The organism is Kribbella sp. NPDC003505, from assembly GCF_040610875.1.
Classification (GTDB): Bacteria; Actinomycetota; Actinomycetes; order Propionibacteriales; family Kribbellaceae; genus Kribbella.
Map to the genome: position 1 here is coordinate 1 of NZ_JBEXNA010000008.1, position 46,824 is coordinate 46,824.

48 protein-coding genes and 2 pseudogenes are annotated in these 46,824 nt (G+C 65.0%); 20 read left to right on the forward strand and 30 right to left on the reverse strand.

Going from position 1 to position 46,824, the window contains the following annotated elements; translation table 11 throughout:
• Nucleotides 1-95 precede the first annotated feature (95 nt).
• The 4 genes and pseudogenes from ABZX12_RS26130 to ABZX12_RS26145 form a co-directional block, all read left to right on the forward strand.
• Nucleotides 96-226: pseudogene (locus ABZX12_RS26130) on the forward strand (IS110 family transposase); the annotation flags it as partial.
• Nucleotides 227-733: 507 nt separating this feature from the next.
• On the forward strand, nucleotides 734-1,138 hold the full coding sequence (locus ABZX12_RS26135; protein WP_355697204.1) for a DUF6463 family protein: 405 nt from the start codon (nucleotides 734-736) through the stop codon (nucleotides 1,136-1,138).
• Complete coding sequence (locus ABZX12_RS26140) at nucleotides 1,086-1,520, forward strand: nuclear transport factor 2 family protein (protein ID WP_355697206.1); 435 nt, start codon at nucleotides 1,086-1,088, stop codon at nucleotides 1,518-1,520. The genes ABZX12_RS26135 and ABZX12_RS26140 overlap by 53 nt, the downstream gene beginning before the upstream one ends.
• A gap of 129 nt (nucleotides 1,521-1,649) precedes the next feature.
• A complete protein-coding gene (locus ABZX12_RS26145) occupies nucleotides 1,650-2,438 on the forward strand; it encodes a hypothetical protein (RefSeq protein WP_355697208.1) in 789 nt (262 codons plus the stop codon).
• A 488-nt stretch (nucleotides 2,439-2,926) separates the two neighbouring features.
• On the opposite strand, the gene ABZX12_RS26150 is transcribed toward ABZX12_RS26145, so the two are convergent.
• From ABZX12_RS26150 to ABZX12_RS26200, 11 genes are all read right to left on the reverse strand, one after another.
• Nucleotides 2,927-3,985, reverse strand: coding sequence for a hypothetical protein (locus tag ABZX12_RS26150; RefSeq protein WP_355697210.1), 1,059 nt, complete (start codon nucleotides 3,983-3,985; stop codon nucleotides 2,927-2,929).
• A gap of 48 nt (nucleotides 3,986-4,033) precedes the next feature.
• A complete protein-coding gene (locus tag ABZX12_RS26155) occupies nucleotides 4,034-5,320 on the reverse strand; it encodes an alpha/beta hydrolase (protein ID WP_355697212.1) in 1,287 nt (428 codons plus the stop codon).
• Nucleotides 5,317-5,940, reverse strand: coding sequence for a LysE family translocator (locus ABZX12_RS26160; protein WP_355697214.1), 624 nt, complete (start codon nucleotides 5,938-5,940; stop codon nucleotides 5,317-5,319). The genes ABZX12_RS26155 and ABZX12_RS26160 overlap by 4 nt, the downstream gene beginning before the upstream one ends.
• On the reverse strand, nucleotides 5,937-6,425 hold the full coding sequence (locus ABZX12_RS26165; RefSeq protein ID WP_355697216.1) for a hypothetical protein: 489 nt from the start codon (nucleotides 6,423-6,425) through the stop codon (nucleotides 5,937-5,939). The genes ABZX12_RS26160 and ABZX12_RS26165 overlap by 4 nt, the downstream gene beginning before the upstream one ends.
• Before the next feature lie 178 nt (nucleotides 6,426-6,603).
• Entirely contained in the window at nucleotides 6,604-7,356 is a 753-nt protein-coding gene (locus tag ABZX12_RS26170; protein WP_355697217.1) for an NAD(P)H-binding protein, read from the reverse strand.
• Nucleotides 7,357-7,502: 146 nt separating this feature from the next.
• On the reverse strand, nucleotides 7,503-8,015 hold the full coding sequence (locus ABZX12_RS26175) for a hypothetical protein (RefSeq protein WP_355697219.1): 513 nt from the start codon (nucleotides 8,013-8,015) through the stop codon (nucleotides 7,503-7,505).
• Nucleotides 8,012-8,416, reverse strand: coding sequence for a VOC family protein (locus ABZX12_RS26180; RefSeq protein ID WP_355697221.1), 405 nt, complete (start codon nucleotides 8,414-8,416; stop codon nucleotides 8,012-8,014). Before ABZX12_RS26180 ends, ABZX12_RS26175 begins: the two co-directional genes overlap by 4 nt.
• A 160-nt stretch (nucleotides 8,417-8,576) precedes the next feature.
• Nucleotides 8,577-11,285, reverse strand: coding sequence for an AAA family ATPase (locus tag ABZX12_RS26185; RefSeq protein WP_355697223.1), 2,709 nt, complete (start codon nucleotides 11,283-11,285; stop codon nucleotides 8,577-8,579).
• Between the two features lie 4 nt (nucleotides 11,286-11,289).
• A complete protein-coding gene (locus ABZX12_RS26190) occupies nucleotides 11,290-11,988 on the reverse strand; it encodes a fumarylacetoacetate hydrolase family protein (protein ID WP_355697225.1) in 699 nt (232 codons plus the stop codon).
• Nucleotides 11,989-13,613: 1,625 nt separating this feature from the next.
• Nucleotides 13,614-13,823 (reverse strand): hypothetical protein, encoded by a 210-nt coding sequence (locus tag ABZX12_RS26195; protein WP_355697227.1) that lies wholly within the window; start codon nucleotides 13,821-13,823, stop codon nucleotides 13,614-13,616.
• Nucleotides 13,820-14,338, reverse strand: coding sequence for a hypothetical protein (locus ABZX12_RS26200; RefSeq protein WP_355697229.1), 519 nt, complete (start codon nucleotides 14,336-14,338; stop codon nucleotides 13,820-13,822). The genes ABZX12_RS26195 and ABZX12_RS26200 overlap by 4 nt, the downstream gene beginning before the upstream one ends.
• A 153-nt stretch (nucleotides 14,339-14,491) precedes the next feature.
• On the opposite strand from ABZX12_RS26200, the gene ABZX12_RS26205 reads away from it, so the two are divergent.
• Nucleotides 14,492-14,923, forward strand: a complete 432-nt coding sequence (locus tag ABZX12_RS26205) for an SRPBCC family protein (protein WP_355697231.1) — start codon at nucleotides 14,492-14,494, stop codon at nucleotides 14,921-14,923.
• 16 nt (nucleotides 14,924-14,939) lie between these two features.
• On the opposite strand, the gene ABZX12_RS26210 is transcribed toward ABZX12_RS26205, so the two are convergent.
• Nucleotides 14,940-15,749, reverse strand: a complete 810-nt coding sequence (locus ABZX12_RS26210) for an acyl-CoA thioesterase domain-containing protein (RefSeq protein ID WP_355697233.1) — start codon at nucleotides 15,747-15,749, stop codon at nucleotides 14,940-14,942.
• 27 nt (nucleotides 15,750-15,776) lie between these two features.
• On the opposite strand from ABZX12_RS26210, the gene ABZX12_RS26215 reads away from it, so the two are divergent.
• From ABZX12_RS26215 to ABZX12_RS26245, 7 genes are all read left to right on the forward strand, one after another.
• Entirely contained in the window at nucleotides 15,777-16,382 is a 606-nt protein-coding gene (locus ABZX12_RS26215; RefSeq protein ID WP_355697235.1) for a hypothetical protein, read from the forward strand.
• A 50-nt stretch (nucleotides 16,383-16,432) separates the two neighbouring features.
• Nucleotides 16,433-17,035 (forward strand): TetR/AcrR family transcriptional regulator, encoded by a 603-nt coding sequence (locus ABZX12_RS26220; protein WP_355697237.1) that lies wholly within the window; start codon nucleotides 16,433-16,435, stop codon nucleotides 17,033-17,035.
• A 66-nt stretch (nucleotides 17,036-17,101) separates the two neighbouring features.
• Nucleotides 17,102-17,704, forward strand: coding sequence for a DUF2867 domain-containing protein (locus ABZX12_RS26225; RefSeq protein WP_355697239.1), 603 nt, complete (start codon nucleotides 17,102-17,104; stop codon nucleotides 17,702-17,704).
• 134 nt (nucleotides 17,705-17,838) lie between these two features.
• Complete coding sequence (locus ABZX12_RS26230; RefSeq protein ID WP_355697240.1) at nucleotides 17,839-18,285, forward strand: hypothetical protein; 447 nt, start codon at nucleotides 17,839-17,841, stop codon at nucleotides 18,283-18,285.
• A 469-nt stretch (nucleotides 18,286-18,754) separates the two neighbouring features.
• Nucleotides 18,755-19,120 (forward strand): hypothetical protein, encoded by a 366-nt coding sequence (locus ABZX12_RS26235; RefSeq protein WP_355697242.1) that lies wholly within the window; start codon nucleotides 18,755-18,757, stop codon nucleotides 19,118-19,120.
• A 667-nt stretch (nucleotides 19,121-19,787) separates the two neighbouring features.
• Nucleotides 19,788-19,934 (forward strand): hypothetical protein, encoded by a 147-nt coding sequence (locus ABZX12_RS26240; protein ID WP_355697243.1) that lies wholly within the window; start codon nucleotides 19,788-19,790, stop codon nucleotides 19,932-19,934.
• Nucleotides 19,935-20,550: 616 nt separating this feature from the next.
• Nucleotides 20,551-20,697: a hypothetical protein gene (locus ABZX12_RS26245; RefSeq protein ID WP_355697245.1), complete on the forward strand. Its 147-nt coding sequence runs from the start codon at nucleotides 20,551-20,553 to the stop codon at nucleotides 20,695-20,697.
• Between the two features lie 531 nt (nucleotides 20,698-21,228).
• Here ABZX12_RS26245 and ABZX12_RS26250 read toward each other — a convergent pair.
• The 3 genes from ABZX12_RS26250 to ABZX12_RS26260 form a co-directional block, all read right to left on the reverse strand.
• Complete coding sequence (locus tag ABZX12_RS26250; RefSeq protein WP_355697246.1) at nucleotides 21,229-21,768, reverse strand: RICIN domain-containing protein; 540 nt, start codon at nucleotides 21,766-21,768, stop codon at nucleotides 21,229-21,231.
• A 214-nt stretch (nucleotides 21,769-21,982) separates the two neighbouring features.
• Nucleotides 21,983-22,843, reverse strand: a complete 861-nt coding sequence (locus ABZX12_RS26255) for a hypothetical protein (protein ID WP_355697248.1) — start codon at nucleotides 22,841-22,843, stop codon at nucleotides 21,983-21,985.
• 650 nt (nucleotides 22,844-23,493) lie between these two features.
• Nucleotides 23,494-23,901, reverse strand: coding sequence for a hypothetical protein (locus ABZX12_RS26260; RefSeq protein WP_355697250.1), 408 nt, complete (start codon nucleotides 23,899-23,901; stop codon nucleotides 23,494-23,496).
• Here ABZX12_RS26260 and ABZX12_RS26265 point away from each other — a divergent pair.
• Nucleotides 23,884-24,237, forward strand: a complete 354-nt coding sequence (locus ABZX12_RS26265; protein ID WP_355697252.1) for a hypothetical protein — start codon at nucleotides 23,884-23,886, stop codon at nucleotides 24,235-24,237. The genes ABZX12_RS26260 and ABZX12_RS26265 overlap by 18 nt on opposite strands.
• Nucleotides 24,238-25,489: 1,252 nt before the next feature.
• Here the strand turns inward: ABZX12_RS26265 and ABZX12_RS26270 are convergent.
• The 4 genes from ABZX12_RS26270 to ABZX12_RS26285 all read right to left on the reverse strand — a co-directional run bounded on the left by ABZX12_RS26270 (nucleotide 25,490) and on the right by ABZX12_RS26285 (nucleotide 28,374).
• Nucleotides 25,490-25,693, reverse strand: coding sequence for a hypothetical protein (locus tag ABZX12_RS26270; protein ID WP_355697253.1), 204 nt, complete (start codon nucleotides 25,691-25,693; stop codon nucleotides 25,490-25,492).
• Nucleotides 25,694-26,027: 334 nt separating this feature from the next.
• Nucleotides 26,028-26,270, reverse strand: a complete 243-nt coding sequence (locus ABZX12_RS26275; RefSeq protein ID WP_355697255.1) for a hypothetical protein — start codon at nucleotides 26,268-26,270, stop codon at nucleotides 26,028-26,030.
• A 908-nt stretch (nucleotides 26,271-27,178) separates the two neighbouring features.
• Nucleotides 27,179-27,871: an SGNH/GDSL hydrolase family protein gene (locus ABZX12_RS26280; RefSeq protein WP_355697256.1), complete on the reverse strand. Its 693-nt coding sequence runs from the start codon at nucleotides 27,869-27,871 to the stop codon at nucleotides 27,179-27,181.
• Nucleotides 27,868-28,374 (reverse strand): hypothetical protein, encoded by a 507-nt coding sequence (locus tag ABZX12_RS26285; protein WP_355697258.1) that lies wholly within the window; start codon nucleotides 28,372-28,374, stop codon nucleotides 27,868-27,870. The genes ABZX12_RS26280 and ABZX12_RS26285 overlap by 4 nt, the downstream gene beginning before the upstream one ends.
• Nucleotides 28,375-28,466: 92 nt before the next feature.
• Here ABZX12_RS26285 and ABZX12_RS26290 point away from each other — a divergent pair, with 92 nt between their 5' ends.
• Nucleotides 28,467-29,105, forward strand: a complete 639-nt coding sequence (locus tag ABZX12_RS26290; RefSeq protein WP_355697260.1) for a TetR/AcrR family transcriptional regulator — start codon at nucleotides 28,467-28,469, stop codon at nucleotides 29,103-29,105.
• On the opposite strand, the gene ABZX12_RS26295 is transcribed toward ABZX12_RS26290, so the two are convergent.
• The gene (locus ABZX12_RS26295; RefSeq protein ID WP_355697262.1) at nucleotides 29,100-29,750 is read right to left on the reverse strand and encodes a hypothetical protein; all 651 of its coding nucleotides are present in this window, start codon (nucleotides 29,748-29,750) and stop codon (nucleotides 29,100-29,102) included. The two genes, ABZX12_RS26290 and ABZX12_RS26295, sit on opposite strands and share 6 nt — an antisense overlap.
• A 149-nt stretch (nucleotides 29,751-29,899) precedes the next feature.
• Nucleotides 29,900-30,235 (reverse strand): hypothetical protein, encoded by a 336-nt coding sequence (locus ABZX12_RS26300; protein ID WP_355697264.1) that lies wholly within the window; start codon nucleotides 30,233-30,235, stop codon nucleotides 29,900-29,902.
• 698 nt (nucleotides 30,236-30,933) lie between these two features.
• Here ABZX12_RS26300 and ABZX12_RS26305 point away from each other — a divergent pair.
• On the forward strand, nucleotides 30,934-31,770 hold the full coding sequence (locus ABZX12_RS26305; RefSeq protein WP_355697265.1) for a hypothetical protein: 837 nt from the start codon (nucleotides 30,934-30,936) through the stop codon (nucleotides 31,768-31,770).
• A 1,014-nt stretch (nucleotides 31,771-32,784) separates the two neighbouring features.
• Here ABZX12_RS26305 and ABZX12_RS26310 read toward each other — a convergent pair.
• The 7 genes from ABZX12_RS26310 to ABZX12_RS26340 form a co-directional block, all read right to left on the reverse strand.
• On the reverse strand, nucleotides 32,785-33,162 hold the full coding sequence (locus tag ABZX12_RS26310) for a hypothetical protein (protein WP_355697267.1): 378 nt from the start codon (nucleotides 33,160-33,162) through the stop codon (nucleotides 32,785-32,787).
• Between the two features lie 105 nt (nucleotides 33,163-33,267).
• Nucleotides 33,268-33,831, reverse strand: coding sequence for an RICIN domain-containing protein (locus tag ABZX12_RS26315; protein WP_355697269.1), 564 nt, complete (start codon nucleotides 33,829-33,831; stop codon nucleotides 33,268-33,270).
• 66 nt (nucleotides 33,832-33,897) lie between these two features.
• Nucleotides 33,898-34,473: an RICIN domain-containing protein gene (locus ABZX12_RS26320; RefSeq protein ID WP_355697271.1), complete on the reverse strand. Its 576-nt coding sequence runs from the start codon at nucleotides 34,471-34,473 to the stop codon at nucleotides 33,898-33,900.
• A gap of 74 nt (nucleotides 34,474-34,547) precedes the next feature.
• Nucleotides 34,548-35,117, reverse strand: coding sequence for an RICIN domain-containing protein (locus ABZX12_RS26325; RefSeq protein WP_355697273.1), 570 nt, complete (start codon nucleotides 35,115-35,117; stop codon nucleotides 34,548-34,550).
• A gap of 363 nt (nucleotides 35,118-35,480) precedes the next feature.
• On the reverse strand, nucleotides 35,481-35,879 hold the full coding sequence (locus tag ABZX12_RS26330; RefSeq protein WP_355697275.1) for an RICIN domain-containing protein: 399 nt from the start codon (nucleotides 35,877-35,879) through the stop codon (nucleotides 35,481-35,483).
• A 600-nt stretch (nucleotides 35,880-36,479) separates the two neighbouring features.
• Nucleotides 36,480-36,986, reverse strand: coding sequence for an RICIN domain-containing protein (locus ABZX12_RS26335; RefSeq protein ID WP_355697277.1), 507 nt, complete (start codon nucleotides 36,984-36,986; stop codon nucleotides 36,480-36,482).
• Nucleotides 36,987-38,437: 1,451 nt separating this feature from the next.
• Complete coding sequence (locus ABZX12_RS26340) at nucleotides 38,438-38,968, reverse strand: RICIN domain-containing protein (protein ID WP_355697279.1); 531 nt, start codon at nucleotides 38,966-38,968, stop codon at nucleotides 38,438-38,440.
• Nucleotides 38,969-39,361: 393 nt separating this feature from the next.
• Between ABZX12_RS26340 and ABZX12_RS26345 the strand changes: the two genes are divergently transcribed.
• Both ABZX12_RS26345 and ABZX12_RS26350 read left to right on the forward strand, forming a co-directional pair.
• Entirely contained in the window at nucleotides 39,362-39,772 is a 411-nt protein-coding gene (locus ABZX12_RS26345; RefSeq protein WP_355697281.1) for a hypothetical protein, read from the forward strand.
• A gap of 572 nt (nucleotides 39,773-40,344) precedes the next feature.
• The gene (locus ABZX12_RS26350) at nucleotides 40,345-41,577 is read left to right on the forward strand and encodes an MFS transporter (protein WP_355697282.1); all 1,233 of its coding nucleotides are present in this window, start codon (nucleotides 40,345-40,347) and stop codon (nucleotides 41,575-41,577) included.
• Between the two features lie 270 nt (nucleotides 41,578-41,847).
• On the opposite strand, the pseudogene ABZX12_RS26355 reads toward ABZX12_RS26350, so the two are convergent.
• A pseudogene (locus ABZX12_RS26355) lies at nucleotides 41,848-42,850 on the reverse strand (IS3 family transposase).
• Nucleotides 42,851-43,109: 259 nt separating this feature from the next.
• Entirely contained in the window at nucleotides 43,110-43,817 is a 708-nt protein-coding gene (locus tag ABZX12_RS26360) for a histidine phosphatase family protein (protein ID WP_355697284.1), read from the reverse strand.
• Between ABZX12_RS26360 and ABZX12_RS26365 the strand changes: the two genes are divergently transcribed.
• From ABZX12_RS26365 to ABZX12_RS26375, 3 genes are all read left to right on the forward strand, one after another.
• A complete protein-coding gene (locus ABZX12_RS26365) occupies nucleotides 43,749-44,897 on the forward strand; it encodes an FAD-dependent monooxygenase (RefSeq protein WP_355697286.1) in 1,149 nt (382 codons plus the stop codon). The two genes, ABZX12_RS26360 and ABZX12_RS26365, sit on opposite strands and share 69 nt — an antisense overlap.
• A 58-nt stretch (nucleotides 44,898-44,955) precedes the next feature.
• Complete coding sequence (locus ABZX12_RS26370; RefSeq protein ID WP_355697288.1) at nucleotides 44,956-45,507, forward strand: hypothetical protein; 552 nt, start codon at nucleotides 44,956-44,958, stop codon at nucleotides 45,505-45,507.
• 297 nt (nucleotides 45,508-45,804) lie between these two features.
• On the forward strand, nucleotides 45,805-46,713 hold the full coding sequence (locus ABZX12_RS26375; protein ID WP_355697290.1) for a hypothetical protein: 909 nt from the start codon (nucleotides 45,805-45,807) through the stop codon (nucleotides 46,711-46,713).
• Nucleotides 46,714-46,824 lie beyond the last annotated feature (111 nt).

Below are 46,824 nucleotides of genomic sequence, written 5' to 3' on the forward strand. Positions count from 1 at the left end.
TACCAGTCCCCACTCACCTACGAAACCAGCACCGCCGCTACCCTCCCGTCAGCGGCGTAATCCACCACCGTGTCCACGAACCGGGGGTAAGGCCCGTCATCAACCGGCTCCAATACGACCCCCGCACCCAGGCCTACACCACCAAACGCACTGCCCAGGGACTATCCAAGAAAGACATCATCCGCTGCCTCAACGAATCATCGCCCGCGAGATCTACTACACACTCCAACACTCCAACACTCCAACCAACCCACCCCCGCTTGTCATCCGTAGGAGCATCCAAACGCGTCAGCCCTCTACCCAACACAGACATTCGTCACGAGATATCGGACGGTCTCTCAGCGTCACAGCCCATCGGGCGAAGAACCAGGCATTCTCATCCGCAAGATCGCTGCGGGCCGCGGTACTCGAGGCCTGTGGGATCCTTCACCGCCACGGCTACGACAACTGACATAAACCCACCAGACGATCAACCACTGCGGGTCCGAATCGTTCGCGCAGTCCCACTGAATCGCCTGCACCGATTTACGGCCCCTCTGCGTGGCCGGCGGTGTGGGACGCAGAACACGCCGCGCGGACACGGATCCGCGGGATCGCCGGGCGCGACCACGCGTGGTCGATGGCTCGATCGCGCCTCTCGCGCGCGGCGGGTGGACCGGCGATCTCGCTGATGCGACGACCTGGCTGGCAGGGTTGGAATCCACGCATGAGGATTCGCTGCGCGTTGTCCCGGATGGCCAAGTTCGGCGGAGCGGGTTCCTGGACGGTCGTCGTCGGTGTGCTCCACCTTGGCATGACGGAGGCGACCTATCCAGGAGCTGCCCGGCTCCTCCTTCAGGGTGCCTTCAAGTTCGGCGACTCCGCCGCGGAGTCCGGTGCGTGGGGTGCCGGCTTCTGGTACGTGACCGCCGGCATCTTCCTGGTCGGATTCGGCCTGCTACTGCATGACATCGAACGTGCCCAAGGTGCGACTCCGAGAGGCGTTGCCACACTGATGATCGTCATCGGGTCATGGGGTGTGTTGATGAATCCGCTGTCCGGATTCTGGCTGTTCTTCGTTGTTGCGTGGCGAGCACGGATCAATCGTGCGCGCGTCGACGCGCACGGCGGTCAGAGTGGAAGCACCTGCCATGTATGAGTTCCAGGCGGCGATCGAAGCACGGAACCTCGAAGCAGCGTTGACGCTGATGGACGAGGACGTTGTCTTCCACAGCCCGGTCCTGTTCCGCGAGTGCAGGGGTCGTGCCGCCGTCGCTCCGGTCCTCTATGCCATCGCCGGCGTCCTCGAGAACTTCCGCTACACCTCCGAGCTCCGATCGGATGACGGCGCCGATCACGCCCTGATGTTCAAAGCCGAGGCCTCGGGCCTGGAGCTGGACGGGTGCGACCTGATCACCGTGAACGACTCGGGCAAGATCGCCGAGTTCACGATGATGATTCGCCCGCTGGGCGCCGTCACCGCGCTGGCTCTGGCGATGGTCAGCCTGCTCCCACGGAGTTCTATCCGCGCAACGGGATAACTGCCCACCAGACAGGCCTCGACAGTCACGCCAAGTCGGTCGCAGCCGTAACGCCCGCCCTGAGCCGCCTCCACAGGGTGGGCTTCCTGCGGTGTGCTGCGCCGTGTCCAGCGATCAGCCCTGAGGCCTTTGAAGGGAACCTTCCAGACGCTCCACGAGGACGGCATACAGCGCGGCGATCTGGAGACCGGTGTAGTGCACTTCGCGGGTGCCAACGAGATACCAACGTTGTTGCTGCGGCGCCTGGGGATTGTACCGACCGTGATCGTGCACGCCGAGAACACGCCCGAGATCAGGTTCCGCCAAGCCATGAATGATCCGGGGGGCGATGGCATCTTGCAGTACGTCGACGCCGAGGGGCAACCACAGAGCGTTCAGACGCGGCATACCTGGGAGGAGTTCGTCTCCGTAGTCGATTCCGCTGCGTCGCCCTACTATCCAGGCTCGTTCGATGGCGACCCGCTGCAGAAGGAAACGACGATCCAAGTCGGCGACGTGTTCGACTTCACTCCCGAGGAGTTCCGCGAGTCATCGGACGAGGCCGACACCGACACCGGCGCTGCGCCGAGCGCCGCCGAGGCCGCGGTGTTCCCGTGTGCGGACGGCCGCCAGAAGTACGACGTGAGCATCGAGTTTTTCGGTGCCGACTCTGCGTTCAAGGACTCTAGGGAAGAGTCGGCTGCGCTGAGTCCGAGCGAACGGTGGGCGGCCCCTGCCCATCAGCTCGACCAACGATGGGCCGCGCTCGACTGCCTCATCAACTCGGCTGACAGCGTTTCCTTCACTGCTCTCGCGCTACGACGGGACGGGATGGATGGCGGGCGCCAACCGCTATCCAAACACGAAATACTCGCGGCAGGCGATGCTGGACTATGCGGCCGCTCATCCGCGCGTCACGAGATGCGGCTCTCGAGCTGACACCCCGGGATCAGCCCCGTGGGCCTGATGAATGGGTCGTCGACGAGGCAGTGCTCGGACCGAAAGGCGCGGTGTCCATCCGGGCGGTTTGGGTCGCCCACGACCTGGAATCGAGCGGTGAGCACCTCGACAAGGCAATCGAGCTCGGCAATGGCTTGCCTCAACAGGACGAGAGTTTGGCGATCGCCTTCAGGGCCGGGCTGGCGCCGACGTCGCAGTCGGCGGCAGCCGCCCGTGGAACCGTAGATACCGCAGAGAAGCCGGCGGGTACCACGCATGTCAGGCATCGGGCGCCCACGGATCAGAGCGGACCTAGCACGCCACAACGTCATTGCCGCGGCGGAACCAAAAGCTCGTCCTGCATACGGCCTCAGCAAAACTTGTAGGCTCCACGAAACTTCGTGCCGGCCACGTACCTTCCCCGCAGCCGACACGAACCATGTCTGCGCCCAGCCTCAGCGGGAGCGGTCGGTGGGGCGGCTGGTCCGTCAAGGTTGGTTGCGGTTGGTCGCTGGATTGACACGTGCGGGAGCACCGCCGGTGCTCGGCGTTGTACGTACCTGCTCCAGGAACCCTCGGAGTCTCCCCAAGGGGATGGCTCCGCTCGCATCGTGGTCGAGCTGAGGGCCTTTCTGCCTCAAGGCCGCCGGCACTCGCTCGATGCGAGCGGTGAGCGCCTGCACGGTGCTTGCGGCCGCGGCGGCACCGTTGGTTCTCAGGGCATCGACCTTGTGCACTCGCTGGACAGCCGTGGTGCTCGGCATGTCCGCGAGTTTATCGGCGATGCCGGCGATCTCACTGAATCCGTCATGAGCGATGCCAGCCAGTTCCGCGCGCAGACGCTCGCGCTGATCAGGCGCCATCCCACGGTTCAGATTGCCGTCGATCATCCATTTCCCGATGTGGTTCCACAGCTGGCTCGGATCCGTGGCGAGGAGCCGACGGGGAAGCCCGTCGTGGGAAATCCGGGCCGCTGCCGCCAGGTCGGTCACGAATCTTCTCGATGCCGACGTGAGGTCCGGTAGTTGGTCGTAGAGGCGACTGGATTCGATGTGGGGCGCACGTGAGCGCACGCCCGTGTCCTGCAGGACCTGAATGTTGAGCTTGAACGCCTGGTCCTGGGCCAGTCCGAGCCTCAGCGCACCGGACGCATCGTCTTCGTGATGACTTGCCGGCAGGTCGGTAACCGGGGCGTGTTGGCTCAGCTCCACCGCGGCGTGGGTGATCCGGAGGACTGCCTGCCGGGCCCAACCGTTTTGAATGCGGTTCGCGCGCCTCAAGTCGGCGAGGACGCTTCGGAGGAGATCGCTTCGCACCGTGAGGCTGTTGTCCTCATTGAGCTCGACCGTGGGCCAGTCGAACAAAGGCTTCGGTTGGCCGCTCCACGCGCGTGCGATGCGGTCGCGGAGTCCTGGGGCGTCAGTCTCGTAGGCTTGTTCGTTCCAGGCGGTTGGCAGCTCGAGTCGTCGGACGACGGACCTGATCACCTGACTTATCAGCACGTGCCCTGGTCCCTTCGGGTCAAGCTGGCGCACGTTCTTGTCCATCCAGGATTCACATCCGTTCTCTTCCGTGCATTCTGATCATCGCCGCCCTCACGCTGGACCTTCGTAGTCGGCAGGCGGGTCGACTTGCTCGTACCGGCTGGAGACGCGCTGATGGCCAAGCAGCTCGCGGACAGCTTTGAGAACCTCGTCAGGGCAGTCTTGGTACGCGTTGTGACCGGCGCCGCGGAGGTACACGAGACTGCTGTTCGACAGGGCACGCCGGTAGTCCAGCGCCGAACCCCACGACAGATAGTCACACGCCCCCTTCACGATCACCGTCGGCGCTGGGACCGCCTTCAACTGGGCCCGCAGATCAGGAACGCGCGGAGCCCCAAGGGACTGTGGATACTGCATGGCATAGAAGCCGCTCTGGCTCGTCGTCGGATGCGGACCTGTGCCGGCGCAATGGAGCGCGGGCTCGCTCAGCTCGAGCACGCGGTCGTTGCGGTGGTCAGCCTCGGTATCGCCCATGAAGGCATGGGCTGCCAATGGGTTCGACTGCAGCAGGAGATAGCCCACCAGTGACCGCGGAGCGAGCACGGCGCGATGGAGCCGGAGCGCTTGCCAGGTGTCCAGTCTGGACGTGGCCCTCCGCGGGCTTCGATCCTGCGGATCCAGAGGCATCGGCGAGATCAATACCAGGCCGGCCACCCGGTCCGGGAAGCGGGCTGCATATGCCGCCGCGAGGCCGCCGCCGTAGGAATGGCCGATCAGCACGATGCTCGCCGCGTCCAGGCGTTTGCGGATCGCTTCCAGATCGGCGACATCGCGCGAACGCCCGTATCCTCGCGGATCTGCGAGCCGGGAGGACCCACCCGCTCCCAGTTGCGCGTAGGCGTACACGTCGTACCCCTCGGCGGCGAGCGGAGCGAAGTAGCGCAGGTCGGACTCCAGGTCGGCGATCCCCGGACCGCCGTGGAGAAAGATCACCGGGGGTTTACCGCCGGCTGCGGCGCCCTTCTTCATGACGTACTGCAAGCGAGACCCGGTGGGCAGATCCCAGTACAGCGAGCTGCTCACTGGCCTCGTCGGCTCCAGCGCCCCGGGGATCAGCGTGACAAGCAGAGCTGTTGCGGCGACCGCAGTCACTGCGACTGCAGCAGTACGCCGGGACCGTGAGCGGCGCGGAACCACGATCGAAAGGGTTCCGCCCAGCACGGCAGCCGTCGTGAGCACCCCGCATCCAAGCAGCACCGCGGGGCGAGCGGTCAGCCGTGCCGCCAACAGCACGGAGGAAAGGCCGGACGGGATCGCGATCGCGTCGACCGCTGCTACGCGGAGCGCGGTCGACCACCACGATGTCGCCTTGTTGCCCTCCGCATCGGTCCCCGTCATCGGACGATCCAGATGATGCCGTACGCCGACAGTGCGGCGCCGCTGACCGCGGAGAGGACACGAGATCGTCCGGTTTCGCGCGACCTGCGCCCAACCCGGATGATGAGTTCGACGAGGAACAGCATCCACACCGCTACCGACAGCACGTGCGCCGCCCCCAGCACCAGGAAGTCGCCGGCGGTCGCCCGCGCCGGCAGGAACGTGGGCGCCATCGCGACGTAGATCAGGAGCGCCTTGGGGTTCATCAGGCTGCTCAGCATGGATTCGAGCAAGGGTGAGCCTGCGAGTCGTGCAGACAGTGCCTGCCCGTCCTTCAGGCTCGATCGGACGGTTGCGACGGCGAGCGTCCGGAGACCGATCGTCAGCAGATACAGCGCGCCTGCGAGTTGGATACCTTTCAGAACCCCTGGCGATCGTTCCAGGAGCGCCGAAACACCTGTGACTGACAGCGTCAGGTAGGCGCACAGCCCAACGATGCCACCCGTCGCAGCCTTCCAGCCGCCGATGCGACCTGAGTGCCCAGTCCAGCGGAGGAGCAGAACGAACCCGGTGCCGGGAACCAGGTTCAGAGGCGCGGTCGCGGCGAGGAACCCGAGCACCTCGCTGCTGGTGACGATCATCGCCGCCGACGCCTGCACACCGTGGGGGCCAGTGTCAGCACGACTCCGGCGGCAAGCGACAGTGCGAGAGAGGTCAAGCTCGTCGTCATTGTCATGGCGTCGAGTCCTTCGGTCTGCGTCGCGTGGAAAGTCAGGTGCAGCAGGGCGAAGAACGACCAGCCAACACCAAGTCCACGAAGCTCCCATCGCTGAATATCACGTGGTCCGCGCACCACCTGCCACCCGGCGCGGAGGGCGACAAGGCCCAGCGCGAGGTGCAGGAAGCCGACGTCCCGGACGAAGTGCTCACTGGGAGCAGTCTCGTCGACGATCCACCGCAGGCCGAGGCCGGGAAAGTCGGTGACGAAGGAATGCGGTGCGAAACTCGCCCAACCGCCGACCGAGACAGTCTGAAAGATGATAACTACGAGACCCGCTGCTGCTGGCCAGAGGCGTGGAGCATCATGTCGCGAGCTCTGGCCGGCGACGGCAGAAACTCGTCTCATGAGCGATCCCCAGCTTCGGTCCACGACCATGTGTTAACCCCAGCCCCAGCGGTCCCGGGGTGCCGGAAGAACGGCAACCCCGGGACCTGCACAGCCCATTGACAGGGGGTTTGGGCCGTGGCGATCGACCGGCGAGGTGGAGTGGGTCGTCGCCTGGGGTGAGGGGCAAGGGAGGAGGTCACCGGTGGCGCAGCCAGTCGTCGAAGGTCTGACTGCCGACTTCGCACACGCCCCGCGGCAACAAGCCACCCTTGCGCATCGAACGGCCGGGCTTTCCGGGGACAGGTAGCGGAACGCGGAGGACTTGCCGACCGGTGCGCCTGCAGATTCTTGCGGTCATCTCACCGAGGTCAAGCACCTCCGGCCCGCACAGCTCAAGGTGCAGGTTCCGGGCGCTCGGCGCAAAGGTCGCGAGCTCGACAAGGCGATCCGCAACCTCCTCGGCCGCCACCGGTGCACTCTTGAACATTGGCACCAGAGCGATCGGCCCCCAGCTCATCCGTTCCAGCATCTGCGCAGCGAACTCATGGAACTGCGTCGCCCGAAGGATCGTGTGCGGAACCTCGCTGTCTCGAAGCAGCTTCTCCTGGATCCGCTTACCTTCGTAGTATCCGTAGTCCACCTCGTCGATCCCGACGATCGACAGCAGGACATAGCGTTCGATTCCGAGCGCTTCCGCGGCATCGACAAGATTGGCCGTCGCTTTCCCGAAGAAGTCGACCGACGCTCGCCGACCCGTCGTCACAACGTTGCACACATCGATGATCGCGTCGGCCCCGGTCAACGCCTCACGAAGCCCCGCGCCGGTCACCAGATCGACCCCCAATGACCGAGCGATCGGCAACACCTTGAGGCCGCGGTCTCGCAGGTTGGCGACCACGTGCCGTCCAACGGCACCGGTGGCGCCGGCAACGGCCACCGTCGAGACCATGTCCCCTCCAGTCGAAATCCTGTGAAGTGTTCGAGCAACTAACTACTTCGACGCTATGCAGCGTCGTGAACGTTGGCATCCGCAATGTCGCCAGTCCGGGCAAAACTCGTCTCACGCACGCACCGCACGCAGTCTCTTGATCACTCTCAGAGCTTGCCTTCGGCAACGGATAAGTCAGGCGTTCGGCCGTGTGTGCAGAGGAGTCGGCCGGCGAGGAAGTAGAGAATCCCGCCGAGGAGCCAGTAGGGCCCCCAGACCGCCGCGTAGAACTTGGCGACGGATCCGTCGCCCCAGCCCTCGGGCGGCGCCATTGCATCGACGACCACAAGGAGTCCGACCGTTCCTTCCGCGACACCCCAGCCTCCGATGCCAACGCCCAGCAGTTGCATGAGACGCCCGGAGATGCCCCAGAAGCGGACGCTCGTGCCGCTGCGGTTCTTCAGTCGGACAGCCACGATCAGCGCAATCGCCAAGGCGGTCTTCAGTCCACCAGTGATCCAGAGCAGCCGGATCATCGCCGGGTCGTCGGCCAGGACCCGATTGGCAAGGTCGGGGGCGATCATCTTCCCACCGGCCTCGCCCCCGAGAGCCGTGTAGAAACTCCCGCCGGCGAAAAGCAGCGCCCACAAGGCGGCAGCGGTCGTGATCGACCACCTCACCATCCGCCGCCTTCGGCGGGCTCGACCCGATCCCGGCACAGACAGAACTCATTGCCCTCGGGGTCCGAGATGACGACCCAGGTCACGTCTCTCTGACCCACGTCAAGTCGCCTGGCTCCCAGAGCAAGCAAACGCTCGAGCTCGGCCGATTGCTCGCGATCAACCGGACTGATGTCAAGATGGATCCGGTTCTTCGCGGATTTCGACGGGTCCGGAACCCATCGGAAGTCGATCTCGGGCCATCCGCGCACCGGCGAGGACAGGGTCGCGCCGGTCTTTCCGTGCGGTCCACTTTGCCACCCGCGAGCGCTCACCCTCCAGCCCAGGACCTCGGACCAGAAATCAGCCAGGCGGTCGGGGTCCGCACAATCCACGGACATCGCCACAAGGCGGCTTACCATGTCGTCTTCCTCCCACACTGCAGGCGTTGTCGGTCAGCCCGGTAGAGAACTGCCGATGTGTGATGCCGATCGCATCCCATCCAGCATGGAGCTCCGCGCTCACCGATCGCATCCTCAACGTCACCAGTCGTGGGAATCGCCGGCGGCGCACCCGAAGCTCCTAACTGTCCAGCTGCAGGTCCCGGAGCTGGTTCCGCGAGGTGATGCCGGTCTTGCTGAAGATCTTGCGCAGGTGATAGTCGACCGTCCGCGGACTCAGGAACAGCCGACCGGCGACCTCCTTGGACGAGGCTCCGGTCGCGACAAGACGCGCAATCTGCCGTTCCTGTGGTGTGAGTTCGTCGATGCTGGCCGAATCGCGCCGCCGGACGGACTCGCCGGTGGCCCGCAACTCTGCCTGGGCGCGGCCGGCCCACGGCGCGGCCCCGAAGCTTTCGAACGCCTCCCAGGCCGATCGCAGGAAGGGCCGTGCCTCAGCACGACGGCGCTCCCGGCGCAGGAACTCGCCGTACAGCAGCTGAGTTCGAGCCTTCGTCAGGGGTGTGCCATGACGGTTCTCGAGTTCGAGCGCCTCCGTGAACAACCGGTCCGCTTCCGCACCGTCGGTCAGCATCGCCCGCGAGCGGGCGAGGAGTGCCTGCGCCCACAAGGATCCGGATGTCTCGACCCAGGCTTCCAGGATCGCCAGGCACGCAGCCGCACGATCGGGCACACCCGCCCGGACCGCCGACTCGACCAGATCCGGTGCGGCACCGAGCGAGACTCCTGCATGGCGGGCGGACTGGTGCAGCTCGTCGAGCCTCTCCAACGCCTGTTGAGGGCGTCCGAGACCGAGATCGAGCACGGCGAGTGCAGCCTCGGCCCTCGCTTCCGGAAACGCCAATCCGTGTTCTGCCGCCAGCGCCATGACCTGCTTGGCGCAATCGCTGGCACGGGATTCGTCGCCGCGGATAGCAGCCACCATGGTGATCGTGCTGAGATGTACCGCCATCGACGGGACCTGGCCCGTCTCTCGCGCGAGACGTAGGCCTTCGACGGCGTCGGCCTCAGCCATCCGCGGAGCAACCGGCAGCTCCCCGATGGACAGCAGCTCCAGTGCTTGCGTCAGCGTACTCATGGCACCGACCTCGCGTGCGCGTGCAACGGCCCGAATGCCGTACGAACGAGCTCCGGCAAAGTCACCCAGGTACGCCGAGGCAGTGCCGGCCCAAACGAACAATGAGGGGTCATCCTGCTGCTCGACGGCCTCGAGCGCCGATCGGAGCAGCGGAGCGGCCTCCTGCGGCCGGCCGCCGAGCAAGGCCGCGACGCCCGCAACGAAGCAAGCGGCCGGCGGGAGGCCGCCATCGACCCGGAGCCCGGCAGCCCGCCGCCCGGCATCGAGAACACGATCCACGGCGCCGCAGTACGACGCAGCCCGCGTCGCCTCCACGAGCATCGCAGCTGCCCGAAGTGGATCGGTCTCCGCAATCTGCGCGGCGGAGGTGACCAGCAGCTCGTAGCCGTCGAGGACGACTCCCGTGGTTGTCACGATCCGGCCTTTGAGATGGTCGGCTCGAGCCTGCATCACCGGTGCGAGGCCGATGCCTTCAGCACTCTCGATGTATCGACAAGCCTGCTCAGCTCGTCCGTACTCCCAGGAGAGCTCGGCAGCGCACAACAAGCGGTCGGCTCGACGCGCCGGATCCGCGGTCAAGGACGCGGCCCGATCGAACGAGGCCGCCGCAGTCTCCAAGGCAGCCCGACGCTCCGCTGCCCGGGCGAGGTCCTCCAGCTCGTCGGCCACGTCGGCGTCGGGATACACAGCCGCGGCCGCCCGATGCCAGGTACGCCGGTCCGGGGCAGCTCCAGCCGCATCGGCGAGGCAAAGGTGCGCTCGTTGCCGCTCGGCGAAGGTCGCGGACTGGTACACCGCCGAACGAACCAACGGATGGAAGAAGTCCAGGACCGACTCGTCGACCCGCACGAGACCGGCGCGTTCCGCTGCGGCGAGGTCATCGACCGACGCTCCCAGCGCCTCGCCCGCGGACAGGAGTAACCCGATCTGGCCCGAGTCGTCCGAAGCAGCAAGCAGAAGCAGGCGTTGGGCTCCGTCCGGCAGCAGCTCGACTCTACGCAGGAATGCGCGTTCCAAACGAGCGCTGAGGGGCAGTCGCTGGGAATCCGCGCCGATGCCGCGCAGGACATTCTCACCGGACAGCTCGACCAGCGCCAGGGGGTTGCCTCCCGCAGCTGCAATCACCGCGTCCCGCAGCCGGTGATCGAGGACCAACTCAAGTCCGCTCTCCATGAATTCGTCCACCGCGGTCTCATCCAGCGGCTCCAGAACCAATTGCGGCAGGGTCCGTAGCGAGACCGGCAGCGCGGCGTCGACATCAGCTCGCACCGCGACCATCATGGCCACTGAGTCGGACTCGAACCGGCGGCCTGCGAACACGAGAGTGTCCACCGACTCGGCGTCCAGCCACTGCGCGTCGTCGATCAGGCACAACACCGGCTGATCGTCCGCCAGTGCCGAGAGCAGGCCCACGACCCCGCCGGCGATCAGGAAATGGCTCCTGCCGACCTCGTCCGAAAGCCCGAGCGCTCCGCGCAGGGCCATCGCCTGCGGCGGCGGAAGCCGGTCGATTGCGTCGAACACAGGACGCAGAAGCGCATGCAACCCCGCAAACGCCAGATGCGTTTCGGACTCGACTCCTGACACTCGCAGGACGAGCATGCCGCTCCCCTGCTTCGCGGCGTAGTCCAGCAGTGCCGACTTTCCGATACCCGCCTCACCACGCACCAATACGGTACCCGCAACGCCATCACGGGCCCGTCGCAAGATCTCGTCGATCCTCGCACATTCAGGCTGGCGACCGTACAACATGGCGTCAGAATACCCGTCGCGGATCGACACACTTACCGTGCTCACTTCTCAGACAATCATTTCGGATTGAACAATCGGTATGGGTGGGTAGCCGTCGGCCGACGTATAGTTGCACTGGGCAAGTAGCTGCGTCCGACGGGCCGAGGATCCGAGATGGGGCTCTCGTCGGCAATCGGCGTGTCCATCCGTCCTGGGCCGGTAATCTCCATCCGCACGAGGTCGTCGGCTTGCAGGAACCACGACGGATGCTGGAGGGCGCAGCAACACCGGTGGTCGTCCCGGTCATGATCACTCCGCCGGGCGGCAACTCGATGACCTTGCTGAAATCCTCGATCAGGTGCGGAACGTGCACGATCATCTGCCGTCTGCTCTCCTGCTGGCGGAGCTCTCCGTTCACCCAGCAACGCAGCTCGAGGTCATGCTGGTCGGGGATTTCATCCTGGGACACCAGCCACGGTCCGAGCGGCGCACCGGTCTGGATGCCCTTGGCCCGCGTCATCTGCGCGAACCAGCAGACCTCGCCGTTCGTCGACGCATCCTCGATCACCGAATGTAGCCACTGAAGCACGGCGAGGATCGTGTCGGTCTCGCGCCCTCTCAGACCGAATGAGCGCAGCAACCGATCCAGCGGGGCGATGCCGTGGCCTTTGACAAGCACGCCCAGCCGCTGAACCTGCCGAGGTCCGAAACTCACGGTCTTCATGCGGCCCCTCCGCTTCGATGTGGTCGCGCGGCACGAACTCAAGTCCGACATACCCCGCTGTACCCAATCTCCCGCAAGGCGCGCTCCACGCCGGCAAAATCGGACTCCGCTTCCGCCGAGACACCTGTCAAGGGGCGCGGGCTGCCGGTGCTGTTGAGCGTCTCGACCACGGCCCCGACTCGGCAATCTGATCGGCGACCCTCACCAGTCCGCGGTCGCCAAGCGATCCTGCGCTCCAGCGCGCACCTGGTATCCCGGTTGCCGTACCGCACGTTGTCCACCTTGCACCCGGTGATCTCGCGGATCTCCAGCGCCGCTTCGAGGTTGTCCTGAATCACGACGTTGTAAAAGAGGCCACCATGACTCGACGAACTCGTACTCGGCCGGTGGTCCAGACCGCGTCATAGGAGGCACCTCGCGGTACAGCGTGGATAGGTTGGCACCCTGACGCAATCCCGTCATGACCACCCGCGCAATCGCCAGCGCACCTCCCCCCAACTGGTCCGGACCATCCGTGCCCGCGGCCAATCGACCGACGATCCCGTCTGGCCGGATGAGCGCCGCCGGGTGCGCGCAGTGACAATACGTCGGCGTTTGCACTGGGCGATGCCCAGGCCGGGTTCCGCTCACCACCTGTGAGGCTCGGCCAGGAGAGCGCTGTCCGAGCAGCGCGTGCGGCACGGGCGATCCGCCGCCTCGATCCGCAGCGACCAGTCAGGTCGTCGCCGGCCACGATCGCCGCTTCAGTGTCGCGCATCCCGCATCACTCGTCACCGTCCAGCGCCGTTGCTGCGGCAACATCGATTCGCTCCGGCTCGTAGCTGTCGAGGAGCGTGTCGGAGTGCGCGACGTCACCGGCGGGGAAGACTCGATCGACTCGCCACCACTCGCCGACCCGAGCTGATCCGCCACTTCGCGAGGACGACAATCTCGGGTGCGGCATTATGTCCGACCCCGCGGTTGATCATCGCGACCGCTTCGGCAGGGCCGGCGCATGTGGACGTACGTCGCTCCCCGTGTCGTCATGGGTTACCGAGCGGTACTGTCCGTCGACCGTGGCACGGCCGGCCAGATGCCCAGGCGATGGCCAGTAATGATCTGGATGCAGAGCCGCTCTGCGTGCCACTCATGGCGATCGCCCTGCCAGTAGACGCTCTGCCTGCAACCCAGCGATCACCCAAGGTCGGTGCAAGCCATGTCAGCACCTCGTCGGCGGTACGTCGCCCGGTGAGCGGACCGGCTAAAACGCGCCATGCTGGCTGCGTGGCGGCTACGGGCGTCACGCAACACAAACATCGGCGATCGCAGGGGCGAGGCCGCGAAGACCGGTGCCGCACAGCGTCGCGCGGTGAGCAAATCCGTAACGAGGTCCTGGCCCTCCAGCATTCGCCTCAATCGACGCCGGGATCTCTCCTGAGACGAACGTCAACCTCGCCGCGGCGCTCCAGCAGCCTGGCCCGAACTGCACCTCATGGTCGCCGGAGATCTTCGAGCGCTTGGACGAGCCCCGCAAACGGCACGACCCGGCAAAGCTGTTTCCGTAGCTGTCACGCGCAAATGGCGCGACGCAGGTAGGAATTCCACAGCTGAAGGGCACCGGCGACAGATAGTACTTCGCGGCGTTACTACAACGTGCCCGTTCCACCCCGCCACAAACGTTTCGACGGGCCGCCCCGTTTGATCACTCCGTCGACACCGTACGAGTCGAGGAGCTCGGGCAGGGTGTCATCCGCGCCCAGTAGAGATCGATGTCCTTGACGCCGAGGCGCCGACGTCTTCTCGTCGATGCGGCCGCCGAACTCCATCGTGCCGAGCACGACGTGCAGATCCGTCATCGGCCACGCTCCGTGCGGAGTTGGGCGGTTCGTCGGTAGTAACTCGTGGTGACAGCCAGGACGATCGGGCCCCAGAAAACGAGAGGGATGTAGTAGCGCAGAACCCGGCTCCCCGGGCCCGGATGGTTCTGTGGTGGCCCGTCAGCGCCGATCCCTGGGGAGAAACGGTAAGGGGGCTCGACGATCATGACGAAGAAGATGTACAGCGTGAGGAGCACCAATGCTGTACCGCCGGCCCAGCCCAGCGCCGCGGCCCGAGCAGTCGGCACCGGTTTGCCTCCGACCATCGGAATCCAGCGAGGATAGGTCAGACCCCACCCCTGCACGAGTCCTACGGTGAGGAGGCTCAAGCAAAGTTGCAGAAGGCTCAGCACCAGCAGGTAACCTGACCCGACAGGGTCCGTCGTCGTGCGCAACGCGTGCGCGACCCGCCAAATCACCGATGGCGCACACACGATTGGTGCAGACCAGGCAAGCACGGTCGCCCAACGGGGCGGCGCGACGTCAAGGTTCACCACGGCAGCCTTGCTCGGCGGAGCGCGTAACCGCATCAGTGATGTCGCCTGCGCTGCAACTCGCTCGGCGCCCGAGACCGGCGATCTCACAGATGTGACAGACAGCGATTACACGGCACAGTCGGTCATGGATTCCTCATGGAAAGGTTCAGCATGGACGTCGCGGCATCCCTTGTGATCGACGCTGCGCCAGAGATCACCTACGCGGTCTACGGTGACTATGAGCGGTGGCCGCAAACCTTTCCGACCATCTCCAGGGTCTGGCGGTTGCGACAGGACGGTGATGAGTTCCTAGTGGCTGTCGACCACGTCGAGGGCATCGTCACGAATCGACTCATCTTCAGGTCGCCACAGCAGATCGAGCTCCGTGAGGAGAAGCGTCACTTCGACGCGGTCTTCCAGAACCGCTTCGAAGCCGTCGCCGATGGCACCTTGTTCACGGTTGAGGCGAGTATCCGGTTCAAGGGATGGGCACGACTTCTGCGGCCGTTTCTGCGCGGATATGTGCGACGCCGGATCGAGCGCTACGTCTTGCGACCGGTGCAACGCGTGTCCGAGGCCCTGCAACACGATGGCGAGCAGTAGTCATCCGGCGCTCGTCTCAGGATCCTGTCATCTGCATCAGTACGCATCGGTGACTCACACGCGCGATCGGCCCTGCCCCAGTTCTGAGTGTCGCGTCGGTGATCGAGAAGCCGGCTGCCGACCACGTCGACCCGCCGTCCACCTGGATCCACTCCACCGAAGGGGGCCGGAGGAACGACACCACCAGGTCCGCATTTTGATAAGCCACCACCGGCGTGGAACTGGCCTCAGGACCGACGACACCGTTGGCCAAGTCAGCCACTGCGACAGCAAATGCAGTCCCAGACATCTCGCTTCCCTCAACCAACTCATGCCGCGGGCGCATCCAGGCGGTGCCCCAGCCCGCCATCACCTCGGGCTTCGGGATGCGCACCTCGATGCCATCACCGAAAAGCCCGCCGTAGACATCGAGCCGCGAAGGCGCCGGTTCGGACCAACCGCCGCCGACGTCCGGCACCGCACCGCCATGATGCGACGCGCAGTCCGCGAGACCGGCGCGCTCTGCGATCGCGAGTGTCGTGACCCGCGCACAGATGACGTCAGCAGCTACGACCTCGACCTGACCGAGCCTGGTGCGCCGGCCCTGGTGGATTACCGAGGTGCGCAACTCGACAGGCACCATCGGCGTGGGCCGAAGGAATTCTGCCGACACCCGAACAATCCGGCGTCCGTCCTCCCAGCAGTCCAGTCCTTCCAGGTGCCATACAGCCAGCCCAGCCAAGGAGCCGCCTGCCTGCGTCATGCCCCACGGACTCCGCGCGAGGTCCGACGGCTCGTAACTGCGGTCATCAAGAACTCGGTACAGGGCGGCTGACTTGTCTCGCATAGTTATAGAGCGTACATTCTAGTACGAATGCACTACAAGACGGGAACGGACATGAGCCTCTTCAATACGCATCGCCGTGAGATCCGCGCACCGGCGAGCGACGTCGGACAACTGATCGACACCTTGGCCGGTCCGGACGACCGCCTCTGGCCGCGGACCAACTGGTATCCGATGGCATTCGACCGCGGCGGGCTCGAGGTCGGCGGCAGCGGCGGCCACGGCCCGGTCGGCTACCGCGTGCGGGCCGTTGAGCCCGGGCGCAGCGTCACCTTCGAATTCACCGGCCGGCCCAAAGGTCTGCGGGGCCATCACCAGTACCTTGTGCAGCCTTTGGACGATGACCGCTGCGTGCTGTGGCACCTCGCCGACATCGAAGCAGGCTGGCCGCTGAAGCTGACCTGGCCGCTGTTCTGGGGCCCCCTCCACGACGCACTGATCGAGGACTCACTCAGCAATGCTCAGAACGCTGTCGAGCTCGGGAAGCAAGCCAGAAGCCCGTGGAACCTCTGGGTCCGCGTACTCCGGGCCGCGGTGCGCACACGGATACGTCGTGCGCCGAAGAGCTCGTTTCGGGACGGCTCACCCACGAGCCGCTCCAGTGACCCAATCGGCCGTCATGAGGGCCTCATCTGACCCATATCGGCTGGTGACCGTGACCGGGTACCAACGACTACGGTGGCAGCATGGCGAGACCACGCACTCACTCGGACGAGAAGATCCTCGCAACGGTCCGGCAACTCCTGTTGGAAGGCGGCCATCGAGCCGTCACGACCGCTGCCGTCAGTGATCGCAGTGGTGCTCCGATCGGATCGGTCTACCATCGCTTCCCTTCCCGCGATGCGATGGTCGCGGAGCTCTGGATTCGGACTATCGGCCATTTCCATTCGTTCCTCCTGAATGCCGCTTCCGACGCTCCCCCCGGCATGGACCGTGCACTCGCCGTCGCTGCCGCCACCATCGACTACGCCAGCAAGCACCCTGACAATGCCCGGCTGCTTGCCATGGCCAACAGAGCTGAGCTCCGAGCCGACCCGAATCTGCCATCCGACACCAGGTCAGCGCTCGAAGTCCTCAACCGCCCGGTCGAGCAGCTCTCGATGCAGCTCGCCCAAGAGCTCTACGGCGCAGACCCCGACCGCTCTGCATTGGATCGGGTTGGCCTGGCTGCTTTCGGCGTGCCCTACACGGTGGTCCGGCAGCGCCTCCAGCAAGACCTCGATCCCAGCGACCTGCAACCCCTGGTCGCAAAGACGGTCCGCGCGATCCTCGAGCCTGAAGACCGGTGAGTTCGCTGATGCGGCGGCGGCGCCGAAACGCACAACGTAAATGGCGTGATACATCAGCCTCCTGTGTTGAGGGTCGCACACGGTGAGCACATTTCGCGGCCGTGGCGAATCCATGAGATCGCTCATGACTTCGACATCGAAGACGTGTGGGCCCTACCCGTGCGGGGTGGGCCGGACGATCTCGGGCTCCTGATCGCGGGGATGGCAAACGCCCGCCGGACCGATGAGTCCTCCATAGTGGTCAAGTTCATCTGGGCGTTTCGGTGGAAGCTGGGCGCCTGGCTGGGATGGGACGGTCCGGACGAAGGGACCGGATCCCGGGTGCTGTCCCTGTGTGACCGCGTCGCCGTCGATCTGCGCGACGAAACGGCCGGGCCTATCACGCCGAACAGCCCCTTCGCGGTCCTGTACCAGACCCGCAACGAATACGCCGCGGAGATCGCCAATCGCACGATGCACGGCGTCCTGCATTTGGGATGGATCGACGACGGCAACGGCGCGTACCGAGGCCAAATGGCCGTTCTGGTCAAGACCAACGGATGCTGGGGCAAGGCGTACATGGCGCTCATCAAGCCGTTCCGTTATCTCGTCATCTACCCGGCGCTCATGCGGCAGATTGAACGCGAATGGGCGCGCGCGCGACGGCGATCTACAGAGGACACCCAGTGACATCGAAGTCGAGCCCTGCCGAGCGCCTCGAGCGCCTCTACAACGGCCCGGTGGGAAGTTGGCGCGTCCTCCACCGCGATGCAAGTCGAGGGGTCCCATGCTTGCGGCGCACCTTATCCATGGAGCGGAGCGACATGACGGAGTCCACCCGGCACCGACGGTGGCCGGCCTACCTGATGGCGGTGTTGCTCCTGGGGTATGCCGTCGGGAAGGCTGTGTTCGCGATGCGGTCGCGGCCGGGGTTTCCGAGTGGGCCGCCGGCCGAAGGGCACAGCTTTGTCCTGAGTACTGTGACGACACAGTGGCTCGCCGCCGCGACCGCGACGATCGGTGCAGGCCTCTGTGTGGTCAGTGCGATGGAGGTAGGACTGAAGGCACCGAGGAGGCTGATGCTGCCGGCCTTGGTGCTGTTGACATTGTCCGTCGGAGCGGGCGCGGCGATCGTCGTGATCGACGGGTTCATCGGTCTCGGCCTCGGCTGGCATTGGTACCACGGAGCGGTCGGCCTGGTCGCGATCGGTCTGATTACCGCGATGTTCCGTTCGTACCTCACAGCGACCCGGCGCTATGTCGTCCGTTGAACGGACGCAGCGTCCTCGTTACCCTCACGGACCTGCATTCCCGCGTCCGCCTGGTTGTCCTATGGGGGATCGTCCGGGCTCTTCGCAGCCTCGGGCTCCTGCTAGCGGGTGCCGATCTCGTCGGCGACACCCTGTCTGGGCAAACAGAACGCGCAACTGTTGGCAGCACTCTCGCCCGCTGGAGCCTCGCTGCGAAGCCATCCTTCGGCAAGCATCCATCGTTGTGATGTTGGCAAGTTTCGACACGGTTTGCTCGTGAGTTCTGACACCACTTGGTTGTACGGGAGGCTGGTGGTGAGAACCGGCACCGGTGGGCATCGGGGTGGATGCGGTCGTGGCTGTGACCTGTGGCTGTGGGGCCGTCGTGCTGCGGTACTGGGGTCATTGGCGGAGCTGACCGGGATGGATATGAAGGGCCCCTCTGGGCTGCGACGACTTGATGACGATTTCGACCCTCCAAGGCAGGAACATGACTGAGCCGGACCACCGCAACCACACCTACGTGGACCTGACGTCGCCCGAGTATTCCGCTCGATTCAGATCGAGCGAGGCGAGGGATTATCGGAAGACGGCCAGGGTGAAGGCGTGGTTGCTCACCCAGGACACGCCCCTGACCGCGGTGCTGGCTGATGGGACGCGGGAGACTGACCGGGTCGCCCCGGCGGGGCACTGGATGGTGGAGAACCCCGGCGGCGAGCGGTACGCCATCGACCCCAAAGAGTTCGAGGCACGCCATGACACGACGAGCGAGCCGGGGGTGTTTCAAGCGAAGGGCCGGATCTTGGCTATCGAACACGACCGGCGGCCCGGTCTGGATCAACGCACCATGGGTTGAACCCAGTACGGCGCCGGCGACTGCAGGTTCGCCTGCACCGTCCGGCCCGACGGCTCAATAGACCTCGATCGGCCGTACGTCATCGGGCGCGCCGAACTGGATCAGACCTACGCCGAAGAGACCGCGCCGACCGCTCCGGAGCTGACATCGGTGAGGCTCGCTGCCGCGCAAGCGCCAGCCCACCTCGCCGCCGTCGCGCCCGCCCTAGGCGCCGAGAGCGGCACCGAGGAGCCCGCGGACGACGCAGCTGTCCGGAACGGTGAGGCACCGCGTCGTTCGCCGGCACGGACGGGCGCGAAGCACGATCCACGGGTGAGGTGAGGTTCGGTCCGCGCGGCGACACCGTCTGCCAACTCCGACGTCGTCCGATGCCCCGGCGAAGAGGATGTCGATGAGCTCTGACACCCGTTTCGGGCCGAGATGGTGGCAGGATCGGTGGCGTGATGTGGTTGGAGGCGATCCGATGTCGCCGGTGGTGTCGGCGGCGAAGGGTCGAGCCGTATGCGGCGATCCGTCGTGACGCGCGGGCTGCCGTGTGGAACCGCGAGCTGCAGCGCGGGAACCGAGTCGGTTTTCGGACGGTACGCGCAGCTCTGGACTCTGCTTGGCCGCCGGAGCGCAGGCCGCTGCCGCCCGCGGCGTAGCCGGCTGGACGAGTTGCAGCCGGGTGATCGACGAGTGGCTGCGCTCGGACTTGGTTGCACCGCGCAAGCAGCGGCAGACCGCGAAACGGATCTTGGCCTGGCTGCTGGACGAACAAAGTGGCGCGCATCTTTTGTCTGATGTGCGTGGACGTCGCCGCCGCTCGGCGTGACAAGATCGGGGTCGAGGCTGGTCGGGGCATCGTGAACGCGTTCGTGCCGCAGGCCCACGCGCCGGGCTCGGAGGCCGAAATGGACTTCGGCGAGGTCGCGGTCCGGATTCGTCGCGAGCTGGAAAGCTGCGACATGTTCTCGTTCGGTTGTCGTACTCCGTCAAGAGGTGCACCGGGTGTTCGCCTCCGGCGGCCAGGAGGCCTTCCTCGAGGGTCACATGCACGCTTGGGTGTGTTGGGCGGGGTTCCGACTGGCAAGGTCCGCTACGACAACCCGAGGGCCGCGGTCGCGCAGGTGCTCGGATTCTCCCGGCAGCGGATCAGACCGACCGTGGACCGCATTCCCGCCCGCGCTATCGCCTGGAGGCGTTCTATTGCCTGTCCGGCGCGCACGAGAGGGGTGGTGGCGAGGGCTAGATCGGCTGGTTCCGTCGCAATCACCTGGTCCCGGTCCCGAGGTCCAATCGCTTCCGGGCTGAACGCGATGATTGACGGGTGGTATGCGCGGACGAGATCCGCCGGATCCGCACCCGCTCTCGGACGATCGGTGAGAATCTCGCAATCGAGCAGCCGCCGCTGGCGCCGCTGCCGATCGAGCGGTTCGAGACTGGTCACCGTGCGAATCAACCGCTACTCGGTGCCCACCCGGCTGATCGGACGCCAGGTCCGCGCGTTGTTGGATGCCTCCGACCTGGTCTTGTTCGACGCCCGGGTCGAGGTCGTCCGGAACGAGCAGCTGATCGCCAAGTGGGCTCCAGGGTGAACCTGAACCACTGCCCGGCGCGACAGCAGTGGAGCAGGCGAGGACAGCCGGGGTGTTCGCCCCGATCCACTATGCCTGGATCGCCTTCGCTCACTCCGCCCGAAAGACGTTTCACCGATCAGCCCCCGCGTGGAAACGCGCGAGCGCCGGTACCTATCGGACGCCCCTGGCTCACAGGCCGTACTAGGCATAGTGGTACGCCCCGGGATGGCCCACCACCGGAATCGCCTCGATCGCGAACATGTGCGAACCTGCAGGTTCTCGTCAGCACCCGTTTGCCCGCGGGACCTTTCCCGGCAGATCTCGCGGCTCGGTGGCAGGAACCGCGGTGCAATGCCCGATGCCGCCAGCGTGTGACGCAGGCGATCCTTGCATCTGTGGGCACCGTGACGGCGGCATGATCCTCTGCCCGGTCATGTCCCGCACCTCAGCTAAGAGCCGGGATGACCACAGACAGCGCGTCTGCTCAAGGTAGCGTGATCAGCCGAGTGGTCGAGTCAGGATAAAACCAGGTAGGAGCGGTTCAAGGCATCAGGTCAGCCACCACTGCTGGTCCGGGTCGTTGGCGCAGCTCCACTGAATCGCCTGCACGATCTGCCCGCTGCCGTCGGGAATGGCCAGGCATTTGCCGCTCCAGACATTCACCATCCGGTACACGGGAAGGCCGTTCTCGTACCAGTCAACCCGGATGAACCAATAGTTGACCCAGGCATCCTGATTACAATCCCACAGAATCACCGGAGCTCCGTCGTACAAAGCACCACCGCTGACACCGGCACACCTTCCGCTCCACGGATTGACAAGCCAGTAGCGGTCGCTGTCCTCGCCGGGCGCATCGACCTTCTTCACGAAGCTCCAGGAAAAGGACGGATCATGGGTTGTCGGATTGTAGATGGATTGCTTTACTGGTGCGCCGTTCTCCGCACCGAACGGAACCAGTTCCATATTGCTCTCTTTGTTCTCGATGAGGGACCCCTCAGGCACGCTCTGCACATGGACAGCACCCGCCCGAGCCTCGGTCACTGGGGACAGCGCCGACATGCCCGTCGCCGCCATTGCCACGGCGGCCATAGCCGCTGCCAACTTCCGCTTCCATACTGAATCAACCATCCGCGACAACCTCCCGATCGATGCACCGCCGGCCAATGATGTTCTTCAGCCCACCCTTCAGGACATACCTCCTACTCGCATCGGCAGGACCACCAGGCGTGACAGCGCAGCCGATCTGGTGCCGCAGCGCGCGTGCTGCAGAACCGGCAACGCCCTACTCGGATCACGTCGGAGGTCAGCTGCCGCGGACCGACAGCGGGAACCAACGAGTCCCGAGCAGGCGAATCGTGCCCTTGCCTTTCGGGGGAATGTAGGCGACCAGTTCGAAGCGCTCCTGCCGCGTGATCGACGACCTCATCTCTGACGCCAACCCGAATCCGTGATGAATGTCGCCGGCACCATGGGTATCCCAGACCATCGTGATGTCGCCCTTATTGCGATAGGAGTGCTGCAGGTCGAGCCCGAACCAGACGAGTGCGCCGCCGGATTTCGTCCGCAGGGCATATACCGGGGTCCTGGCGTCCACGGCTCGGCTCGTCCCGGCCCAGCCGTTGCTCGTGTAGGCACTCCGATTATCGGCGACTTTCCGGAGCACCGATTGGAAGGCCTCATCCTGCGTGAACTGTTTGGCGTACGGGCTCTTACTTCCCACGGTCGCAGCGCTCGCCAAGACCGCGGCGATTTTGCCCGGCGGGGTCGCCAGTCCGGAATCGCCTGCGTCCACGACCGCCGGGAAATCTGCAACATCGACGCCGGTCGCCAGCGCACCGTTGGTCTTGCTCGAGAACGGCGCGTAGGTCACCCGCCACGGCGCACCGCTACGCTCTTGGACGAAGAGCAGGAAATCCCGAGTCGCGGGCGCCGAGCCGCGATCCGTCGCAGCTGTGAAGAACCACCTCGGATAGCCGGCGAGCAGCGGGGCCGCACCCAGCGCTCCGACATACTTGACCGGCGGATAGTTCAAGTCGTTTCTCCGGAACACCCGGTACTGCGCGCTGTGGATCTTCAGAGCTGATCCCGTCTCGACGTTCGCGGCACGTGCGGGGTCCAGTTGTGCGTTCGCCTGGCGGATCGCCGGAAGATAGCGCTTCAGCACCTCCGCCGCTCCGCGAGTGCTGATCGCGGGGGCCAGCCTCGGCCGAGGCGATGGGGATGGGGATGGGGCCACGGCCGCCGCGCGGTCTCCGGTGCCCTCCTGATCGGCGTCACAGCCCGTCGCCGCCAACAGGAGAGCAGTGCACACCGCGGTCGCCGGCATCCAGCGCATTCGTCTTCTCGCATTCGTCGAAGGTGGACCTACCCGAGGACCTCGCATCTTCTCGGGGCAGGTACTGGTCTTACTCGCATGTCCGCGGACGACTCCTTTGTCTGGAGCCGACAGCCAAACGCGATGACGGATAGTTCCGACCACTGTCCGACGCAGCGCCGTCACGTACCCACGAGCCGCTTAGGTGCGCTGTGTGAGTTGTCGCTCCGGCCTGCCGTCGTCGCAGCTGACGGCTAAGTAGTCTCCGACGCGGAACCAAGAACTCGCATCCGCAGAATCGCCAGAGCCGGACGGCAAGTTCCTTCGAGTCGAAGCTGCTGGCCATCGCCCGGCTCTCGCCCCTGACCGAGCGCGTGACAGACGCATTCTTGCGCCGTCCGGCTGCGCCGAGAGGCCGCCTGCTGCACGCCGACAAGCGCGACAACTGCAGTCCGTGATGTTCATGGCCTGCTGGGCGCTGCATTTCGACCGTCGAACGATCAATGACGAGGCCATCCCGAAAACCGGCCTTCCACCGCGCGAACGACCTCGACAGCCGCATCGGCGATCTCCAGACCGGATCCGCTCGCAATCGCGCGACGACTTGTGACATATGCGGAGCCGCTCAAGGACAGCAGATCCTGAAAACCCCAGTCGATTGCGGCCGCGATGTCCTGACGCACCACCTCCTGTTGGTCAACCGGTACAAGCACGGGGAGGGCGGAGTGTTCGAACAGCAGGGCAGCTGCCGCGCGCGCCATGCTCCGACTCGATTCCTTCGCCATCCGACATAGCACTTCATCGCCATCGGCGCCGAGTTCGGCGCCGAGCGGCCAATACAACATGTTGCCCACCCCGGCACGGCCGTCATGCTGCCAAGGAACTGCAAGATGGGTGAACTCGTGCACGACCGTCGTCAAGGCAGCGCGACGCTCTATCCACCGATCGGCCGAGGCCATTGTTTCCTGGCGTGCGTACATCTCCTGCAGGGGCTCGACAACGAAGTCACGGTGGAGACGCACGGAACCATCGCGTTCTACTGCGCCAGCAAGCTCAACTCCCTGGTCGACGTAGTCGAGGACCCCGTTCCACAAGCACCTGTCCGCACCGGACTCAGCCATCACCGCATCACGCACACGCTCCCACAGCCCATCCCCGACATCCGGCACCTCGCTACTCGCCCGCCGCTGGACGCTTCCATCGGTCATGCCAGACCTGCGGCGTCCGTGAGCATTGCCGCCTGAGCACCCAGCCGAGCCACCGCACGGTCCAACTCCTCTGGCTCGATGAACTTCCACCACGACTCACGAGCGACCTTCTGTCGCGATGCAAACGCCACATGATCCGCCGAGCGCTCCATCCGCGCCGTCACACCACACACATCGGCAGGATCTCGGCGCTGCAATCGGCAGAGGACGCAACGGCCGGCTGCACCGGGGCATCCCGAGCGCGAGCGTCCGGGATCGCGAATTCGATTGTTCACAATCCCATCCCATCGCCGTCGCCCCGTCAGGGCATCGGCGACATCGCCAGTCGTAGAGCGTCGACCTTCGAGGAGGCGTTGGCCATCTCGACCCGCAGGCTCGTCACCCTCGCACAGACGTCGGCCTCCAGTACTTGGTGTTCGCCTGGGCCCCCACGCAGGTATTCGGCCGGAGTCGGCGATCACTTCGGCGGGTCCACCGCCCCTCGGCGCGCCAGATGCGGCCGACCCAGTCGGCCGCGCGCACGACGTCGTCGTGAGGCACGGTCCCGAATCACCAGGCCGAGAACCAGCAGGCACCGGACACGAGCAGCGTGTTCAGGGTGATCTCGATCCGCTCGGCTCGCGTACACGGGCCGATCCTTCCGAACATTTGCGTAGCTCGGACTACCCCGCGGAACCTGACCTCAGCCGCGGTCTCGGCCCGGAAGACCCACTATCCCTTGGAACGCTCGGCCGGTTTCGACTGGACGGACCGGCACCGAAATCACTGTCGATTGCCGCGGGCGGATCGCACCCGCAGCAGGCGCCTGCTGGTTCAACGCGGCCCGCAGCGCCGTGAGAGGCTGGTCCGCCGAACCGGGGCGATCTCGCCGAGGCTCGCTTGGCAACGCATCTCGACCCGACGGACGATCAACAGCAAGCGTATCTCGAAACCGACCTTCGGCCGCACGGACGACCTCGGCCGCCGCCGCGGCGATCCTCACGCCGGAGCTTCTGGCAGTCGCGCGACGGTTCTGGCGTCGCTCCTCACCCGAGGGAAGGTCCTGGAAGCCGCCGTTGATTGCGCTCGCGATCCTCCGACGCACAGACTCCTCACGGTCAGGGGGTACGAGTGAAGGGAGACCCGAGCGATCGAACAGGAGGTCAGCCGACGCACGCCCAGTCGTCACACCGAACTCCTTCGCCATCCGCCGCAGTACCTCGTCACCATCTACTCCGGTCTCGGCCCTCTGATGGCGCGCTCGGATCTCGGCCGCGATCTGATCCGCGAAGGTGCGCGCAGCAGGCTCCTAGTCCGGATATTGATGCGCACAGGCAACGTCCTTGATCCCGGCGGCCAGGTGCGGCGGCAACGCGCGGGCGGCGATGCGGTCGAGGCACGCGTGGGCCCATGCTTCAGCGACAGCTTCCGCGATCTTCACGTGCCAGATGCTGACCGCGCCGCGGGCAGGGTCGGTGCCAGCTGGAACGGCTAGGTGCGTGAACTCGTGCACGGCCGTGACCAAAGCAGCACGACGCTGGACCCACTGATGGAGGGTCGCGATTCGTTCCGGGCTTGCGTACATCTGCTGCAGCGGCTGGACAACGAGGTCCCGATGAAGAGCCACGGAACCGTCACGCCGCACCTCCCCAAAACATGCGGTCCCTGGGTCGGTGTACATGAGTACCCCGTTCCACAAGGATCTGTCCGCGCCCGACTCTGCCAAGACGGCGTCACGCACGCGCTCCCACAACCCGTCGCCGACATCCGGCACCTCACTGTCCGCCCGCCGCCGGACGCTTCCACGGGTCACTTCAGAGTCACCGGCGTCCTGTCCCCCGAGAGGCTCAGTGCAGGACGTCCTCAGCACGTCGCACCGTCTCGCCCTCTGGCTCCCGGGCTTCGGCGACCAGGTCGTCCAGCGTTTTCAAATACCGAGTCACCCAGGCTCGATCCAGATCGTCCATGAATTCAGCAGGCTGGACCCGCCGCCTCGCCACCGGAACGTTCAACTCTGCCGGATCAATGACCTCCGGCCACCACCCGCGAACGACCTTGCGCCGCGCCGAATCAGGGACCTCGTATTCCATCGAGCTCTCTCTAGGCACTCGGATGTTCACACCCCTATCTCAACTCCGCCGCCCCATGACGGCATCAGCGAGATCGCCAGTCACGCAGTACAGGGTTCGCGTTCAGGTCTCGCACGTCTCCCCGCCCGCGCGACTCGGACACCGACGGCGCTACCGCCGCAGTGGATCGAAAGCTCCACGTCCGCGGACTGCACCAAGCCCGCCGGGCGACCGCGGTGCTCCGAGCCGCGCTCGAGCAGGATGCGCTCGGGAGTTTGGCGAAGCTGCCGATCGGCTGGCTTCGTTGCCCGACGAACCTAGCCGATCAGGCCGTCGGAGGTCGTGTCTGTGTCGCACCGGATTAGCCGCGACGCCTCCTTTGATCTGGTCCAAAACACCGGAGCGAAATAGACGATGCTGATGGCAAGGATCCTGATCTAGGCGCAGGTCTCTGTGAGCCTGGCGACGCCCGTCGAGGCAGCCACGCGGTGGCCACTGAGACCCGCGCCCCGTCAGGATCCGTCGCCTCACGGCTGAGCCCATCGTTTTGCTGATCTTGACGAAATGCGCCGGTCGGTCAACCGTCGGCATCACTCCAGATCTCGCTGTCCAAGCCATTCGGTGCGCATGTTCAGTCCGGGCCGGCGTGGGTATGTGCATCGGACCGCCTGGACTGCAGGGGACGATCCAGAGGAGATCAACAGGCCGAAATTGCCCGGCGCTGGCCTGTTGCCGAAGCCGGCGAAAGTGCCGCATCTCCACCCAGACCTAGGTCGGACGTTCGTGATCAGCTGATTGTGCGGCATGGCGTCGGTCGTGGTGATCGCGGGCTCGATTTGGTGACGGCACCGCCAGCGTGACCAGATCAGCAGTTGTGATGTCACCGCGGCGACAGGCCGTCCGGAGAACCACATTCGGAATGCGATGCGTCAGACCGGAATGTGGTCGGCGACGACCTGTGCCCAGCGCCGGTAGCCGGCCGCCGAGAGATGGAATCGGTCCGCTGCGAAGAAATGCCGCTGCGGGGCTTCGGTCATCGTGACCCAGGTGGCGCACGAACGCGTCCGACAGATATCGCGAGAGACCTCGTCGAGTGCCTCGGCACGCGCCCTCAGCACCCGGCCGAGCGTCGGGGGGACCGACGGAAACAGTGCGAACGGCGGGATGCCCGCCACGATCACCTGACCGGAGCGGTCCAGGAGGTCGTCGACGATGGCTGCCAGGTCCGCGGCCCACTCCTCGGGGTGCCGACCGCCCATGACGTCGTTGCCGCCGGCCAGGAGAACAGCCGCGTCGAGTTCCTCGCCGACCTGCGACAGCAGGCGGTAACGGATCCGGCGCGCGGTGGCGCCGAATTGGCCGACCACCTGCCACCGGACCGGCCGCTGCGTGCGGGAGCTCAGCTCACGGGCGAGCCACCCGGTGAAACTCTCGTCATGGTTATCGACCCCGCACCCGGCCGCCGTGGAATCGCCGAGGACGACGACGCGCAAGGGCGGGCGGACCATCGACGTTCCGACCGTGCCGCTGGTCGGACCGGCCGCCGGCGGGGCCATCTTGATGGTGGCCCTGAGCCACAACCCCTGCATCGTGGCGATCGGCCGGTCCAATGTCTTCATCATCGGCTCGACACCCCATTACGGGCCATGCCCGCCGCGATCCGGGACGCCGCCTTGCGTAGAACGCCGGGCACGAGCTGGCGATGCACGGCCGACAGCGGAGGCCAGATCAGGTGCGCCAACCAGCGGTCGTAGCGTAGAAATGTTGCCAGAGCCACGCTGTCACCGGTCACTTGGACGACGAGGTTGGCTGCCAGGAACCAAGAGGTGGCCTCGAGTCGGATCCATTCGTCATCCCGCTCGCGGATCTGCCAGCCGGCCACGATATCCGACGACACAGTCCGGTCGAGCCGCAGGCCCAGCAGGCCTCGCCACACAAACAGCTCTACGGCGTCGGGTGTGTCGCCGAACATCACCCGGGCCCACCGTTCGACCGGTGAGGCGGCGACGTCGATCGGCAGCACAAAGTGGTCGGCGTAGTCGATCCGAGACAGGGAGCTGAGGGTACCCACCGACGCGGGCAGACATTCGACTCCGACTGTGCCGACGGTGTCGCCTACGCTCATGGTGAAAGCCCCATTCGTAATATACGGTACCGTACATCGCCACTGTAGCGAGTGAGTGAGGCCGTGTACACAACAGGACGAGGTGAGACGCAGTGGCTGCCACCCGTACGCCCCGCAACAGGTGGATCGAGGAGGGACTGCTGGTCTTGGCCGAGGGCGGCCCGGACGCCGTCCGGGTCGAAGTGCTCGCGAAGCGGCTCGGCGTCACCAAGGGCGGTTTCTACGGCTTCTTCGACGACCGTGACGCCCTGCTGCGCGCGATGCTCGACGTGTGGGAGCGCGAGAGCACCGACGAGGTGATCGCGCGCGTCCAGCGTGAGGGTGGCGACCCGCGCAGTCAGATCCAGCGGGCCGGTGTGCTTACGTTCTCGAGTAGCCGGTTGCTGCCGATCGATCTCGCGATCCGCACCTGGGCGCGGCGCGATGCGGTGGTCGCCGAGCGACTGCGCGCAGTGGACAACCGGCGGATGGCACTGCTGCGCCAGATGATCGGCGCCTTCTATTCGGACCCGGAGGAAATCGAGGCCCGCGCCTTGCTCGCCTTCTGCATGGCGATTGGCGTGCACTTCCTGGCCGCCGATCACGAGCAGCGCACCCGGGGTGAAGTTGCGCAGCGTGCGCTCGACCTGTTGTTCGATCCCGCCCCCCGCTCCGCGGCGGCAAGGCCCCCGGCGTCCGCCAAGGATCGTTCACAAGGCTTCCGCACGAACACTGGTTGCGCTCGGTCATAGCAGCTTCTTGAGGACAAGCATCTGGTTGGCGCCCCGTGGCAACTCGTACGGGACGTCACGAATCGCCCACGGCACGTTCAACCGATAAAGGAATTCGGCTAGGAATTCGACGGGCCGACCGGTCCCGCGCCCGAGTAGGGGGAAGATCCGAACCTGGCCCGAGCAAACCCTCAGCAACTCACGTGCGGCGGCCACATGCCAGTCGAGACCGTACTGGTCCGACCGTGCGAAGAGCAGATGCGAACACAGCACCATGTCGAAATGTCCCGGCGCGAACGGCAGGTTGGGCAGCGCAGCGGCCACATAGCGCTCTGGGTGCCGGACCTTGTCGACGAGAAGGTCCTCGGCTGCCTCAGCTCGCAACAAGTCCCGTCGCGCCGGCGGACCGTACCATGTCCAGACGAAATCGTCGGCGTGGTCGTCGTTGATTCGACGTGTCTCCTGAGCCGCGTTCCGAAGCGCGATGGACAGATCCCCGTCCGGTACTGAATAGGCAGGAACCGCCTCGACTGTTCTGACCCCTCGCCGGTTGGCCTCTGCTGTGAAGCTCGACCCGCCCGCAGAACAGTCCAGGATGCTGGGTGGAAGCTCTTCGAGGTCGAACATCGCGACGTACTCGGCGTATGAACGGGCGGCCATCAACATATCAGGGCTCCGCAGCTCGCACTCGGGATCCAGTCACCCCGCGGTATGCCAGGACGAGGGCCGCCGTAAGAGCTGTTTGGCTGGCGGGCAAGGCCACCGACGTCCTGACTCGTTGGCGTGTGGTGAACTGGTGACACGGACCTTGCACCTCAGGGTTGGACGCGACGGGTGCATGGGCTCCAGCGACTGAGTCGGACGGCCAGAACCATGATGACCACGCCGCAGATGATGTCGGCGCAGACATGGATTTGTCGCCACCACACCATGTCGGTGGCGCCTTCAACGAGATAGTGACCGATGCCGATCAGTCCGCTGGTCGCGTAGACGGCCAGCAGCCATGCCGCCGGCTTTCCCTTACCTTGAAGCAGGAGACGCAGTCCGAACACACCGAAGGCTGTGAAGACGAACCAACTGGCTGCCACTGCTGCGAGCGGTGGTGGAGGCAGCCCCAAGGTCTCACCTTGCGGATAATGACCGTAGTTCACGGTGTTATCCACATAGTGAACGACTGACACAGCGAAGGCGACGAGGAGTGCGATGACGACAGTTCTGGGCCGCGGCATTTGATCTCACCGTTCAAAGTCAAGCTGATATCGAACTGATGAACCCATCAGGTACATTCCGGGCGCTACAACTGAGAATTCGACCTGCCCGGTCCGCAGCGGCGAGGCACAGGTGCCCTGGACCCCGCGGACGTCACCAGCCACTGGTTCCACGATCCTCCGCGGCGCTGGAGGTCGCATCCGCAACTTCGCCGGTCCCGCCGACTCGGTCGTGCGGCCGTACGCATGCTGTCCGTCGGCCAACAGAGGTCCCCGTATCCGCCGAACGGCATGTTTCATTCAGCGTTCGCCCGCGGCACGACGGCGCGGGTCGAGTCGACAACCGGCAACGGGGGGCGTACGCCGTGTCATCAAGGCGTCGGCCGGCTCGGTGTACGCCTCCGACCTTTTGATGTACGCCGAGCCCGATGCCGGAAAGTACGACGATCATGCTTCGGCGGGGCGACACCGCGTTTTCGGTGACTTCCTGCGCAGCCCTGAACAAGACTATTTACCGTTGTAGCGAGAGCGTGACTTTGCGACGTACCCGCTGTGACACTCAGGACAAACGATCGATCTGCTGACCTGCGCTCCCCCGGACGGGGGATCCGAGCGCGGGTGTGTTTGGACATACTGACCGCATGAAACGAGCAGTCGTGCTGTGGGCGTCGGCGTACGGTGTGGAGCGGATCTGGTTTGCGACTGGCCACGCACCCGTCTGGAAGTTGCCCGGTGACGATCTACTGATCCCGAATTGGCTCTCGGTCGTTGGTTGTGTTCTGACCGCCCTGGCCATGACCACGATCAGACCAAGGATCCTCTGGGCACTGGCGGTTGGCTGGGTCCTTTCAGCCGCGTTCATCCTGCTCGACCTGGTCGCCGCTGTCCTCCCAGGACTCGGCATCCCTTTCGACCCGCTTGGCATGCTGAGTCGTGTCGGCGCGATCACCGGCGCCACACTTCTCGGCCTAGTGGCCAAGGCTCATCAACCCGCCTCCAAGCCATGGCCGCGCTGGGTCTCCGCTGCGGGAGCCAGCCTGGCGTTCGCCGGATGCCTGACGAGGCTTGTCGCGCAAGCGGTCGTCGGCTTCGACCGCTCGCCATTCGGCGGCCACCTGTCGCTGATCGCCTTCGAAGGTGGCTTTGTACTGGCAGGCACCGTCCTACCGTTCCTGCTCGTTCACCCGATCGGCCTGTGGTTCCCGCGCTGGATGCTATTGCTCCCCGGCTTCACGATCGGCTTCGGTATGTCAGCGTACTTCGGCGTCGGCCTGGTCCAGATGGTTGTTGCTGTAGCGCAAGGCCAGCCCGTCGCCGGCGAGGGCAGCGGCCTGCCGGACAGCTTCTTCTGGGTCGCGATCCCGGCGTACCTCACGTGGGGAGCCGGCCTGGTGGCTGCCGCGCGGGGATATCAGTTCGCCACCCGAAAGGGAGCTCGTCCCGAGTACGACCCTTCGAATCAAGGGCGGGCGGCCTGATAAGTCTTGAGGATGGTCAGGCCGAGGCGGCAGCACTGTCGCTACAGTCCGACGACAGCACCTCTGCGTGTGGCGCGGCAGACACCGGGATCGATGTAACGCTTCGCGCATGTTCAGCGATGCGGTTACGGGAAGTACGTCAAAGTCGGGGACGACCTATGTACGACGTCATGGGCGCCGTGCTGGCATCAGTCTTGCTGGCTGCTGGTCTGACTGCCTGCAACACTCCTAGCGTGGAAGAACAGACCTGCCAGCGAAAGGCGTGGAATTACATCGGCGACGAATCCATGCTGCGTAAGTACCATGGCAGGAGCCCTGACGTCACCCGTTGCCTCAGGCAACCCGCCACAGCCGTTCGAAGTGGCACGCGATCTGCGGCTGTGGCCTTGTCCGGTCGGGTGGCGCCACGAACAAGTCGACAGCAATGTCTGCTCGGCCGATTGGCATTGCGGATCACCGCGGCACCGTCGCCCTGTCATCAACGATCGAGGGCTTCGGCGCCTTCGCAACCCTGAACGGTCGCCACGCTCACCCTAGCCTTGTGGTCCGCCGCAACGCTGCGATGGCCACAGACTCCCACCCGGCGATCGATGCAAATGGGCAATGGCCCACGTGAAGGCAGCCGTTATCGCGCGGAGGATCGCGGAGGTTCTCCCGTCGCAGCAGACCACCCGCAAGGTAGGCGAACGTCCGCGCTGCGCCGTACTCGCCCGCCAACCGGGAGCCGGAAAATCCACGGCACAGAGCAAACTCGGGGATCCTTGGCCCGGGGTCGCGATCGTGCAGGCGTCCAGCCACAGCGGTGACCATCGTGCTGCATCCCTGCCGTCCGACCTCGGACGGTCTTGCCTCGAGCCGGTGCGCGGGGGTCCGGACGACGGCTGCCGCTCGGGCCGATCGGCCCCAAGCAGGCGCATGCCGTCCCCGCCCGAGGCGAGCTGAGATGAGAAGACCTTCGCCGACGGGCACCAGCGCCTGCCTCGGCGGCCGTCACGCGACAGCTCATACGCCCCGTCAGTCGCTGACCAGAACCTTTCGGTGAGAGGTTCGGCCTATCGTGGTTGCCACCAGAGTTGCGAGATTCGCCGCGATCGCGGCGATCACCACGAATGCCAGGTAGGTGTCCCGCCGCTCCGAACAGTCGCGGGCGATCCCAAGTCGCCCAGGAGTTCCGATGTTCCGATCGGTTCTGACGTGATCCGCCCACGAGTTCGTGGCCTCGGTGTCGAGGGACGAGTGGTCGCTCGGCCAGCCGACGGTGATCAACGAGGCGCAGTCGACGTGGACTGCGCCTTCACCGTCGTCCTCGATCGTGAATTCCGGCCCTTTGAACAGCAGGATCGCGATCCCGACGTACAGCACACCGGCAACACAGAGCACTCTTCGCGCCATTCGCATCCCTCTCAGAGCAGCGCCGGGCAGTCGCCCATCCAAGGACACACCACCCGACTCACCGCCAGGCGGATCGAGGTTGATCCGATCCCATCGACATTGCGGTCAGAAGATCCACCACCGCTGGTCGGGGTCGTTGGCGCAGTCCCACTGGATCGCCTGCGTGCCTGGGGTCGTGTTGCCGCCTGGAATCGCCAGACATTTGAAACTCACGTAGTTCACGATTCGGTATCCACCAAGGACCGAGTCGAACTGTACGTACCAGCGCTGGTCATCGAGGCCCACAGGAATGCCGTAGGCATCCCTGAGGCAAGTCCACTGAATCGCTCCCGTGCCGTTCACTCGGCTACCTGCGGGGATCGCCAGGCAGTCGCCGCTGCGGCCGTTCCGGATGACCCATAGGTCCCAGTCGTCCCCGTCCCGGTCCTCGACCTTTGTGAAGTTCCACCGCTGCTCGTAGCCGCTGAGGGACGTCCATTGGATCGCTGCTGCGCCGTCGGAGGTCGATCCGTTGCCGATGGTCAGATACTGATGGGTCTCGGCGTTCTGTATCCTCACGTTGAGATCCGGCTCCGCGTGCGCGGTACCTGCGGACATCACCACTGTGCTGATCATGGCGGCGACCGCCACCACCGCGGCCGCTCTGCTCATCAACCGAGTCTTGGTCATCCGTGTCCTCTTTCCAAGGCAGGGGGCATACTGTTCGTTCCGCTCCGATGCCATCGACGCCATCCGTTAGAAGAGCCACCATCGTTGGTCGAGGTCGTAGGCGCACGTCCACTGGATCGCCTGGATGCCCAGGGTCGTGTTGCCGGCCGGAATCGCGAGACATTTGCCGCTCTTGACGTTCATGATCCGGTAGCCCCCCAGGACGGAGTCGGGTTGGACGTACCAGCGTTGATCCGGGAGACCGAGTTCGGTGTCGGACAACCACGTGCACGGCCATTGGATCGCACCTGTGCCATCCGCAGTGCTGCCGGCGGGGATGGCCAGGCAGTCATTACTGTGGCCGTTCGTGATGATCCATTGGTCCCAGGAGTCCCCCGACTCGTCGTCGACCTTCTCGAAGCTCCATTGCTGCTCCCTACCGCTGAGCCAGGTCCACTGAATCGCGGACGTGCCAGGGGTCGTCGATCCGTTGCCGATAGTCAGATACCTGAAGGTCTCGGCGTTCTGCATCCTCAGGAAGTAGCTTGGGTCCTCGATAGCCTGCGCGGTACCTGCGGGCACGGCGATCGCGCAGACCATGACCCCCATCGCCACCAGCGCGCCGATGACCCTACGCGTGCTGATGAACCGACTGATCCTCATGCAAACCCTGTTCTCCGAAGGCATTCTGGGCAGACTGCGCGCGACAGTTACAACCGCCTGGCAGCTGATGGTGGTCAGATCCACCACCGCTGGTCCGGATCGTTGGCGCAGGTCCACTGGATCGCCTGGACGCCCGGGGTTGCATTGCCGTTCGGAATCGCCAGGCATTTTTCACTCTTGAAGTTTCTGATGCGGTAACCCCCCACGACGGAGTCGTGCTGCACATACCAGCGCTGGTCGTCGATACCGAGGTAGCCGTCGAACGGATTCGTGCCGCAGGTCCACTGAACCGCTCCGGTACCATCCACCCGGCTGCCCGCCGGGATGGCGAGGCAGTCACCACTGTGGGCGTTGGTGATGATCCATTCGTCCCAATCGTCCCCTGACACGTCACGAATCTTGATGAAGTTCCACCGCTGCTCCCAGCCGGGGAGCCAGGTCCACTGGATGGCCGGGGCGCCGTCAGTGTGCGAAGCGTTCCCGATCGTCAGATACCGCGCTGTCTCCAGATTCTGCACGGCGCGGCCGATGCCCGGGTCCGCATGTGCTGTACCCGCGGGCACCACGATCGCCGTGACCGTGGCCGCCGCCGCCACAACCGCGGCCACGACCCTGCGGGCATTGACGAACCGACTGATCTTCATACAAATCCTCTCCTCCGAAGGCGTCCTGGACAGGCTGCTTCACTGATCCGGTGGTAGCCATCCAGGTCCATGTCGAACATCACGAACCAGCGCTGCTCTTCGATACCGAGGCAGCCGTCGAACGGGTTCGTCCTACGGGTCCACAGGACCGCCGGCGCTCCAGCGGTTATGCATGACGACCCCGATCCCCGGGTCCCGCCCAGGCGGCACCTGCAGTTTTACCGACGCGCCGGCGCTGAAAACCACCGCATTACCGCAGCCACGACCTTACGAGCCCTGATGAACACAGCGCGATCATCGTTCAATCCCTCTTTCCGAAACGCTTCTTCACCGGCGCCACCGCGATGGTGGCTGACGGAACGATCAGAAGATCCACCAGCGCTGGTCAACGGCAGAGGCGCACGTCCACTGGATCGCCTGGATACCCGGAGTTGTATTGCCGGCCGGAATCGCCAGACACTTGCCACTCTTGACGTTGACGATCTGGTAGCCACCGAGATACGAGTCGTACCGCACCCACCAGCGCTGGTCCTCGATACCGAGCCGGCCGTCTTTCGGGTTCGTTCCGCAGGTCCACTGGATCGACCCGGTGCCATCCACCCGGCTGCCCGCAGGAATGGCGAGGCAGTCACCACTGTGGGCGTTGGTGATGATCCATTCGTCCCATGTCGGCCAGTCCAGGTCCCTGACTTTGATAAAGTTCCATCCCTGCTCGTAGCCAGGTCCACTGAATCGCGGGAGCGCCGTCGATGTGCGACGCATTGCCGATGGTCAGATACCGGCTGGTCTCCATGTTCTGCACCACAACGCCGACACCTGGATCTGCTTGCGCCGTACCCGTAGGCGCGGCGAGTGCACCGACCACCGCGGCGACTGCCGCCACCGCAGCAGCGACCCTACGTCCGCTGATGCGAGACATCATTCAAATCCCCTCCTCCGAACACGCCGAACCAACTGCTCGACGAATGCGACGACAGTCGACGAAGTGGTCAAGAGCTACCATCGTAGATCCAAGTCGTGGTCCACTGGATCGCCTGGCCCCGTACAGATCTCGAACCTTGACCAAGTTTCAGCGCTGCTCCGCGCCGGCGATCGCTGGGACGCTATCGCCGTTGTCGCCGTTGCCGATCGTCAGGTACTGGCGAGTCTCGGCGTTCTGAATCGTCACGTTAGGACCGGATCCGCCTGCGCGGCACCCGCAGGTACCACGATCACAATGATCCTGGTGACCACCGCCGCCACCGCGGCCGCGAGCCGGCGGGTACCGATGAACCGACTGGTTGTCATGTGCTTCCTTTCTCCAACAGCCACCTGGGCGAGCGCGGCCAGATCCGCCACCGCGGCCCGGCGGCTGACAAACAGTCAGAAGATCCACCACCGCTGGTCAGGGTCGTACGCGCAGGTCCATTGGATGGCCTGGACGCCGAGGGTCGTGCTACCTGCCGGAATCGCCAGGCACTTGTTGCTGCTGACATTGATGATCTGGTAGCCACCTAGGATCGGGTCGGCACGAATCCACCAACGCTGGTCGTCGATCCCCTCGCCACCAAGGTTGTTCGACCCGCACGTCCACTGGATCGCGCCGGTGCCGTTACGGAGGCTGCTTGCGGGGATGGCCAGGCAGTCGTAGCTGTGAGCGTTCTTGATGGTCCACTCGTCCCAGTCGCTCCCCTGCACGTCTCGCACCTTGGTGAAGTTCCATCGTTGCTCGAAGCCGCTGAGCCAGGACCACTGGATTGCGGGGACGCCGTCGCCGTTGTCGGCATTGCCGATCGTCAGGTACCGCCGGGACTCGGCGTTCTGCATCCGCACGCCGTCACCAGGGTCCGCCTGTGCGGCACTGATGGGTACCACGACTGCTGCGATCATGGCAGCGACCACCGCAGCGGCGACTCTACGCGCGTTGATGAATCGAGTCATAGTGATTCAACCTCTTCTCTCCGAAGCAACCCGAGCACGATGCTCAGACCTCCCGACGCGATCGGCGGTTCGCGCGACGACCACGCTCCAGCGGGCGGCCTCCGACGTGGCACCTGCGCCATCGTGAGTCAGACCGAGCAGCAGTGGCATCCGCAAGATCACCGGTTGACAGCTCGAACCCTGGGTCGCGCATGTCCGAGCGAGTGCCATTGATGTTCTTTACAAACTCTTGCCGAGGTCGCGGCAACAGTGCGCGAATGCCAGGCTGCGCGCGAGGCCCGAGCAGCTCTAGGCCGTTGCGTGCGGGCCGGCGCGCTTACCGACAACACGGGCCCCGGCTCCACGGGTGCGCAGCCGAAACGAAGACCTTGCTCGTCGCGACCGCATAGGCTCCGAGCCTCTCGCCCAGCCAGACAGATAGCCAGCCGATTCGACCGTTACTGCCGAAGATTCCTTTGCCGTTGACAACGACGCATGGATGTTCGCGACGCCCGAATTCGGGGCAGATACTCACCAGGGTGACCAGACGGATCAGCCCAAGCCGGCGGTTCGACCACGCGTGCGAGGTTCCCACAACCGTCAAGATGGAAACTGCCGCACGCTGCTGTCAGGAGCATGCACCGTCTCGACCTGAGGCAACGCGTTCACCTGGTCCTGCGAACGGTTCCCAACGCCGTTGATCCGCATAGTGGAGGCGGCCATCTGGTCGTGCGCGAATGGCTCGTGGCTCGAGGAGGTCGCGGCGTCATATTCCCAGCGGAGAGAAAGTCGGACGTCGCGATGTCGAACGTGAACGTCGCCTCGGCTGTGACATGGCGGCTGAGCTGTCTTGCAGGAGTGTACTACGACTGCTCGCGGGTGCGTTGCATCGCACAATCCATTTGTCGCCCGTGGGACCGAGGGCGCGGCGGGCGACTGTCGTCAGCCTGTCGGAAACCTCGAGAAAGCGGCGCGCGGCCTGCTCCACCCAAATGCGTGGGCCGGGGTGCAGCGCCTTGCCACGCCCTTTGGCCGGCGTCCGGCCAGCGCCTGCTCCACACGATCGCGTCCAGCGCTTCCATAACGGGCAAAGAGCGAAGGTCCCGAGCCCGGTCGCTTTGACAGTTGACATGCGCGCCACGACCAGCGGTCGTGCCTTCGCAGTCAAGAACGGCGGACACGTTGCCGCATATCCGCGAGCGCGGCTGGGCTGAACCCTCACCAGGCGCAGACTCCCCGCCATCCCCGGCGGTATGACCCATCCCCAGTGACGGCCCGATCTCACTTACAGAACCGAAACAACCACAGACAGCAACACCCCATCTGCTCAGGGGAGCGCCGATCGACGAGGTTTCGAGCCGCATGGCTGGGGCGGCAGCAGGCAGACGCCGCGTCAACCGGTGTCGCTCGGTGGGGGCCCGCTATAGAGTCAGCCTCCACTGCTGGTCAGGGTCGTTGGCGCAGCGCCACTGAATCGCCTGCGTCTCCGGCGTTGTACTGCCCGCGGGAATCGCCAGACACTTGCCGCTCCACACGTTCACCAGTCGGTAGATAGGGCGACCGTCCTCATACCAGTCCAATCGGATGTACCAATAGTTGGACCAGGCGTCTTGGTTACAGTCCCACATGATCGCCGGCGCCCCGTCGTACAAGCCACCGCCGCTGATGCCAGCGCACCGATGATCCAAGTTGTTGACGATCCAGTAGCGGTCGTTGTCTTCACCAGACGCATCGACCTGCTTGACGAACTGCCAGTACTGATCCGGCCCACCATCGAACCCATACTGAACTACCTTCGCACCGTTACCGGTTCCAGCGGTCGAGAGGTACTGGCCGGTCTCCTTGTTCGAGATGGGCAAGTAGTACGTCTGCACCGACTGGGTTGCGAGCTGGTCCGCCTCCGCCTCGCCCGCTGGCGCCAGCAGTGACACGAGTGTGGCAACCGCAGCCACGATCCCACCCGCCAGCCTTCGGCTTCCTCTCACACCAACCATGCGAAATCAGACCTCCTCGACCGATGCTCAACGCCGCCAAGTAGACGAACAAGCAGTCTTCGATACGGAATCCAGCGCCCGCATCCGCAAAACCGCCAGACACCGACTTGAGGTCCTTCGAACCGATCGGCACCGACGACGGCGTCACTGCTCACCGTCCATCCCGCGACGCTCACGCGATAACTGCCGAACGCGTCGCCGCGCCCAACGCCATCTCGGGCCCTTCGCGAACCCGAGTCGGACCTCAGCCGCTGGAACCGAAGTCCACTGCGAACGCTCCTCGAGGACCTCGACCTGGATCCCACCAAGCTGGCGAACGTCGCAGCGCAGATCGATGACGCCACGAGCCAGTTGGCGCTCGACCCGGCGATCGGCGATCTCCAGGGGCAGCTTGCCGATCGGCAGGAAAGCTCGTCGGACCTCGGTTGCCAGTCGACCCGACGGGTGGTGTCACCGCAAGCGTTGCTGCGGAACCTGCGGCTGTTCGTCGATGCGGCCCGCACTCGTGGCGTGACCGACATCAGCCTGGGGGCTGCGAACGTTCTCTACCTCGGCATGCTGATGGAGGCGTTGCAGGGCAGAAGAGCTGCGAGCGCGTTCGTCACGACCATGCTCGGCGTCGAGGAACCCGAAGCCCACCTCCACGTTGGAATCCAGCGCAGACTCTTCCGCCATCTACTCGAGACCGAGCCGGCCCTGCTGCTGACGACGATGCCGGGACAACTCTTTGCACAGTCATCAGAGTCTCCTGCACCGACCTGAGCGCGCTACGACGATTCCGTCTGTACTGGCGGGTAAAGTTGACCCTTTGGCGGCTATCTCACCCGCCTCGATCCCACCGGCTGGAACGAGTATCGTTTTCATCGTGGCGACCGTGGCCACCACGATCGCAGCACAGCACGGACTCGTCAGGACATCGCGATGCCAGCCACCGGTCATCGTTTGCATCCGGGCTGGTATGACAGCTGCTGACGCCACTCCTCCCTCTGCGCCAACACATTCGAGATCTCGACTCTGTGACGCCGACTGGTGACATTGCTGATGCGCTCACAATCATGCTGGTGCCACCTTGACCACATGCACTGCCCACTTGTCAGCGCACGCGCGGATAGCGACTCACTGATCGGGCTCGCCCGCCTGCCACTAGGTCGGTGTCCTCTCGACTCCTCCCTCGTTATCCACGCTCACACCGTCCGGTCGAGCACGTGCCCCATCGCGCGCAGCCGACGCTACCTGGGCCCGGCTGAACGTCGCGAAGCGTCGTCAACGAGTCGGTACATGACGAAGGTTCGCGTGCTCCACGCACAGATCGAAAAGTTCAGGGGTGTCGTCCGATGCGCCGCGGCATTCGTCTGAGAAGTCTGCTGCCGCCGCCTGGACCGCTGCGGCCATTGGCTCTGGCGACCATGCTGAGCCGTGTCGGCGATGGCTTGCTGATGACAGCCAGCGTGCTGTATTTCAACCGGATCGTCGGGTTGTCCGTCAGTCAAATCGGCGTCGGCCTTAGCGTCGCCGGCTTGTGTGCACTGCTGTCAGGTGTACCGATGGGGCATCTCGCAGACCGACGAGGCCCACGCGTGCTCTTCGTGATCCTGAGCGTGCTAATGTCCGGGCTTTCGCTGCTCTACCTGCTGGTGGATGCGTTCTGGCAGTTCCTACTCGTCGCCATCGTGATGACTGTCGCCGACCGCGGTGTGAGCGTCGTCCGGGCCGCGCTTGTTGCGGCAGTCACCCGAGGTTCGGAGGGACGCGTTTCTGCCCGGGCCTATCTGCGGGCGGTCACCAACATCGGTCTCATGGCCGGAGCCGGCATCGGAGCACTGGCGTTGCACCTGGACAACTCGGCGGCGTATCGAATGACCTTCGTGCTGGACTCGTTACTCAGTCTTGTCGTCGCGTTCATTGTTTCCGCGGTGCCGCGGGTGCAGCCACACGCCAGGAACGAGAACCGGCCGGTATGGATCGCGCTGCGTGACCGTGGGTACTTGGCTGTCGCGGCGCTCAACGCAGCGATGTCCATCCACTACGCGGTGCTCGATGTCGCGATCCCCCTATGGGTTGTCGAACACACCGAGGCGCCGCGCTGGACCGTCGCTCTCCTCCTGAGCATCAATACCGGGGTGGTCGCGCTCTTTCAAGTCAGGGCGAGCCGAGGCACCACGGACGCATCAACCGCCGCCCGTGCAACCAGGACTGCGGGTTTGTTGCTGATGGCGTCGATGATCTTGTTCGCTGTAGCGTCCGAAGGCGGCGTCGTACTTGCCGTGGCGCTGCTTTCGCTCGGGGGCGTCATCCACGTGATCGGAGAATTGCTGCAGTCCTCCGGCTCGTTCCTGCTCAGCTTCGACCTCGCGTTCGACCACGCGCAGGGCCAGTATCAAGGCGTATGGAGCACGAGTATGTCGGTCAGTACGATGGTCGCGCCGGCGGTGGTCGCGTTGCTACCGCTCGGCCTCGGAGTGCCCGGATGGATCATCCTCGGCGCCTGGTTCGCCATGACCGGCATGTTGTTCGTACCGACGGTGCGCTGGGCCGCAGCCCGCCGACTGCAGTCGACCAAAATATGAGCCGTCTCGCTCCGCAGTCGAGCGCCTCGGGACCATCCCTTGGAGATCCGGTCTGATCCGACGGCCTCACGTGATGTGAGCGCTCTGACACTTGTCTTAGTTGCCATGGGCGCCGAATAGCCGCCAGAGTTCCAGCTCTGCTGCTTGTGTGCCCGCGCTCAGGGATATCGTGATCGGGCCTCGCAATCCCCCGTTGTCGCGATCGTCGGCGAGCCTCGGAAGTTCCCCGCACCCGCAGGTTGAACCGTCCCGGGTTTGGTGCACCCTCGGTTATGTGTGGACGACCGGTTGGTCGTCTCGGGTTTGTGCATAGTAGTCGGCCTCGGCTTCGGCGGGTGGGCGTCGGTCGAGGCGGTGCATGAGCCGGCTGGTGTTGTACCAGTGGACCCAGGCTGCGGTGATGGCCTCGAGGTTGGCGAGGCCGGTGAGGGGTCCGCGGCGGAAGGGTGAGTCGTCGCGGATGCATTCGGTCTTGTAGAGCCCGATGGTGGTCTCGGCCAGGGCGTTGTCGTAGGCGTCGCCGACTGACCCGATCGAGGGGCTGAGACCGTGGAGCTGCAGGGTCTCGGTGAAGTGCAGCGAGATATATCGCGACCCCGCGTCCGAGTGGTGAATCGCCTTGTTTTGCAGAGGTTTCCCTTCTCTGAGGCGCAGTTCGGCAGCCTGTCTGATGGCGCGTTCGACGAACGCGGTGTGCTTGGACATCGAGCACTCCCAGCCGGCGATGAAGCCGGCGAAGGCGTCGATCACGAACGCGGTGTAGGCGAACGCGCCGCCGGCCAGCCGCACGTAGGTGAAGTCCGCGACCAGCAACCGGTTCGGTGCCGGCACCCGGAACTGGCGGTTGACCAGGTCTGGTGCCCGGTCCCCGGCCGGATCCCCCCGCCAGCCGTTCGCCTTCATGAGCCGCAGATCGGAGCGACCCCGAACCGAGCCCTGTGCTCGGCGATGAACCGGCAGATCAGCGCTGTCGCGGGTCGCTCTCCCGCACGAAGAAACTCGTCGCCGCCTTGAGGATCTCGATCGTCTGTTCCAGTTCGGCGTTCTTGCGCTTCAGCTCCCGGTTCGCCCGGGCCATCTGCGAGGACACACCCTCGGCCTCACCGGCGTCGACCGCGGCCTGGCGAACCCATCGCCGCACCGTTTCCGGTGTCATCCCCAGCCGGCCCGCCACCGTGCTGATCACCTCCCACTCACTGGCGTAGTCACCACGGTGATCGGTCACCAACCGAACCGCCTTGGCCCGGGTCTGCGCGTCGTACTTCCTCGGCATAGATGCCACCTTCCCAACGAAGGAGGTGGGCATCAAACCCGGGGTGGCTCAGGTACCGACCCGCGGGATTCCGCGTACACCGCCGCTGCTTCGCTCCACCGAGACCGCAACGTTGTTGATCGTGCCGTCAACCGGTTGAGGCAGTTGCGCGGTACTCCGATTCTCTACGACACAGCACGCACACGCCAGTCGTGTCGGTATCGTCGTTCAGACCTAGCTACGGTGATCCGTCCAACGCACCACCTCGACATCCGTTGTCCTAGGGCCGCAGAAACCGGACAACTTTCCCCGCCACAATGTCGACGACATGGGCATCAGGGAACCGCAGATCTGCCCAGAACGCGCCAGGATCGTCCAAACCAACGGCTGCCGTCAGCCACAGCGTCATCGCCATACCATGCGAGGCGATCACAACCGGCCGACCGTCGGCGGCCGCGATGTGCTCGACGACACCGGCCTCGAAGCGCCTTATGACGTCATCTCTGGCCTCCCACCCGATGTGGTCCGCGCCATCGACATACGCGCGGCGTTGCTCCCGGAAGGTTTCGCCGTACACCTCTGCCCGCGAGATCTCGTCGAAGCGCGGGTCCTGGACCACGTTGCCAGCTGGCCCGAGTGACGCGATCGCCTTCGGCTCCGAGCTCGCGACAAGCCGGGCGCCAGTCGGGAGCCGGCCGCATAGTGACCGTGCCGCGACCTGACCCTCCGGAGCGAGCGCCCAGTCACGCGCAGGCGTATCCGGCCCATGGGCCGGCATAGCGTGACGCACCAAAATAAGCACCCAGACAACGTACATTCTCGATCCAGCAGTTTGCACGGAATTCGTCAGGAGCCTGGCAATTCTGCTGATGCGAATGCCGGTTCCTCCTCGGAGACTGCCATCGGGGAGGCGATGGTCATGACCAATAGATCGGTGATCGTGGTCGGCGGCGGCATCGGCGGACTGGCTGCGGCAGCAGCTCTGCATCGAAGCGGCTGGCAGGTCCGCGTGCTGGAGCGTGCCCCGGTGTTCAGCGAGGCCGGTGCTGGAATCAGCTTGTGGTCAAACGCACTTTCAGGTCTCGACGCCATCGGCATAGCCACGAAGGACTGGAGATCGAACAATCTCGAGATCAACGCCGGTATTAGAGACCCGAGCGGCCGCTGGCTGAGACGCAGGGGCGCCATCGCGCGAGCACAGGCTTCAGGTACCGCGGCCGTGCTGCACCGGGCAGACCTCCTGCAGGCTCTCGTCGATGCGCTGCCGTCGGGAGCTTTGATTCCGGATGCCGAGGTGACCTCGATCAGGCAGTCGGCTGACGGCGTACAGGTCACCCATCGGCAAGGTAACGACGAGGCCGACCTCCTGATCGGTGCCGATGGCGTGCGCAGCACCGTCCGGCAGGTGGTCTGGCCCTACGCCCCGCAACCCCGCTATGCAGGCTACACCGCGTGGCGCATGATTACACATCGCATGCCCCACATCGAGACACGTGCCGGCGAGACCTGGGGCGCAGGCATGCGGTTCGGTTATGCACCTCTGCCGGACGGCAACCTCTACTGCTACGCGACCGCGAACATGGCCAGGCGAACCTCGCTGCCACAAACGGATCTCACCGAGTTGCGTGCCCGCTTCGGCGGTTGGCATGCGCCGATCCCGCAGTTACTTGACGCTGTCGAGATGCCTATCCTCCGACACGACATCTACGACCTCGGACATCTCGCATCATTCGCGCATGGACGAATCGCGCTCCTCGGAGATGCGGCGCACGCCATGACTCCGAACCTGGGACAGGGGGCGGGACAAGCCATCGAGGACGCAGTCACCCTGGCAGCCGTTCTCGACGCGCACTCTTCGATTCCCGAGGCGTTGACCCGGTACGACGATCAGCGGCGTCCACGTACACAGTCGATCGTCCTCCAGTCGCGTCAGCTCGGAACCATTGCTCAACTGTCCGATCCGTTTGCGATCTACATCCGGAATCTCACCATGCGACTCGTTCCACGCGCGCTCGCACAGCGTGCCCTCACCCGCGTGGCAGACTGGCCCGGACCACAAGTGCCCTAGCCCGGCACCGGCAACTTCACGGATGCGATGGCTCACATCGGACGACGATCATCGGGACATGGTCTATGGACGATCGACCGTCCTGAAGTCCGCGCTCGACAGGCACATGCCCCGGTACGATTTCGCGGAGGCACACGAGCGTTGGATCGACGCGGAGCAAGCGGAGGTGTGGCGAGCGCTCCTCGACGTACGCCTGGCTGACCTGAGGATTGCCCGCACCCTGGTCACGCTGCGCGGCCTGGCGCCAACCGCGAACCGCGCCGGACAGCCCCTGGCGACACATGGTCCGGTGAAGATGTTGACGCTGGACGAAAACCGCTGCGCGATCGCCGGCGCGATCAGTCAACCATGGCGTCTCGCGCCACCACGTCACAAGATCTCCGACCTGTCGGAGTTCGTCGCGTTCGAGCAGCCCGGCTGGGCCAAGTACCTCACCAGCTTCGAACTTGCCCCACGCGATGCCGGGACGATTCTCCGCACTGTCACCAGAGTCTCCTGCACCGACCTGAAGGCGCTACGAAACTTTCGTCTGTACTGGCTGGTACTCCGCCCCGGTTCGGGACTGGTCCGACGAGACCTGCTCTCCACCGTCGCCCGACTCGCGGGCTGATCGCAACTAGCACGCGGTCATCCGCCATTGGCCAGTGCCTTAGTGCTGTGTCGGGATCACGCGGGACACCGCAGGCTGCGGATTCTGCACCGCTACACAGGCGGAGGCCGCGCCACCTTGGGCCTTAACTGCGAAAGAGACTCCACCGCGCTGGTTGCCGCATGCAACGAGCTGATAGGTAATGCGGTCCGGCCGATCTCCAAATTCTCCGAAAATAAGGCTGGATGAGCACAACTCGGTGGTGCTGGGCCGCATCGAAGATATGAACACAACTCCCTTACCGAGAGGAACATCCCCATGATTCGACACACGGCGGCACTCGCGGGTGCCGCAGTGCTGGCTCTGACGAGCCTGTCCACCTCCGTCGCGTCAGCGACAGAGGTGGGAACGACGGCCGCCTGCACACTGAACGCCGGCTCGGTGACCGCTGCCGGCGCTCAGACCTACCGGACCGTGACGTCGACCATCCCGCCCACGGCTGGGACGCAGCAGACCACAGCCAACGTGTTCCAGGCGGGCGCTGTGCGGCTCAGTTCCACGTTCACGGACATCCCGAACTACGTCGGCTCGTCCCGGTCCGGCTTCGTCGTGATCGGGGACAGCCTGTACATCAGGGGCTACACGACCGATGGCTCGGATCAGATCGACCAGACGTACCCAGGTGGATCGACCCGGATCGGTGGCGGCTGGACGCCATACCGGCTGATCGAGCGATCGGCCTATCGCCCGCTGGACACCGATATCCCCGGCCGGACGCACTTCTACGGACTGCGGAACGACGGCGTCCTCTTCCGGTGGAACATCACCAACGGCTGGAAGACAGCGGGGTCAGCGGCCGGCTTCGCGGCCGTCAAGTCGATGGCGCTGATCAGCCAGAACGCCTCGTACGACACCTTCCTGGCAAACACCGGCAGCGGCGCGCTCTACACCATCCGGATCCCGGTCACCTCGCCGATGAAGCCGGTGGTCAAGAAGGTCAGCACCAGCGGCTGGTCCGGGCGCACACTGATCGCGAACCGCTGCGGTCAATATGGCACGGTACTGCTGGCCGTGAACGACGCGGCGAAGACCGGTGCGCTGTACGCCGTCGGGCACGCGAACGGGCTGTTGACCGTGATCAAGGCCCTCGGCAACGTCCCCACGAGTTTCGGGAACCCGATCCAGTTCCGCTGGGGTCCGGAGTCGGAGTATCTGAACGGCGAGTGATCGGTCGCAACTAGTAGTGGTGCGGCACGGGTGGGCGGTTTAGTAAAGGGCCACCCAAGTGGGAAATTGGCGTGGGAAAAGGGAGTTTGTGGGGGCAGGGGCGGGAGTGTA

Bases quoted from the DNA above. Each gene is read 5' to 3' on its own strand.
- ABZX12_RS26135 (WP_355697204.1), top strand. From the start codon at position 734: ATGGCCAAGTTCGGCGGAGCGGGTTCCTGGACGGTCGTCGTCGGTGTG.
- ABZX12_RS26150 (WP_355697210.1), bottom strand. From the start codon at position 3,985: ATGGACAAGAACGTGCGCCAGCTTGACCCGAAGGGACCAGGGCACGTG.
- ABZX12_RS26155 (WP_355697212.1), bottom strand. From the start codon at position 5,320: ATGACGGGGACCGATGCGGAGGGCAACAAGGCGACATCGTGGTGGTCG.
- ABZX12_RS26160 (WP_355697214.1), bottom strand. From the start codon at position 5,940: ATGATCGTCACCAGCAGCGAGGTGCTCGGGTTCCTCGCCGCGACCGCG.
- ABZX12_RS26165 (WP_355697216.1), bottom strand. From the start codon at position 6,425: ATGAGACGAGTTTCTGCCGTCGCCGGCCAGAGCTCGCGACATGATGCT.
- ABZX12_RS26170 (WP_355697217.1), bottom strand. From the start codon at position 7,356: ATGGTCTCGACGGTGGCCGTTGCCGGCGCCACCGGTGCCGTTGGACGG.
- ABZX12_RS26180 (WP_355697221.1), bottom strand. From the start codon at position 8,416: ATGGTAAGCCGCCTTGTGGCGATGTCCGTGGATTGTGCGGACCCCGAC.
- ABZX12_RS26185 (WP_355697223.1), bottom strand. From the start codon at position 11,285: ATGTTGTACGGTCGCCAGCCTGAATGTGCGAGGATCGACGAGATCTTG.
- ABZX12_RS26190 (WP_355697225.1), bottom strand. From the start codon at position 11,988: ATGAAGACCGTGAGTTTCGGACCTCGGCAGGTTCAGCGGCTGGGCGTG.
- ABZX12_RS26195 (WP_355697227.1), bottom strand. From the start codon at position 13,823: ATGACGGATCTGCACGTCGTGCTCGGCACGATGGAGTTCGGCGGCCGC.
- ABZX12_RS26205 (WP_355697231.1), top strand. From the start codon at position 14,492: ATGGACGTCGCGGCATCCCTTGTGATCGACGCTGCGCCAGAGATCACC.
- ABZX12_RS26210 (WP_355697233.1), bottom strand. From the start codon at position 15,749: ATGCGAGACAAGTCAGCCGCCCTGTACCGAGTTCTTGATGACCGCAGT.
- ABZX12_RS26215 (WP_355697235.1), top strand. From the start codon at position 15,777: ATGCACTACAAGACGGGAACGGACATGAGCCTCTTCAATACGCATCGC.
- ABZX12_RS26220 (WP_355697237.1), top strand. From the start codon at position 16,433: ATGGCGAGACCACGCACTCACTCGGACGAGAAGATCCTCGCAACGGTC.
- ABZX12_RS26230 (WP_355697240.1), top strand. From the start codon at position 17,839: ATGACGGAGTCCACCCGGCACCGACGGTGGCCGGCCTACCTGATGGCG.
- ABZX12_RS26235 (WP_355697242.1), top strand. From the start codon at position 18,755: ATGACTGAGCCGGACCACCGCAACCACACCTACGTGGACCTGACGTCG.
- ABZX12_RS26250 (WP_355697246.1), bottom strand. From the start codon at position 21,768: ATGGCCGCCGTGGCAATGGCGGCGACGGGCATGTCGGCGCTGTCCCCA.
- ABZX12_RS26265 (WP_355697252.1), top strand. From the start codon at position 23,884: ATGGGTGAACTCGTGCACGACCGTCGTCAAGGCAGCGCGACGCTCTAT.
- ABZX12_RS26275 (WP_355697255.1), bottom strand. From the start codon at position 26,270: ATGGAATACGAGGTCCCTGATTCGGCGCGGCGCAAGGTCGTTCGCGGG.
- ABZX12_RS26280 (WP_355697256.1), bottom strand. From the start codon at position 27,871: ATGATGAAGACATTGGACCGGCCGATCGCCACGATGCAGGGGTTGTGG.
- ABZX12_RS26285 (WP_355697258.1), bottom strand. From the start codon at position 28,374: ATGAGCGTAGGCGACACCGTCGGCACAGTCGGAGTCGAATGTCTGCCC.
- ABZX12_RS26295 (WP_355697262.1), bottom strand. From the start codon at position 29,750: ATGTTGATGGCCGCCCGTTCATACGCCGAGTACGTCGCGATGTTCGAC.
- ABZX12_RS26305 (WP_355697265.1), top strand. From the start codon at position 30,934: ATGAAACGAGCAGTCGTGCTGTGGGCGTCGGCGTACGGTGTGGAGCGG.
- ABZX12_RS26310 (WP_355697267.1), bottom strand. From the start codon at position 33,162: ATGGCGCGAAGAGTGCTCTGTGTTGCCGGTGTGCTGTACGTCGGGATC.
- ABZX12_RS26315 (WP_355697269.1), bottom strand. From the start codon at position 33,831: ATGACCAAGACTCGGTTGATGAGCAGAGCGGCCGCGGTGGTGGCGGTC.
- ABZX12_RS26320 (WP_355697271.1), bottom strand. From the start codon at position 34,473: ATGAGGATCAGTCGGTTCATCAGCACGCGTAGGGTCATCGGCGCGCTG.
- ABZX12_RS26325 (WP_355697273.1), bottom strand. From the start codon at position 35,117: ATGAAGATCAGTCGGTTCGTCAATGCCCGCAGGGTCGTGGCCGCGGTT.
- ABZX12_RS26330 (WP_355697275.1), bottom strand. From the start codon at position 35,879: ATGCGTCGCACATCGACGGCGCTCCCGCGATTCAGTGGACCTGGCTAC.
- ABZX12_RS26335 (WP_355697277.1), bottom strand. From the start codon at position 36,986: ATGATCGCAGCAGTCGTGGTACCCATCAGTGCCGCACAGGCGGACCCT.
- ABZX12_RS26350 (WP_355697282.1), top strand. From the start codon at position 40,345: ATGCGCCGCGGCATTCGTCTGAGAAGTCTGCTGCCGCCGCCTGGACCG.
- ABZX12_RS26365 (WP_355697286.1), top strand. From the start codon at position 43,749: ATGACCAATAGATCGGTGATCGTGGTCGGCGGCGGCATCGGCGGACTG.
- ABZX12_RS26360 (WP_355697284.1), bottom strand. From the start codon at position 43,817: ATGCAGAGCTGCTGCCGCAGCCAGTCCGCCGATGCCGCCGCCGACCAC.
- ABZX12_RS26370 (WP_355697288.1), top strand. From the start codon at position 44,956: ATGGTCTATGGACGATCGACCGTCCTGAAGTCCGCGCTCGACAGGCAC.
- ABZX12_RS26375 (WP_355697290.1), top strand. From the start codon at position 45,805: ATGATTCGACACACGGCGGCACTCGCGGGTGCCGCAGTGCTGGCTCTG.